The organism is Luteolibacter flavescens (assembly GCF_025950085.1).
In the GTDB taxonomy this organism is placed as follows: Bacteria; Verrucomicrobiota; Verrucomicrobiia; order Verrucomicrobiales; family Akkermansiaceae; genus Haloferula; species Haloferula flavescens.
Genome location: NZ_JAPDDS010000014.1, coordinates 1 through 57,671, shown reverse-complemented (window position 1 = coordinate 57,671; position 57,671 = coordinate 1). Strand labels below are relative to the sequence as shown.

General features: G+C 60.2%; 33 protein-coding genes and 1 tRNA gene (1 of these 34 running past the window's edge). 15 read left to right on the top strand and 19 right to left on the bottom strand.

Going from position 1 to position 57,671, the window contains the following annotated elements; genetic code table 11:
• Window positions 1-1,198: the 5' portion of a hypothetical protein gene (locus tag OKA04_RS20070; RefSeq protein WP_264502997.1), read on the bottom strand. It extends 83 nt beyond the left edge of the window; only the first 1,198 of its 1,281 coding nucleotides appear in the window; it begins with the start codon at window positions 1,196-1,198; its stop codon lies off the left edge, out of view.
• Window positions 1,195-1,788 carry a Holliday junction branch migration protein RuvA gene (gene ruvA, locus OKA04_RS20065; protein ID WP_264502996.1) on the bottom strand — a complete coding sequence of 198 codons (594 nt, stop codon included), beginning with the start codon at window positions 1,786-1,788 and terminating at the stop codon, window positions 1,195-1,197. Before ruvA ends, OKA04_RS20070 begins: the two co-directional genes overlap by 4 nt.
• A gap of 138 nt (window positions 1,789-1,926) precedes the next feature.
• Here ruvA and secG point away from each other — a divergent pair, with 138 nt between their 5' ends.
• A complete protein-coding gene (secG, locus tag OKA04_RS20060) occupies window positions 1,927-2,499 on the top strand; it encodes a preprotein translocase subunit SecG (protein ID WP_264502995.1) in 573 nt (190 codons plus the stop codon).
• A 112-nt stretch (window positions 2,500-2,611) separates the two neighbouring features.
• Window positions 2,612-3,868, top strand: a complete 1,257-nt coding sequence (locus tag OKA04_RS20055) for a rhomboid family intramembrane serine protease (RefSeq protein ID WP_264502994.1) — start codon at window positions 2,612-2,614, stop codon at window positions 3,866-3,868.
• A 5-nt stretch (window positions 3,869-3,873) separates the two neighbouring features.
• Here the strand turns inward: OKA04_RS20055 and OKA04_RS20050 are convergent, their stop codons facing one another.
• The 10 genes from OKA04_RS20050 to OKA04_RS20005 all read right to left on the bottom strand — a co-directional run bounded on the left by OKA04_RS20050 (window position 3,874) and on the right by OKA04_RS20005 (window position 11,235).
• Window positions 3,874-4,182, bottom strand: a complete 309-nt coding sequence (locus OKA04_RS20050) for a type II toxin-antitoxin system RelE/ParE family toxin (protein ID WP_264502993.1) — start codon at window positions 4,180-4,182, stop codon at window positions 3,874-3,876.
• Window positions 4,175-4,396, bottom strand: a complete 222-nt coding sequence (locus OKA04_RS20045; protein ID WP_264502992.1) for an addiction module protein — start codon at window positions 4,394-4,396, stop codon at window positions 4,175-4,177. The genes OKA04_RS20050 and OKA04_RS20045 overlap by 8 nt, the downstream gene beginning before the upstream one ends.
• Window positions 4,397-4,441: 45 nt before the next feature.
• Complete coding sequence (locus OKA04_RS20040) at window positions 4,442-5,359, bottom strand: hypothetical protein (RefSeq protein ID WP_264502991.1); 918 nt, start codon at window positions 5,357-5,359, stop codon at window positions 4,442-4,444.
• 54 nt (window positions 5,360-5,413) lie between these two features.
• Window positions 5,414-6,385: a KpsF/GutQ family sugar-phosphate isomerase gene (locus OKA04_RS20035; RefSeq protein ID WP_264502990.1), complete on the bottom strand. Its 972-nt coding sequence runs from the start codon at window positions 6,383-6,385 to the stop codon at window positions 5,414-5,416.
• 115 nt (window positions 6,386-6,500) lie between these two features.
• Entirely contained in the window at window positions 6,501-7,463 is a 963-nt protein-coding gene (locus OKA04_RS20030) for a TerC/Alx family metal homeostasis membrane protein (protein WP_264502989.1), read from the bottom strand.
• A 124-nt stretch (window positions 7,464-7,587) separates the two neighbouring features.
• Window positions 7,588-8,022: a hypothetical protein gene (locus OKA04_RS20025; protein WP_264502988.1), complete on the bottom strand. Its 435-nt coding sequence runs from the start codon at window positions 8,020-8,022 to the stop codon at window positions 7,588-7,590.
• Between the two features lie 327 nt (window positions 8,023-8,349).
• On the bottom strand, window positions 8,350-8,811 hold the full coding sequence (locus OKA04_RS20020) for a hypothetical protein (protein WP_264502987.1): 462 nt from the start codon (window positions 8,809-8,811) through the stop codon (window positions 8,350-8,352).
• A gap of 341 nt (window positions 8,812-9,152) precedes the next feature.
• Complete coding sequence (locus tag OKA04_RS20015; RefSeq protein ID WP_264502986.1) at window positions 9,153-10,160, bottom strand: hypothetical protein; 1,008 nt, start codon at window positions 10,158-10,160, stop codon at window positions 9,153-9,155.
• A complete protein-coding gene (locus OKA04_RS20010; protein WP_264502985.1) occupies window positions 10,157-10,771 on the bottom strand; it encodes a hypothetical protein in 615 nt (204 codons plus the stop codon). Before OKA04_RS20010 ends, OKA04_RS20015 begins: the two co-directional genes overlap by 4 nt.
• A 254-nt stretch (window positions 10,772-11,025) precedes the next feature.
• Window positions 11,026-11,235, bottom strand: a complete 210-nt coding sequence (locus OKA04_RS20005; protein ID WP_264502984.1) for an antitoxin VbhA family protein — start codon at window positions 11,233-11,235, stop codon at window positions 11,026-11,028.
• Between the two features lie 227 nt (window positions 11,236-11,462).
• Here OKA04_RS20005 and OKA04_RS20000 point away from each other — a divergent pair, with 227 nt between their 5' ends.
• A complete protein-coding gene (locus tag OKA04_RS20000; RefSeq protein WP_264502983.1) occupies window positions 11,463-15,539 on the top strand; it encodes a PVC-type heme-binding CxxCH protein in 4,077 nt (1,358 codons plus the stop codon).
• Between the two features lie 71 nt (window positions 15,540-15,610).
• On the opposite strand, the gene OKA04_RS19995 is transcribed toward OKA04_RS20000, so the two are convergent.
• The 5 genes from OKA04_RS19995 to OKA04_RS19975 all read right to left on the bottom strand — a co-directional run bounded on the left by OKA04_RS19995 (window position 15,611) and on the right by OKA04_RS19975 (window position 23,532).
• Window positions 15,611-16,249 carry an NAD(P)H-binding protein gene (locus tag OKA04_RS19995; RefSeq protein WP_264502982.1) on the bottom strand — a complete coding sequence of 213 codons (639 nt, stop codon included), beginning with the start codon at window positions 16,247-16,249 and terminating at the stop codon, window positions 15,611-15,613.
• On the bottom strand, window positions 16,249-18,486 hold the full coding sequence (locus OKA04_RS19990; protein ID WP_264502981.1) for a DUF2314 domain-containing protein: 2,238 nt from the start codon (window positions 18,484-18,486) through the stop codon (window positions 16,249-16,251). The genes OKA04_RS19995 and OKA04_RS19990 overlap by 1 nt, the downstream gene beginning before the upstream one ends.
• Window positions 18,487-18,557: 71 nt before the next feature.
• Window positions 18,558-19,886 (bottom strand): hypothetical protein, encoded by a 1,329-nt coding sequence (locus OKA04_RS19985; RefSeq protein ID WP_264502980.1) that lies wholly within the window; start codon window positions 19,884-19,886, stop codon window positions 18,558-18,560.
• Between the two features lie 85 nt (window positions 19,887-19,971).
• Complete coding sequence (locus OKA04_RS19980) at window positions 19,972-21,432, bottom strand: hypothetical protein (protein ID WP_264502979.1); 1,461 nt, start codon at window positions 21,430-21,432, stop codon at window positions 19,972-19,974.
• A gap of 363 nt (window positions 21,433-21,795) precedes the next feature.
• Window positions 21,796-23,532, bottom strand: coding sequence for a cation:proton antiporter (locus tag OKA04_RS19975; RefSeq protein ID WP_264502978.1), 1,737 nt, complete (start codon window positions 23,530-23,532; stop codon window positions 21,796-21,798).
• 149 nt (window positions 23,533-23,681) lie between these two features.
• Between OKA04_RS19975 and OKA04_RS19970 the strand changes: the two genes are divergently transcribed.
• The 4 genes from OKA04_RS19970 (at window position 23,682) to OKA04_RS24600 (ending at window position 35,124) form a co-directional block, all read left to right on the top strand.
• Window positions 23,682-23,767: transfer RNA gene (locus tag OKA04_RS19970), tRNA-Leu, on the top strand.
• A 1,054-nt stretch (window positions 23,768-24,821) separates the two neighbouring features.
• Window positions 24,822-28,310 (top strand): PA14 domain-containing protein, encoded by a 3,489-nt coding sequence (locus tag OKA04_RS19965; protein ID WP_264502977.1) that lies wholly within the window; start codon window positions 24,822-24,824, stop codon window positions 28,308-28,310.
• A gap of 14 nt (window positions 28,311-28,324) precedes the next feature.
• On the top strand, window positions 28,325-29,293 hold the full coding sequence (locus OKA04_RS19960; RefSeq protein WP_264502976.1) for a HEAT repeat domain-containing protein: 969 nt from the start codon (window positions 28,325-28,327) through the stop codon (window positions 29,291-29,293).
• A gap of 29 nt (window positions 29,294-29,322) precedes the next feature.
• Window positions 29,323-35,124 carry an RHS repeat domain-containing protein gene (locus OKA04_RS24600; protein WP_319800626.1) on the top strand — a complete coding sequence of 1,934 codons (5,802 nt, stop codon included), beginning with the start codon at window positions 29,323-29,325 and terminating at the stop codon, window positions 35,122-35,124.
• Between the two features lie 722 nt (window positions 35,125-35,846).
• On the opposite strand, the gene OKA04_RS19945 is transcribed toward OKA04_RS24600, so the two are convergent.
• Window positions 35,847-36,362, bottom strand: a complete 516-nt coding sequence (locus OKA04_RS19945; RefSeq protein ID WP_264502975.1) for a hypothetical protein — start codon at window positions 36,360-36,362, stop codon at window positions 35,847-35,849.
• Window positions 36,363-36,377: 15 nt separating this feature from the next.
• Window positions 36,378-36,596, bottom strand: a complete 219-nt coding sequence (locus OKA04_RS19940; protein WP_264502974.1) for a hypothetical protein — start codon at window positions 36,594-36,596, stop codon at window positions 36,378-36,380.
• Between the two features lie 701 nt (window positions 36,597-37,297).
• Between OKA04_RS19940 and OKA04_RS19935 the strand changes: the two genes are divergently transcribed.
• The 8 genes from OKA04_RS19935 (at window position 37,298) to OKA04_RS19900 (ending at window position 57,616) form a co-directional block, all read left to right on the top strand.
• Entirely contained in the window at window positions 37,298-38,371 is a 1,074-nt protein-coding gene (locus OKA04_RS19935) for a lipase family protein (RefSeq protein WP_264502973.1), read from the top strand.
• 105 nt (window positions 38,372-38,476) lie between these two features.
• Complete coding sequence (locus OKA04_RS19930; protein ID WP_264502972.1) at window positions 38,477-40,675, top strand: DNA/RNA non-specific endonuclease; 2,199 nt, start codon at window positions 38,477-38,479, stop codon at window positions 40,673-40,675.
• 114 nt (window positions 40,676-40,789) lie between these two features.
• Window positions 40,790-42,427 (top strand): trypsin-like peptidase domain-containing protein, encoded by a 1,638-nt coding sequence (locus OKA04_RS19925; RefSeq protein WP_264502971.1) that lies wholly within the window; start codon window positions 40,790-40,792, stop codon window positions 42,425-42,427.
• Window positions 42,428-42,437: 10 nt separating this feature from the next.
• Window positions 42,438-47,900 carry a trypsin-like peptidase domain-containing protein gene (locus OKA04_RS19920; RefSeq protein WP_264502970.1) on the top strand — a complete coding sequence of 1,821 codons (5,463 nt, stop codon included), beginning with the start codon at window positions 42,438-42,440 and terminating at the stop codon, window positions 47,898-47,900.
• 268 nt (window positions 47,901-48,168) lie between these two features.
• Entirely contained in the window at window positions 48,169-50,004 is a 1,836-nt protein-coding gene (locus OKA04_RS19915; RefSeq protein ID WP_264502969.1) for a DNA/RNA non-specific endonuclease, read from the top strand.
• A 274-nt stretch (window positions 50,005-50,278) separates the two neighbouring features.
• Window positions 50,279-53,458 carry an N-acetylmuramoyl-L-alanine amidase gene (locus tag OKA04_RS19910; RefSeq protein WP_264502968.1) on the top strand — a complete coding sequence of 1,060 codons (3,180 nt, stop codon included), beginning with the start codon at window positions 50,279-50,281 and terminating at the stop codon, window positions 53,456-53,458.
• A 433-nt stretch (window positions 53,459-53,891) separates the two neighbouring features.
• On the top strand, window positions 53,892-56,570 hold the full coding sequence (locus tag OKA04_RS19905; RefSeq protein ID WP_264502967.1) for a type I restriction-modification system subunit M: 2,679 nt from the start codon (window positions 53,892-53,894) through the stop codon (window positions 56,568-56,570).
• Complete coding sequence (locus OKA04_RS19900) at window positions 56,567-57,616, top strand: restriction endonuclease subunit S (protein ID WP_264502966.1); 1,050 nt, start codon at window positions 56,567-56,569, stop codon at window positions 57,614-57,616. Before OKA04_RS19905 ends, OKA04_RS19900 begins: the two co-directional genes overlap by 4 nt.
• The last annotated feature ends 55 nt before the right edge of the window (window positions 57,617-57,671 follow it).

The window sequence follows — 57,671 nt, the reverse complement described above, 5'->3', positions numbered from 1 at the left end:
GCGCGCCTGCGAGGGTGGTCACTCCGTTCGCGTCGGTGAAGTAGTACGGGCAGAGCCGCACGCGGCCCTTCATCTGATAGACGCTGCCGTCCTCGCGATAGACCGGGTGCTCGATCAGGCGGCCTTCGCTGAAGGACTGCATGATCCACGGCTGCTGGCCATGGTCGTCCATGGCGGTGCGGAGCCGCTCGCCCCACTCGGCCTGCGAGAGATCGTGGCCCACGTGTACGCCGCGCGAGCCCCAGGCGGTCTCGTGGAATCCGCTGATCTTGAGAACGAGCCGCCGCAGCTTCTGGCTGAAGGCGATCACTTCCTCCCAGGAATTCACCCCCAGCACCGGCAGCGCGGCCTGCGGCGGCAGTGGTGCGGGATCGACCACCCAGCCGTGCGGCACGATGTCTCGGACGCGGGTGAGGTGGCTGCCGCGGAGGGCCTTTTCCCAGACGGTTTTCAGCGCGGGGGTCCACAGCAGGGCGAGCCACAGCTTGTCCTCAAGGTGGGGCTTGCAGGGCGGGGTGAGCTGGATTTCGCCCGCGGCGGACATTTCCGCGAGGCGACGGGCTGCCGGGACGGACTCCCAGTCGAACCACTCGAAAAAGCGGTAGAGCGCGCGGCCGTCCGGCTGGTATTCCTCGGCGGACTCCACGGTGCGACCGCCGCCGGACTCGCGGACCAGCCACTCCAGCTCGCGGCGGTAGTCGGCGGCTTCCTCGGCGATGAGGATCGCGCCGTCCTCCGGCAGCACGGAAGAGAATCCGGCGAGCATGCCGTCGCGGCCGCCCAGCACGTCGAAGCCCGCGTCGGCATACGTCCGCGACAGCCATGCCGTGATCCCGATGCCGCCCGGCACGGAGTCCAGCTCGGTGAGGGAAAAGCCATCCTCCATCAGGATGAGGTCCGGCCGGATCACCTGCGGCATCGCTTCGCGGAAACCCGGCTCGCGCTGCAGGTCCGCCATCCATGCCGGCTTCCCCGTGTCGAGCAGCTCGGCGATCCACCCGGGCATCTTCCCCGCGGCGCTGCGCCGGTAGAGGTCGTCGCAGGCGCGCTGGAATTGCGCCAGCGGGTGCCCCAGCGATTGGAGGAAGCGGCCCTCCGCCTTGGTGAGCTTCAGCGGCTCCGGCGAGTACTGCCAGTTGCCTTCGAAAAGCCCGCCCTCCGGGAGCGCGGCACGGATTTGGTCGAGGGTCAGGCTCATTGCATCGCCCGCAGCGCACCGCGGATCAGTTCTTCGGCAGGGGCATCGGGAGTGACATCCAGCACCTTGCGGACGGCCTTGCGGGCCTCCACCTGCTTGTAGCCCAGCGCTACCAGTGCCAGCTCCGCGTCCGCGGCGGCCGGGGCCATCTGGCCGCTGGCGACTTCCTGCCAGGTATCGGCCACGCCCACCTTGTCCTTCAGCTCCAGCACGATGCGCTCGGCGGTCTTCTTCCCTAGGCCCTTGATTTTGGAAAGTTCGGTGATCTCGCCATTGGCCACGCACGCCTTGAAGCGCCCGGCGGGCATGCCGCTCAGGATGGCCATGGCGATCGCCGGGCCGATGCCGCTGACGCGGTCGATGAGCAGCAGGAAAAGGTCCCGCTCCTCCTCCGTGGCGAAGCCATACAGCGTGTGCGCCGTCTCCCGGATGTGCAGGTGCGTCCGCAGGTCCACCGCCACGCCCTCGTGGGGGTGCAGCTTGTCGAATGTCGAAATGGGGACGTGGACCTCGTAGCCCACGCCATTCACATCCACCACCAGACGGTTGGGATAGGCCTCCAGCACCTTGCCGCGCAGGCGAGCGATCATCGTGGGTGGAGCTTGGAGCGGCTTTGCAAACTGCCAAGGGCGAAGTTCCGTCATGCCGTCCGGAGGCGGAAAGGGCGGCGTTTTCTCCTGAAAAACCCGGCTTTACACGGGGGAGGTCGCCCCTATAGTGCGCGCCCCATGACCGTTCTCGCCACCTGGCTCGACATCAGCATCAACCTGCTGCTGTTCGTCTTTGTCATCGTCTGCCTGCTGATGAGCATGATCATCCTGATGCAGCGCCCGAAGAATGAAGGCCTCGGTGCGGCCTTCGGCTCGGGCACGACCGACCAGCTCTTCGGTGCCCGCACCACGAACGTGCTGCAGAAGGGCACGGTGTATCTTTCCACGCTGTTCTTCGTCCTCACGCTCACGCTCGCCGTGCTGATGAACAAGCGCACCGCCAGCCAGCACACCCTGCAGGCCGAGGTTCCCGCGGCACAGGTCGAAGAGAAGCCGCTCTCGATTTCCGAGGAAGCGGCGAATGCCGGAGAAGTCCAGCCCGAGCCGGTGACTCCGCCCGCACCGGTCCCCGCCGAGACCACCCCGGCAGCTCCTGAGGAAACCCCGGCACCGACGCCCGAGCCGACCCCGGAGACCACCCCGGCCGAAGAGCCGAAGCCCGAGGCCGAGCCGACACCGCCTTCCGACGCGACTCCCCCGGCTGAAGTGACCGAGCCGACCGAGGACGCTCCGAAGGTCGAGGAGCCCTGATCGACATCACGATTTTCACGGAAAGGCGCGAGGCAGTTTTGCCCCGCGCCTTTTTCTTTGGCCGGGATTTCCCCTTGGCCACCGGCACGGCCCGCGCTTGATTGAGCCGACGATGACCCCTGACTCCGAGCTTCCCGTATGGGCGCGCGAGAATGCCTTTCCGGAAGCCGCCCCTGGCTGGGGCTGGGTGGACCGGAAGGGCCGCGAGGTGCCGGTCGGGAGCTTCGAGGAGCTGTCCCGCGCCATCGTCGAGGACGGTGGTGCTCGGGTCGATCTGGTGTGGACCCCCGCGGCCCGCGGCTGGGTGCTGCCGGAGGAAATCCCGGAGCTCCACCCTGCACTGCGCGAGGCCCGCATCCGCTGGGCCCGCTGGGAGATGGGGGAGGGGAAGCAGCAGATGACGATCTTTGGCGCGATCCTCGTCGTGATGGTGGCTTGGAATTTCTTTTCCACCGGCAAGCTCACTGCCAACGCCTCGCTGGGGCTGGGCGTGCTGCTGTTTTTCCTGCTGGGAGCGCTGCCGTGGTATCAGGGCTACAAGCGTCTCAAGCGCGCCAAGCGCTGGGCGGCAGGGGAGATGGCCGTGGATGCGCCGGTGCTGAGATTTGAGACCTGGCTATCCATTCAGAACACGCCCGTCACCCGGCTGATGTTCCGGTTGATGGTCGTGGCGGCGATCGTCCAACTTTTCTCCGAGATTGTTTATTACAACGGGAAGCATGGCTTGGAGGGAATGAAGGGCCTCCTCGGGCTGTGGCACTATGTCCTCGGATTCGGAACGCTCGACACCTTCGGTATTTCGATAGCGAAGGCAGGCCTCACCAAGGTCGACGGTGCCGCGGGCGACTGGTGGCGGCTGCTCACCGCGCCCTTCCTGCACGGCCACTGGTTGCACTGGCTGATGAATGCGTCCGCCCTCGCCTACCTGGGCAAGCGCGTGGAGTGCTTCGCCCGCTGGCCGCACATGGCGATGGTGCTGCTGCTTTCCGCGTGGGTGGGTGGTGAGGCATCGGCCCGCTTCATGGACAAGACGTCGGTCGGCATCTCCGGCGGGCTCATGGGGCTGCTCGGATTCCTGCTCGTCTTCGAGTCGATGCACCGCAGCCTCGTCCCGGAGAGCGCACGCAAGCGCCTGGTCGCGGGCATCGTGATGACCGGCATCATCGGCTATGTCTTCCGGCACTTCATCGACAATGCCGCGCACGCGGGCGGCCTCATCGCCGGCATGATTTACGCCGCGGTGGTGTTTCCGAAATCCTCATCCCCGCATCGTCCCCGCACCACCTCCGCCGATCTGGTGCTCGGCGGCGCCGCTGTCGGCCTGCTGATCGGCTCGGCGGTGCTGGCGTGCGTGAAGATGGTGGGGTAGCAGGATCACTTCCGCTTCTTGAGCCGCGCGCGCCACTTCTTCGGGTCCCGGGAAAAGTGATAAACCGCGTAAATCGTGATGTGGTCCGGCGTCGCTTCGTAGAAGATTTCGAATGGGAAGCGTTTCAAAGCGGCCTTCCTGAATCCATCGGCTACCGGAGGATAGGCGGCCGGATTTCGCTGGATCCGTGAGGCGCAGGCTTCGACGCTGAGAAGGAATTGTTCGCCGAGTCCGGGCTCGTGACCTTCGTACCAGTCGTAGGATTCGGCGATGTCCTGAGCGGAATCCGGTGTGTAGATGATCCGGTCACTCATGGCGGCTTCTCGCCAGCTTCTTCACCGAGTCCCACGAGAGACCCGATTCGGGATTCGCCTGAAAACGGGTGCGCCGGTCCGCGAGTTCCTTCTTTTTCTCGGCGCTCACATCCTCGGTGGTCTTCTCGTCTGCGAGGCTGTCCCAGAGGTCTTCGACGAGTTCGATTCGCTCGGCCCGGCTCAATTCCAGGAGTTTGGCAAATTCTGTTCTCACGACTTCCTCATAGCGGCGGATCGGCGTGTCCGCAACCCTTCGCCATTAAAGCCCGTAGCGGATCTCCCGCACCACGCGCAGCACGCCTTCCATGCTGCGGGCAGCGTTTGCCATCCATTCCTCGCCGAACTCCCCGAAGCCGAGCGGCTTGGCGGCGGCGCAGAGCAGGCCCGCGAGCACGAGCTGGTTCGCCAGATAGATGATCACCAGCGAGAGAAAGGTGCCGTTTTCCCGCAGGTCGGGCTGGTCGCGCGGGATCATCCAGAGTGTCCACAGCAGGTGGAAGGCCCAGAAGAAGCCGACCCAGCCGAAGAGGATCTTGTCCGACACCGGCGGCAGCGGGAAGGCGATGCCGAGCAGCAGGTAGACCAGCACGCCGAGCGCCGCCCACAGCGGGATGAAGTAGGGCGAGAGCGCGATGAAGATGTTCGACTTGTTCGTCGTCACGTAGCCGCCGTCGAGGCTCACGCCCCAGTCGCTGACCCGGCCGCGGAAGGCCCAGATGGAGAGGATGTGCGTCAGCTCATGGCCGAGCACGTAGAGGTAGAGGAAGAAGGACCGCAGCAGCCCGCAGAAGAACCACCCCGTCATCAGCAGCACGCCGGTGGCGAAGTACCAGAAGGAGGGCATCTTCCAGAAGGCATGATCCAGCGTCGCGTCGCTGAATTGCTGGAAGAAAGTCCACGTGGTGATCCAGCAGAGCGGCAGCAGGACCAGGCCGAGGATCCAGCGGGAGACCCGCGTCAGCATGCCCGTAGGCGGATCCTCATAGCCCAGCACGGCGCTCCCGGCGATGGCCGCGCGCACATGCTTCAGGTCGCGCTGGTTCAGGCGGCGGTTGATCCGGTCATGCGCGCGGGCGTTCGCTTTCGAGAGTACCTCGGAGAATGTCTGGCGTCGGCGGCGACGGGCGTTCCCTGTCGTCGAGCCCAGCCGGATCTGTTTCTTGGGGGTCCTCGCCATGCGCGACGAGGTGATTACTTCGGGATGCTTAAGGAATCAAGATCGAATAGGTGTTCAAACGATCTTGAGCCGGGCGAGGTCCTGGGTGTCCACGAGGCCCACCGCGCGGCCTTCGCCATCCAGTACCACCACGTCGTCCACACGGTGCGAGCCGATGGTCTGGACCGCCTCCACCGCGAGCGAATCCGCCGATACGCTGATCGGCCTGCGAGTCATGAAATCCGCCACCGGACGATCGCCCACATGAGGATCGCTCTGGTAGCTGCGGGCGAAGTCGCCGTGGGTGAAAATGCCCGCCAGCTTGCCATCCGCCGCAGTCACCACGCACGCACCGGAGCGGGCTTGGGACATCGCCACCAGCGCGTCGCGCACCGTGGCTCCCTCCACGATCTGCGCGAGCTGGTCGCCCGCGCGCATGATGTCGGCCACCTTTGTCAGCAGCGCGCGGCCCAGCGCCCCGCCGGGGTGGAAGCGCGCGAATTGCTTCTCCGTGAAGCCGCGCGCCTCCAGCAGCACCATTGCCAGCGCGTCGCCCATCACCAGCATCGCGGTGGAGGAGGAGGTGGGTGCGAGATTCAGCGGGCAGGCTTCCCGGTCCACGGAGGTATCCAGCGTCACGTCGCTGTGCTCGGCGAGGGTCGAGGAAGGCTTGCCGGTCAGGGCGATCACCTGCACGTCGAAGCGCTTCACGTGCGGCAGCAGGTCGAGCAGTTCGGAGGTCTCGCCGGAGTAGGAGAGCATCAGCACGGCGTCACCATCGGAGAGGATACCGAGGTCGCCATGGAGCGCGTTCTGGGAATTCAGCACCACGGCGGTAGCGCCGGTGGAGTTCAGCGTGGCTGCGATCTTGTGGCCGATGTTCCCGGATTTCCCGATGCCCGCGACGATGATCTTGCCGCGGCGGTCGAGGGTGTCCTTCAGGATTTCCACCGCCCGCGAGAAGCCGCCATCGAGCCGGGCCGCCATGCCCTGCAGCGCCCCGGTCTCGATCTCGATGACCTGCCATGCCTTCGCGAGAAAATCCATGCGCGGAGGATGAATGGCCCGGACGGGGAATGGAAATGCGGAATTCCGGCGGTCCGCAGCGTGGATGACGCATCGGTCGCGGCGGATGGATGTCCGCGGCGACGAAGCGAAAGGCTCACGGCTTCTTTCCTGGCTCCTCCTTGATCGGGTAGACGAGGGACCAGATGATGCCGGTGGCCAGGATCACGCCGACGATGCTGAGGCTCACGGCATTCGGCAGGTGGTAGAGGAAGGCGCTGCCGATCAGCTTGCCCGAGACGAAAACGAGCAGCAGCATGACGGCTTTCTCCAGCGCCCAGAATTTGTTCTGCGCGGCGATGAGCAGGAAGTAGAGGCTCCGCAAGCCGGCAGCGGCCCAGAGGCTGGAGGTGATCATCAGGAAGGGATCCTTCACCACCGCGACGATGACCGGCATCGAGTCGAAGGCGAAGATGACGTCGCAGACCTCGATGCAGATGAGGCAGAGGAAAAGCGGCGTGGCTCCGTTGGAGAAGAACCGCTTCGATTCGATGGATGGATTCACCCTGGTGAATCTCTTCACGAGGGCCACCGACCAGTGCTTGGTGTAGTCCACTTCCTCGTCGTCGTCGTCGCTCTGCCACATCTTGTAGACCGTCCAGAGGACGATGAGAGCGAAGGCGATGAGCACGTAGGGGCTGAGATTCACCACCATCGCTCCGATCCCGAGGAAAAGGACGCGGAAGACGATGGCTCCCAGAATTCCCCAGTAGAGGATACGGTGCTGGAGCGGCTGGTTTTGCTCCTGGGTGAGGCCGAATGACTTGAAGATGAGGAAGAAGGCGAAGAGATTGTCCACCGCGAGGGCCTTCTCCAGGACATAGCCAGTGACGTAGAGGCTGGCGGCCTCGCCTCCCCGCTCGAAGTAGATGAAGGCACCGAATGCCATCGCGCAGAGGACCCAGATCACCGACCACATGGCGGCATCCCGCATCGTGATGGCGTGGCTGGCGCGGTGGGCCCTCAGATCGATCCAGATGGCCAGCAGGAAGGGGATGATGAAGGCCAGGATTTCAACACCTTTGATGCCGGCGAAACTGTCGAGAGCGTGTTGAAGCATGGAATCTTACGCGGAAAATGTAGTTGTCGCGATGGATGGCTTTTGACTTGGGCGACGAATGGAGTGAAGGCCCCTCCATCGCAAGCCCGAAAAATCCCCCTCCCCCGCGCTTGGCAACTCAGCCTCAAGAAGGATGCCCCGTGGACCTGCTTTTCCGCAGTGTCACGAGAAGCGGTGCGGAAATCAGCGCTGCGGTGACGAAGCAGAATGTGATGTCCGCCGGAAAGGTGGGATGCCGGTCGGTGCTCAGGTCATTGGATATCGCGGCGACGACCAGCACCGTCCCGATCACTGCGTGGAATGGCCCGAGGAGGTAGATCAGGCCTGCGAAGCGAGCTGGCGTCAGGCATGCCAGGGCCGAGGCGATGCCGATGCAGCCGAAGGTCGCGGACGCCATCTTCAGCCAGTAGTCGAGCAGGGGCTGATAGTGGATGCGGTCCGCCCCCATCAGGTAGAGCTGATCCGCCGCCGTGCTCCACGGGGCAAAGGTGAACAGGAACGAGATGCCCCAGCCGATGCTGCTGACCAGCAGCCCCAGCCGGAGGATTCGCAATGGCATGGGCGACTCCGGGATCAGGCTTCCTCTCTGCTGGGTCATCGTCCCGTTACAAAACCAACCAAGGAGAAATCTGTCCGGCTGCATTCGTGTTCATCCGGTTTTCTCAAGATCGCTCTCAGGAGGGAAAATAGACGACTGTCTCGTCGCTGTTGGTCGTGAGGAATACGTGAAGGCATCCTCACGCCATGCGGCGAGACTGTAAGTAACCCGCATTGCCCGAAGGCTGCCAAGGTGGCGGGCAAGGGGATATTTCTAGTCGAGAAACTATCGGCGTTTTGCTTCAAAAAACGGGTTGGCACGGTCAGTGCCATTAGTTGGCGCGTGGATTCATTTTTCCTTTTTCTGAGGGACGGGCTTTTGTGATGCACTGCCTTTGGCGCTAAGCCCATCTATTATTTCCCCCATTGCACGATATTCGTCTCCGTCGGAATAATCAGCCTCCCGAACCGCCCAAAGATACTCTCCTTTTTTGATAGACTCAACAATGAAATCAACGCCGTTACTTCCAATGCTAACGGATGTCTTTCTGAAAGAGATTGGTTCTTTTAGTAAAGAATCGATCTTCTTTACTGTGTCGTCAAAATCAACGGGCTTAAATCCATGCTCATTCGCCGGGTCGGATGGATATCGTTTCAGCGCCATCTTCATCGATCCGTCTTTAAAGATTTTTATAGTTCTGAGGATGTCGGCGGATTCGCCCAAACTCCAAACTCTAATAACCCTGAAGCTCGCCGGATCCAGCTCCGTAGCTATATCACAATCGGCCCCTTGTTTTTCTAGAAGACGCATGTATCGATTCGGATCCTGTCCGGTCGAATTCAGTCTTGCGACTTTCAGTAATCTGCCTATCCTTGGAGAACTATAATCATTACTCTCGGTCGAATTTTGCGCATGTGAAACTGAGAATAAATTCACCCCGAATATAATGCTGGCAATCAAATTGTTAATATTCATTTTGATCAGTTTTGAATGATTTAAGCAGAATTAGAGGTGAATTCGGCACTCCGTGAAATTCGGATTGTCGTCGCGTCGGTACACTATGCTGGAGCCGCGGTCGTGTCCATAGGCGGATAGCACCGGGTCGGTACTTGCCTGTTAATTCCGTGCCTTCCGTTAACCTGGATCGATCATCAGTCCCCTTTCACCTCCAGCGACAGGTCGTCGAGGTAGAAGACCGAGCCCTTGTCGCCGCGGGAGTCGAGGGAGAGGGTCATTTCGCGTCCCTTCAGGTCCAGGGTGGGGCGCTCGGTGATGGTCACGTCGCTGGGTTCCCGCTCGAGGTCTTGACCAAGGTCGAATTCGACGCGGAATTGCTGCCAGCCGTCTTTTTGCGGGAGTTCGTGGCGCTGGGTGGCGGCTTCGTACTGAATCATCGCGGGCCAGCCGCTGGCGACCACACGCAGGGCGGGGCGCAGGACGTGAGTCCCGGTGCCATCGGTGTAGGCCCAGCCGGTGAGCACGTAGCGCGCGCCGGGCCGGGCGGTGATGGGCTTGCCATGCTCATCCTGCAGGCGCTGGGTGAGGTGGCCTCCTCTTTTCAGCCGCGCGACATTCCGCCCGGACTTCGCGAAGACGCGCCCTCCGCTCACGCGGCCGATCTCGCAGAGGTCGGCATCCAGCGTGGAGAAGTAGTCCTGCCACTCGATGAGCGCGGTGGTGTTTCCCGTGGTATTCAGCGAGAGGTCGGTGATTTCGAATCCGGGATTCCGCAGCACCGGCGCGGCGACCGGGTGGAGGAAACGCGGCACGAGGAAGGCGGCGGCTGCGGCGAGGACCGCGAAGCTGCCGAAGATCGCAGCGGCTTTCCTCCGCTTTCCCGGGCGCGAGTTTTCCAGCCTGGCGCGCGGGCCCACGCGAAGCTCCTGGCTGCGCTGGATCTCCATCGCCGGGCGGCCATCGCGGCGGGCGAGGACGACGCGCCGGGTCTCCAGCCACTCCAGTTCGCTGGGTTCCAGCGCGTCCTTCATCTCCGCGTCGAAGAGCAGGAGCTTCGCGCAGCGGTCGCGGGCGGCGGGATCATCGCGCAGCAGATCTTCCAGACGACGGTGCCCTTTCTCGTCCAGCCGCTGGTCGAGGAATCTGGCGAAGAGCTCGGACAGCTCGTCGGCTTCGGGGGGATGGGCGGGCAGGTCGCTCATTCCGTCGGGGTCATCTGGCGGGTCACGCAGTCCCGCAGGAGTCCGCGCAGCCGTTCGAGGCGCTTGTAGAGGGTTTCCAGCGATTTCCCGGCGCGCTGTGCCTCCTTGGAAAGAGCGGCGGCGCTTTCCTCGCCGTAGCGCAGACGAATCAGCGACTGCTGGTCGGGAGTCAGGCGGCTGATGCAGTGGCGGAGTGCTTCCACCCGCTCGGTCGCCTCGGTGGGCGCGGGGCGCTCCTGGGCGGCCACCGAGTCGGCCAGCGACTGGGCGACATCCGGAGCGAGGAGCTGGAGGCGGCTGCCGTGGAATTTTCGGCGGGCGGCCATGCCGATGTGCCGGGCGCAGGCCAGCGCGTGGTGGAGGAATGCCTGCTCATCCTGATCGAGCGGACCTTTCCGCCAAGCGACGAGGGCGACTTCCTGCACGCAATCGTCCCGCAGGCTGCCGTCCGGCACGAAGCTGGCGAGATACGCCCGGACCGCGTGCTGGGACTGCTGCCAGAGCTCGGAGAATCGCCGCACCCGCTCGGCATCCTGCCCGGCCAACGCGTTTTCCCCGCCGACCGCCAGCAGGCGGTCGGGGGTATTGGCTAGACTCAGCGAATGCGACATGACGACGGGGCCTCCGGCTCACTCTACCCATGCCTCGCAAGGGGTGCGGACGCGATGCAAAAGTAGGTGGGACCGTTACGGATGGAAAGGGAGCCTCATTCCCCAGAAACCAGATTCTTCCTCAGCAAGTTCTCCAAAGGGCCGTCGTCTCCTTCGAAGGATGCGATGGAGGCGTCCACCATCTGCCTCTGGGTCATCCGGTCCCACCGGATCTTAAAACGCCGGTCTCCGGATCCACATAGGGATCGCCGGAGTCATTCCTGTACCCCATACCTTGCCTTCACGCGTTGCCGGTACTGTTCCGGCGTCATGGTACCGGCAGCGACTGCCTCCAGATCGATCATCGCTTCCGCGTCGGGGGTGATTCCCTCCAGAGCGGCGTTCCCCAGCGCATCCCTCAAGCTCTTGGACGGCAGAGGGGTTGCGCCGGTTGAGATCGGTGCTTGGCGGGAACTCGCCTTCATGCGGCGAGGGTATCGGTGCGGAGGGTCTTTTGCAAGGAGCTTCCCGGGACGGCCGCGACGGAGTCATTCTCCGATTTTCCCGGAGAAAAATGTCAGGTCACGGGGGTGGGGGGACATTGTTTCGCACCGCCTGCCCCGAATGTGGGGGCTTCCCGTTTTTACGCCGGGTGGTTAAAAGCATCGTCACCCTTTTCTTCGACCAAACCCGCACCTTCCGCCCGAATCCGATGAAAACACCCATGCCGGGCTTCGCCCGTCTCCTCGCCGCCGGCCTCCTGATGGTGGCCCAGGCGCATGCCGCGAACAAAATCGTCTTCCTCGCCGGGGGCAAAAGCCACGGTCCGGGCGAGCATGAATTCCGCGCCGGCTGCATGCTACTCGCCGAGGCGCTGAACGAGAGCGGCCTCGACGTGCAGGCCGAGGTTCATAGCGGTTGGCCGTCCGACGAGAAGGTCCTCGACGGTGCCAAGGCGCTGATCATCTACGCCGATGGCACCAGCGTGGTCGGCAAGGGCTGGGACAAGGTGGACCAGATGGCAAAGAGCGGCGTGGGCCTGATGTTCATGCACTACGCCGTGCATCCGTCGAAGGAGGAGGGCGACAAGTATTACCGGCCATGGATCGGCGGGGCCTTCGAGGATGATTTCTCGGTGAACCCGCATTGGGTGGCCGACCTGAAGGTGCTGCCAAATCACCCGGTCTCCCGTGGTGTCGGTTCGCTGGTGGAGGCCTACGACGAGTTTTACTACAACATGCGCTTCGCCGCGCAGACGGCAAACATCGCGGAACTCGTCACCGCCGTGCCGGACCGCGAGCGCATGAAGCGCTACATCAATCTCTGGAACCAGCACGGCGTGGACGGCCTCGGCAAGAAGCAGACGCTGATGTGGGGAATCGAGCGCCCGGACGGCGGCCGCGGCGTGGGCTTCACCGGCGGTCACTACCACCGGAACTGGTCGGTCGATGGCTTCCGCAAGATCGTTCTCAATGCCATCGTCTGGACCGCGGGCGTGGAGATCCCGAAGGACGGCGTGACTTCGAAGCCACTGACCGAGGACGAGCTGAATGCGAATCTGGACGAGAAGGGCAATGCACCGCGGCTCACGCTCGTGAAGCCCGGCGAGGTCAAGCAGATCCCGGCCGCGCAGGTGGATGTGAAGCGTGAGGCGGCATTCCCACAGGTCGGCCCCCAGAAGTTCGAGAATGGCGGACGGCAGCCTGCCGCGCGCAAGGGCCCACCAGCAAAGCCGGTGGCCGAGACCGCGGCGATGAACGCCCGGACGCCACGCCTGGAGGAAATCAAGGCACGGATCGAGGACGCGAAGGAGCTCTATCTGGTCGTCTCCGACAATGGCGACATGGCCTACGACTGGGCAAACTGGATCGAGCCGAAGATCTACTTCAAGGATGGCTCGTCGAAGGATCTCACGGATCTTCCGTGGACCTCGGTGACCACCGGCTGGGGGGAGGCGAAGGTCGGCAAGAATGTCGGCGGAAACGCACTGACCATCGACAAGAAGACCTACGAGAAGGGCATCGGGACGCACGCATCCTCGACGATCGTTTACAAGCTGCCGGAGAACGTGCGCGGCTTCACCGCGAAGGTAGGCATCGATGACGGCGGCATGTTCCAGAATGGCGAGGCCAAGCCTGCGAACGTGAAATTCGCAGTCTATACCGAGAAGCCGCCGGAGGCTGGTGACAGCGCCGAGACGCTGGTGCCCGAGGATCTCTTCTCGACGCCGGACGACAATCTCGAGGTGACCGTGTGGGCGACCACGCCGATGCTTCGGAACCCGACCAACATCGACTTCGACGCCGAGGGTCGCATGTATGTCGCCGAGGGCGTGAACTACCGCCACGCGAGCAATGCGAGGCCGGAAGGCGACCGCGTGGTGATCCTTTCCGACACGGATGGCAATGGCATGGCCGATACCACCGAGGTCTTCACGCAGGACAAGAACCTGGAGTCGCCGCTGGGCATCGCGGTGCTGGAGAACAAGGTCATCGTCTCGCAACCGCCGGACCTGATCGTCTATACCGACGTGAATGGAGACCGGAAATTCGACCCCGCGGTGGACAAGCGCGAGGTGCTGCTCACCGGCTTCAATGCGCGCCAGCACGACCACTCGCTGCACAGCGTGACGGTGGGTCCGGACGGCTTGTGGAATTTCAACAACGGCAACTGCGGCGCGATCTTCACGGACAAGTCCGGGAAGACCTTCCGCATCGGCAGCGGCTACTACAAGGACGGCGGCGGCACCTGGTACCAGGACGTCCGCTCGATCGCCGGTCAGCCGAGCGACGATGGCAACGTGTGGGTCGGCGGCTTCTCCGTCCGCATGAATCCGGACGGCACGAATGCCCGCATCGTGGGCCACAACTACCGGAACTCCTACGAGCAGGCGCTCACGTCATTCGGCGATATGTTCCAGAGCGACAATGACGACCCGCCGGCCTGCCGCGTGACCGAGGTGATCGAGGGTGGCAATGCCGGCTTCTCCTCCGCCGATGGCAAGCGCTCGTGGGGTGCCGACCGCCGCCCCGGCCAGGATGTGCCGACCGCCGAGTGGCGCCAGGAAGACCCGGGCACCATGCCCGCGGGCGATATCTACGGCGGCGGCTCGCCGACCGGCGTGGCCTTCTATGAGAATGGCGCGCTGGGCGACAAGTGGCAGGGCCTGCTGCTGGCCTGCGAGGCGGGCAAGAATGTGATCTACGGCTACCTGCCGGTGCCGGATGGCGCGGGCTTCAAGCTCCAGCGCATCGACTTCCTGACGTCGAACAAGGAGAAGCAATTCTCGGGTTCCGACTTCATCGGCGGGCCGAGCGGCGAGCTGAAGACGCTCTTCCGCCCGGCCGATGTCGCGGTGGGTCCGGATGGTGCGCTGTATGTCGCGGACTGGTTCGACCCGCGCGTCGGCGGTCATGGCACGATGGACAAGTCCGGCTCCGGCACCATCTACCGCATCGCACCGAAGGGCTTCAAACCCGTGCTGCCGAAGATCGACCTGAATACCACCGAAGGCCAGATCGCCGCGCTGAAGAGCCCGGCGGTGAATGTCCGCAACAGCGGCTTCGTCCGCCTGAAGGAGCAGGGTGAAAAGGCCGTGCCCGCGGTGGCCGATCTGCTGAAGGACAAGAACCCCTACATCGCGGCCCGCGCCGTGTGGCTGCTCGCGCAGATGGGGCCGTCCGGCGAGCAGGTCGTCACCGGGCTGCTTTCCTCGGAGGATGCCCGCATGCGTCTCGTCGCCTGCCGCGCGGTTCGTGCTGCCGGTGCCGACGTAGTGAAGCTGGCGGAGAAGATGGCAGCGGATCCTTCCCCGATGGTGCGCCGCGAGATCGCCCTCTCGCTGCGCGACGTGCCGGTGGGGAAGTCGCTGCCCTTCCTCGTCACGATCGGCGAGAAATTCGACGGCAAGGACCGCGCCTATCTTGAGGCCTTCGGTCTCGGCTGCACGGGCAAGGAGGCCGCCATCTACGATGCCCTTCGTAGCAAGGTGACCGCCTCGCCGGAGATGTGGACGGATACCTTCGCTTGGCTCGCCTGGCGCCTGCATGCACCGCAGGCCGTGGCCGACCAGAAGGCGCGCGCGCTTTCCGGAAAGGTCAGCGCGGAGCAGGTGAAGCTCACGCTCACCGCGCTCGGATTCACGAACAGCGCCGCCGCCGCCGCCGCGATGATCGAGCTGGCGAATACCGCGAGCTTCTCCCAGAAGGAGCTGGCCGGCTGGTGGGTGAACAACCGCAAGGGCAACCTGTGGAAGGCCTACGACGTGGACGGCATCCTCAAGGCGATGGGGCAGGATCCGGCGAATGTGAAGCTCACCGCCGTGGAGATGCCTGCCGAGCCCGCGGGTGTGCCAAAGCTGCCGCCGACCGCCGAGATCCTGAAGCTCCAGGGCGATGCTGCGCGTGGCAAAACAGCCGTGGCCGCCTGCTACATGTGCCACCGCCTTGGTGACACGGGAGTCGATTACGGTCCGGATCTCACCAGCTTCGGCAAGCAGCAGCCCGCGGAAGTCATCATCGAGGCGATCGTGAATCCCTCGGCGGATGTCTCGCACGGCTATGACGGCACCGAGATCAAAACGACCGACGGACTCACCATCGTGGGCATCGCCCTCAGCGACGGTGACCCGGTCATCATGAAGAGCCTCGGCGGACAGACCCAGACCATCGCGAAGTCCCGCATCGCGAGCATGAAGAAGATGGACAAGTCCCTCATGTACACGCCCGCCATGCTCGGCCTGTCCGCGCAGTCCGTGGCGGACATCACCGCGTATCTGAAGAGCCTGTGATCAACGCATGATCCGTGGGAAAGCCCGGTCCTTCACGAGGGCCGGGCTTTTCTTTTTCCCGTGGTCAGCGGTCAGACGCTGAAGATTTCATCCAGCTCGATCACGTGCATTCCGGGGCCGCGGGCCACGGGCGACTTCGCCAGCTTTTCCGCGAGCGTTGAAGTGGGCATCGGGCTGAATCTCCGGAACAGTCCGAGAGCATTCGCGAGCTTCAGCACGGCAGCGCTGATCCGCTCGCCCGCGCGATCCGTGTCCTTTCGCAGCAGCAGGCCCGGACGGAAGATGATGCATTGGTCGAAGCCGAGGCGGGTGATGTGACCGTCGAGGCTGCCCTTCATCCGGGAGTAGAAGACCTTGCTCGCGGTCGATGCCCCGTAGGCGGAGAGCACCGCCGCACGCGGGATGCCGTTCTTCTTCGCGATGTCGGCGAAGCGCGCGGGGATATCGTGGTCGATATGCCACTGCCTCTCCTGAGAGCCCGCTGCCTTCAAGGTGGTGCCGAGGCACGAGAACCAGACGTCTCCCCGGATGTGGTCCGACACCTCATCGAGCTTGTCGAAATCCGTCACGACTTCCGAATACTTCGCGTGCTGGCGTCCGCCCGGGCGACGGACAAAGGCAACCACCTCCGAGTAGCCCGGATCGCCCAGCAGGACATCGACGAGGTCTTTGCCTGTGGCACCGGTGGCTCCGATGACGAGTGCTTTCATCATTCCTCGCCGCGCTCCTTGAGTTGTTCCTGCATCAGTTCGCCGGTCTTGTTTCCCTCCATGCTGCCATCGGGATTCCGCAGGATATAGTCGAATGCCTCGGCAAGTTTTACGGAGACATTCGCCCCTGCCTTCAGGTTCTTGATGTGGAAGGGCGTGTTCTGCAGCGAGCCGCTGAGCACGTCGTCGTCGCTCCACTTCAGCACTTCCACCCACATCCACTCGGAGCCCTCGTCATCACGGGCGAAGGGGCCCTTCACCATCAGGTTCGATCCCACGGGCAGGCCTTTCCGGAAGTCCGCCTTCATCGCGGTGAGCTTGCGGCGTGCTTCTTCCGAGGCCCTCTCGATCGCATCGTCGTGCTCGATCCCGAAGATCTCATCCTTCGATCCCCAGAAGCGGTGGACAATCTCCGCGCGCCGCTCGTCATCGTCGGCTCCCTTGCCGTGGCGGAAGTCGAGAGCAACCTGCGCATTGTCCGTGTCGCCTTCATCCGGGGTGCCGCGCATGATCGCGAGATCGGCCTTGCCGGAGCCACCTTCGATCAGGGTCTCGCGGTAATCCTTCGCGAGGGCAGCGGGCAATGCGTCGAGCGAAAGCGTGAATTTCGAGGGATCTTCCAGCACGGAGTCCTTCGCGATCGTCTGGCAGAAGACATTGATGATGCCGCCAACGGAGCGATTCTCGGACTTCACCGAGCGCTCCACCGCCACGTCGGGCAACGCGAATTTCTCCATGCCGAGGGTGACCGAGCGCACGTGGCCGGAGTCGCCATTCTCATAGCTGTGAATGGTGATCTGGTGGCGGATGTCGGGGATCTCGCCGCTTCCCCACGTGTCGATGCGCCGTGCCTTCCAGGCGTCGCGATGGAAGCACTCGCGGGTCGCGCTGTCCCATACGTGCGCGCCGGTCGCCACGGCGTAGGCATGGGCCACCTTGTTAAAAGCCTTCGCCCGCTGCCACAGGCCATCGGCAGGTGTCACCAGCATCACGATGGAAGCGCGGGATGTCTTCTGGATCGCCTTCACCTCCGCTTCATCCAGGCCGTGTCCCTTGTATTGGAAGTAGTCCTCATCCGGCACCGGGTAGTCTTTCAGCGGTGCCTGCTCCTCCATCATCACGATGAAGGGCGGCTCGGTCGCGTCGTCGAAGCTGTCGAAAACCGGAGTGCCTTTCATCTCCTTCTCCACCGCCTTGCGCAGTGCCTCCATCGGCGGGACGAGCGGGTCAGGCGCGTAGTAGAAGACGATGCCGATGCCGGTGCCCTTCGCGCGCAGGTCGCCCTTCGGCTGGAAGTTGTCCGCCTTGGCCTGCGCGGTGGCGGCGGAGATTTCCCCGGCGGTGATCGTGATCGAGCACTCGTCGCCTTTGTCCGCGAGGATCTTCGTGGCCAGCAGCCCGTTGGTGGGCCCGAGGATGGTGAAGTGATCCTCTCCCTCCACGGTGATGAAGCCCAGCTTGCCATTCTTGTTCCGGTTACGCCGCTCCAGCGCCTTGAGCGAGTCGGCGTTGCCGTCCGCGCCCTCCATCACCAGCGTGGTGCAGGTGATCGCGTCCAGATAGTGCAGGGGCGCACGCAGGCGCCGCTCCTTCGCATTCTTCAGATCGTAGGGAAGGATTTCCTGCCCGTAGCCCGCGGGATCCTCCACGGGGCCGAATGCGAAGACGGCCCGCAGGCGCTTTTCCGGTGCCGCCTCCGCGACCAGCAGTGCGAGCGTGCCGCCGGTGCTGTGACCGCCGAGGTAGATCCGCTGCGGGTCCACCCACGGGAGCTTGGCCGCGTGGTTGATCGCGGCGAGCACGTCGTCCACCTCGCCATAGAAGCCTTCCTTGCTCCCGGGGTTGTCATTCCCGCCTCGCAACGAGGGATACATCATCGCCAGCCCTGCCTTGCGGAAGGCGGCGGCGGATTGGTCGTTCTCCGGCGGCATGTCTTCCCAGGCGATCTGCGAGATGCTGTTGCCAAAGCCACCGGTGAGCCAGATCACCAGCGGGTGCTTCTTTCCGTCCTTCGGCGCGGGGCTGATGTAGGCCACCAGCTTTCCGGCGGGGGAGGTGTAGGAGATTTTCTCGAAGACTCCCTTCGGCGGGTCGGGCGCGGCTTGATCTTCCGACTCCTTCTTGAGCAGCTTCGTCACGTGCCCCTCGCGGGCCTTGGTGAGGGCGGCAGGCTCCGCCGAAGCGGGGACCAGCATCATGGCGAGCGCGACCGATAGGGAGGAGATAAGTCGGATCATGTGGCAATGTTGCCTCTGCCGGATCGAAGATGGCAAGCGCCCGCCTCCATCAGTGCCGACACCCGGGCACATCACGCCGGGAGCGGAGGGCAGTCGATCCGACTCCGGGATCGCCGGAACAAGTGCCTCACCAGACGCAGCAGCAAGATACCGAGGACCAGCTCCACGCCGAGGATCAGCCACACCGCCCCGGTGAGCGGTGCCCGCCGCATGGGCTCGCCGCCGCCGCTGAGCGAAAGTTGGTGGAGGATCACGGTCTCCGCGAAATGCGGGGCGTGCTCGAGATCGGACACCATCAGCGGCAGCAGCAGCGATCCATCCGGCAGCGGGATGCTGCCCGCGAGCATCTCCGCGCCGAGCATGCCCGCCTTCTCGTGATCTCCATGAATCCGCGTGCTCCCGATGCCGAGCCCGGTCGCGCCGGTGCCAAAGCCCCAGATCACCGGCCCGGAGTCGGCATCGATGTAGCTGTCGGGGTGATTGCCGTCGTTTGGAAATTCCCGCCAGCCCGCGGCGAGGCGATTCACCTGCCAGAAGTCGGTCACCAGTTTCCCGTAGAGTGCATCGGCAGCCGCCGGGTCGAGATCGCGGGCGTAGGAAAAGAAGAAGCCATTCGTGCAGCCGCGCGAGGGACCCCATGCTTCGCCCGTCTCCGCGATGGCCATGTAGGGCGGGAGCTGGCCCGGGAAATTCTCCATCATCCGGTGGAAGGCCTTTCTTGCCCATTCCGCACGCGACGGGTCCGCGCGGCGGATCATCGCGATCCCGGCGACCACATCGGCGGGGAAACACTGCGAGGGGTAGTCATCCACGAGGCCGTAGGGAGAGGCATCGATGTCCGCGGCCAGGTCGGCGGTGAGTTGTTTCAGGATGGGCAGGTGCTCCGTTTTTCCCGTCAGGTGGTGATGCGCCGCGAGCGAGCCGATCACGAGCATGCGGTAGAAGCAATTCGGGTCGTCGAGGTAGTCGTCGCCCCAATAGGTCCGCACCCAGTGGGCATGGCCCGGATCGAGGATGATGCGGGTGCAGGCCTCGATGGCATCCTTCCCCGTCTCCTTCGGCGGACGTCTTGAAAGCGTCGGGTCAGCCTCCCACTGCGCCTGCAGGTTTTCCGTCGCGAGCAGGTAGAAGAAGGCACCATAGACCGGCGACTCGGTCGCGGTGATCTGATTCACCTTCAGCGTCTCCGCCACCCCGGAGGCGATGCGCTCGTCCACGTATCCCGGCAGCCGGCGGGAGAGGGAGGCGTGCAGATTGAAGGCGAAAGTCGAAGGGGCGGCCGAGCGGAGTCCGGTGTCCGTGACGAGATACCAGGCGGTCTTTGCAAAGGGGAAGACGACGAATGCCAGGGTGGGTGTCAGGATCAGCGCGGCGAGGGTGCGCAGGACTAGTTTCTTCATGCTCCGGATGAAAAAACCGCCGCCCCAAGGACTTGCCATGAGGCGGGTGTGAAAAAGCGGTGAAGCCTGACAGCAGTGCCGGTGGCTACAGCGCCGCCCGCGTCCTCGCCACCAGCGGGGAGTCCGGTGCCGTCGTGCCCTTCAGCCAATGCACGCTCGCGGCGAGGAAGCGATGGCGGAAGGCGGGCGAGAGCGAGTGCCAGTCTTCCATCACAGCGGTGCTGAATTTGTAGTCGTGCGAGTCCGTTCCCTTCAGATAGATCAGCCGCCGCGCTGCATCGGTGAAGACCTTCGGGTCGCCTCCGGCATCGAGGTAGGCGAGGGTGCGGCGCGCGGCCAGCGGGCGATCTTCCATCAGCCCGGCGAAGATCTCCTCCACGGCTTCCGGTGCGGGGCGACCCTCCGGCACGGGCTCGAAGGTATCGATACGGATGCCGTCCTTCGCCCGGGCATCATCGCGGAAGAGCGGGAGGAAGGATGCATTCTGGAGCATCAGGAAGCGCCGGGTCTCGTCATTCGCCGCGTGCCGGTAGGCGTAGTGAAGTGCATTCGTGGTGGTGGACGCGTGCAGCGAGATGATGCCGGGCCGTCGCATCAGCAGCTCCGCCGCCGCCTGGAACATCGCATCCCACACCGGCTGCGGGCTGCTTCCGGCATTGATGAGTTCCACGGCTTTCGCCGATGCCTCGTCCCATGTGCCGGTGCGCAGGGTGGCGAGCATGTCGGCGGTCGCTTCCGGCCGGTTTTCGCCGCCGTTCCAAGTGACCCGCAGGTCCTTGACCCGCTCCTGGTTCTTCCGTCCCGGCTGGTCGGCGAGCTCGTCTGCCTCTGCGGGATTGCCGCCGTCGTGGGCGAGCAGGGCGTAGGAAAGCGAGCGCAGCACGGGCTCGGCGTGCTGCCAGCCGATCACATTGAGCAGCCGCCAGGAGTTCGCGACGTAGATGGCCTTGTGCCCGATGTCCCGGTAGTCGCGCGCGCCGTAGCGGCAGAAGAGATCGAAGGCCGCCTGCGTGTCGCCGTTTCTTGCCAGCGCTGCCGCGGCCGTGTCGGCACAGCCGACGTCCCACGAATCCATGCCCGTGGAAAATGCCGCCGCCGCCCGGTCCGCGGCCGGCACGGCTGGCTCGAAGACACTCTCCATCGTCCAATCGCCTGCCTCCTTGTCCCGCGCTTGCGATGACTTGAATTGGTCGAGCGCCCAGAAGACCGGCAGCCAGCGGTCGCCATCCGGCGCGCTCAGGCTGGCAAGGTGGGCGGAATTGATGACCAGCACCGCGTGAAACTTGAATCCCACGGGCCGGGGCTGGATATTCCGGATGCCCGCGAGCAGCAGCGCCGTGACGATGTCCCGGTGCGTGGTGCCGCTCCGGATCTTCGCGCCGACTTCCTCCAGCAGCCGGTCACGCGAGGTATCCTCGAGCAGGCGGACGAGGGGCTCGATTTCCGGCAGGAAGCGCACGGCTGTCGGGTCGAGCTTCGCGTCATTCGCGGAGACGGGGGGCAGGCCCGCGAGAAATCCGAGCCCGCCGAGTGCGCTCGTCGCCATGAAGCCCCGCCGTGTGAAATCGCCGGTCATAGTCCTTGGGAAACCATCGGGGAACTTGGACTCGGACAATCCGGACCGCAAGTCGCCCCCGTTTCATTCTTCCGAGGGCCGGAAAGAGCCTCTCATCCCAAAAACTCACGGCCGGCACGGGGGTAAACCCAAGAAACCCCGTGCCGGCCGCGTTCTGGATCGGTTCGCTACAAACTGGAAGGTGAAACCCAAGAAACCAACCGTTCGCCACGAACCTATGTGGGTTGTGATAAAGCTGCGGGCGTGCCAAGTCCCGGCGAACATTCTGGAATTTTCGTCACATAGGGGCCGATTTTTCCCCAAGTATGAGCGCTGCAAATGGGAAGGCCGCCCTCACTTTCGGTCCACGATTGTCAGCACGTCCTCATGCGACAGGTCCGCCCGCTGGTAGGCACCCATGGCATTTTCGATCATGGCGATGGAGCTCTCCCGCTCGTCGTGGATCACCTGCACGTCGTGGGCGCGGAGCTGCTCGACCTCGGTCTGGAATTTCGCCCGGGCGAAAACGAGGATGCCGGGATTCTTTTCGCGGATCAGCGGCAGCGCGGCGAGGGTGATCGGCACGGCGGGGAAGGTGAAGGCGACGAAGCGCGCGCGCTCGATCCCGGCCAGGTCGAGCGCTTCCGGGTGGGCGGCGTCGGCGAAAAGGACCGGCTGCCCGGCGGATTTCAGTTCGCGGACGGTGTCGGAATTCAGCTCCATCACCAGCGTGGGGATATCGCAGCGGCGCATCGCCTCATTGAGGCTCTGGCCGACCGGGCCGTAGCCGCAGATGATGGCGTGGTCGTTGATTTTCCGGACGGCGGCGGTCGGGGCCGTGTCCGGTGAGGGGCGGACGGGGGATTTCATGCCCTTGCTCTCCAGCAGCCGGCCAAAGGGCGCAGCCCCGCGCATCAGCGTCGGCACCAGCCCCATCGTCACGGCGGTGCAGGCGAGCAGGAGCTGCTCGATGGCGGGGTCGAAGTCCCGGAAAGTATCCGCCTTCTTCAACAGCACCAGCGAGAATTCCCCCGTGCTCGCCAGACTCGCGGTGGCGAGGATGGCAGGGCGCAGCGGGACCTTCAGGATCTTCGTCACTCCGAAGATGATGCCGCCTTTCACCGCGATGATCAGCGCCGTTCCCAGCAGCACGAAGACCCAATGTGCCGCGAGCGCATTCAGGTCGATCATCAGGCCCACGGAGACGAAGAAGATCGTGAGGAATAGATCCTTGAAGGGCAGGATGTCCGCCATGATGCGGTGCGAGTAGATCGACTCGCTGAGCACCAGCCCGGCGGCGAAGGCCCCGAGCGCCAGGCTGAGCTGGAGCGCCTCCCCGGCCAGCGCCACCGCAGCACAGGTGCCGATGATGGTGAGCGTGAAGAGCTCCCGGCTGCGTGTGCGGGCCACGGCGTGCAGCAGCGGCGTATTGCCATAGCGACCGAGCAGGATGGCAGCCCCGAGGAAGAGCACGCCTTTCCCCATCGCCCAGGCGATCTGCCCGACCGTCGAGCCGCTGTCCCTGCCGTAGATCGCAGGCAGCAGCAGGATGAAGAGGATGACCGCCAGATCCTGGAAAAGCGCGACACCGAGCGAGAAGCGCGCCCCGGGATTGCTCGGCTGCCCGAGTTCCTGGAAGGACTTCATGGCGACGGCCGTGGAACTCAGCGAGACCGCCACCGAGAGGACGATCGTTTCCGGCCACGGCAGGCCCGTCCAGCGGGAGATGACCACCGCGACGATCGTCGTCAGCGCCACTTGCAGCCCGCCGCCGAAGATCGCCTGCCGCCAGAGATGGCGGAACTCTTCCAGCGAGAACTCCAGCCCGAGCGTGAACATCAGCAGGATCACGCCCAGTTCGCCGAGATTCGCGATCGTGGGGTCCTCCGGCCCGATGCCGACCAGCACCAGCACGCCGCTGTTCGCGATCAAAATGCCGCAGAGGAAATAGCCCACCAGCAGGCTCTGGCGGAGCTTCACCAGCGCCAGCGATACAAAGACCGCCAGTACCAGGACCATCGCCAGCATGCCGAAGAAAGGAGTGATGCCGGTACCGCCGGAGGCGAGGGGAAGTAGGTCGATCAGGGGCATGCGTGTCGGATGCCAGCATCCTTCATGCGCGATGCGGAGGAAAGCCCCGCGTCTGCCTTATCATCGCGAAGCACATCATTCCGGCTCGACGCCTCCCCGCCTCTGCCCATAGTCGCCCGCGTCTCCCCCCGTCAACGCGCGGGACCATTGCCACCGTGGCGGAATCGGTAGACGCCGCGGACTTAAAATCCGTTGCAGGGTAACCTGCGTGCCGGTTCGAGTCCGGCCGGTGGCATGCTATTTATTTTCCAAGAGGTTGAGGCGATATCCCTGTGGGTTTTTGGGGGGAACAGAGAAGAACCGTGTGGAGTCAGTGAGCATGTATCTCTGGCAGGAAATGGGCAATGCCGAGCGAGTGAAATCGGCAGCTTGCTGTCGGTGAAGATCACTTCGGCCGACATACTGGATTGCGATAAGGCACGTCTTCTGTTCGAGCCGTTGACGAGGCGTTACGACTGCTGAGGAAAATCTGGGCCGATGGGGGTTACGCTAGAGCTTTGGAAGGCGATATGCCTCGGCAAGACCGGCACCGGCGGAGTGATATCTTGAGATCGCCATGTCGCAATGGACAAGGCGAAGGGAAGGGACTGAAGGTCCTGTCTAAGAGATGGATCGTGGCCTGAACAGCCCTTTTACTTTACGTGTCCGTGGAGAATCCGGAAGGCCCCGCAACGGCCTTGCCCATGTCGGTGCAAACAATACCTGTCTTCAGTCGGCTAGGCTGGTCGGGCAAGAGGCTGCAAGTCATATCAAGCTGGGCTTTAGGATCTTTCATCGTTGAGCGAGGTCAGGCATCATTGCCAAAACTCGCTCGTTTTGGAATGAGCGCTTGGGAGTGGGATATGGGGTTGAAATCAGACATTGCGAAAATGTGTCAATATTGTTGCGAGAAAGCATCGACAGATAATGCGAATAGCCTGTAGGGACCAGCCTCAAGAATGAGACCTCCCTCAGCATTCCTCCGTCCCTGCAAGTTCTCAGCCGTCACCGGGGCGATGCTGATGATGGCGTCAGTTCAAGCAGAGGAACCGTCCGCCCCGCCCGAGAATGAGACCCGCCTCGAGCCCTCGACGTGGCTCCTGCCATATCCGACGGAGTTCGACCGGGGGGAGGTCTCTCCTTCCGGGCTGCTCTACGAACGTTGGGAGGGCATTGGTGGCCAGACGGTAAGGGAGATGTTGGAGTCTGCCGAGATGAGGAAGGCTCCGGCAGTGAAGGGCGTCTCTCCCGCCACGATGCTGCCTGCGGGCGATGGCAAGGACTTCGGGGTCAGGATGCGGGGACAGCTCGTGGCTCCCCGCTCCGGCACCGTCCGCTTCGTTCTGGTCTCTGATGACAATTCCGAACTCTGGTTGTCCCCGTCAGCCAGTCCGTTCTCCAAGAAGAAGATCGCTTGGATCACAGGACCGGGTTGGTTCGGATCCTCACCCCGTGGTCACACCGGCAGGATCAACAGCCAGTGGAGCGCCCCGATCCGCGTGGAGAAGGGCCAATCGTATTATGTGGAGGCATATCACAAGGAGGGTGCCGGGGACGATCACTTCGAATTGCTGTGGCAATTCGATGAAGACGAGAAGCCGGCTGAGGTTCCCGTGGACGTGCTGACACCGTGGATGGGGTCGGACGAGGATGCGGATGACGACGGTCTGCCGGATGAATGGCAGCGCGCAACCGGCCTGGCGGGCCGACCCGATGCCGCATGGTGGCAGGATGCCGACGGTGACGGGGTCAGCAATTTCGACGAATTCATCGGCCATACCGATCCGATGGATGACCAGCCGCTCAATGGCTTCCTCCTCATGGAGATCTGGTATGGGTCATGGGGGCGGGAAGTTCAGGAACTCCGGCGGGATCCTCGTTTCTCCCAAACTCCGCATGAGGCCCTGTTCATCCAGGGAGCGGCGGTGCCCTCGCTGGAGGCCAGCCATTTCGGCAGCAGGCTGAGCGGCTATCTGGTGCCCACCGAGTCTGGCAAGTATGAACTCGCCGTGGCCGGCGACGATACCGTCGAGCTCTGGTTCTCCGAGGATGCGTCGAAGTTCAACAAGAAGCGTGTCGCGTTCAATGACTACTGGCGGGGCGATGCAGCGGAGAAGGAATGGTCGAAGATCCCGTCCCAGCGTACGCCCGTGCTCGAGCTGGAGGCGGGCCGGGAGTATTATTTCGAAGTCATCCACAAGGACGCGGTCCAGCCCGGCTGGTCGGCCCTCGGTTGGCGCATGGAAGGGGAGAAGGACTTCAAGGCGGTGCTGCCCCAGTTCCTGCGGTCACCCGCGAAGGATGCCGATGATGCCGATGGCAACGGGCTGCCGGACTCGTGGGTCCGCGAGATGGAGGCTCAGGCTGGTGCCGGCGCTCCATTCTTGACGGAGAGCGGAGATCCGGATGGCGACGGATTGTCCAATCTTCTCGAGTACCAGATCGGGACCGATCCCTATTCCAGGACCTCGGTTCCCGGTGCTCTGTCGCGTGAGTGGTGGTTCCGGACGCCCGGGGTTTCACTCCAGCGCAGCCGGGAAGCGGGAGACCTTCTCAGGCCGCCGTCGATGTTTACCCTCACCGACGGTGCGAGGTCGGAGATGAATACGACGGATCACTTCACCTCCCGCATCCGTGGTTCCGTGAAGGCACCCGTGGCAGGTGAATATCGCTTCTGGATCGCTGGCGACGACCACTGCGAACTGTGGCTGTCGGATTCGGAGCAGAAGTTTCTGAAGCGGAAGATTGCTTGGATCCTGCCGTCAACTTGGGCTAGCCCTGATGCTGACGCTTGGACTGAACCGGAAGCGTGGGATGAACGTGCAGCGCAGAAATCCGGTTCTAACTTTCTCGATGAAGGCGAAGAGCGCTTCCTCGAGATCCTTCACAAGGATGCAGGCGACAAGGATCACGTGGCCATCGCATGGCAGTATCGCGATAGCGGTGGGGAGTGGAGCGAGCGGGAAGTGATCCCCACCGAGATGCTTCGTTCTTTCCCGGGCGATGACGACGATCTTGATGACGATTACTTGCCGGACTCTTGGGAGAAGGACTACGGACTTGATCCACAAGACAATGGGTCGAAGGATCCGGTGAAGCAGGGAGAGAACGGTGACTTCGATAATGACGGCCTCACGAACAGAGAAGAGTTCCTGCTGGGAACCAACCCGTGTCTGGCAGATAGCGACGGGGACGGTGTGGATGACCGGGCAGAAGTTCAGGTGTATGGAAGCGATCCTACGGTCAAAGACGCATCTCCTCCGAAAGTAGTGACAAGCCTCGCTCCTGGAGGGGCTGTGTCAGGCACAATGACATGGCTCCCCTATGTAAGGGATGGGGCGGTCTATTCACTTGCGCGTCGTGGTCAGTCGAACTGGGAATTCGAGGTTTCGGAGCCAGGAATCTATCAAGTGGATCTGGCGGGAAATTCAATTTCTGCGGAGCCTCATGCTTCGCCAATAGCGGTCACAATCAAAGTCGACGGAGTTGTGGTTGGTGAAGGCGATCTCACGTCTACGCTCACCAAACTCTCTTTCCTAACTCCGTGGCTCTCTGCCGGACGGCATCAGATCACCATCGTGAACCGAAATGTCCGGTCTGGGGTTTCAATGGTGATTCAATCGATCGAAATACTTGCCCAGACAGGCGAAGATGCGAACGCCAATGGATTGCCCGATTGGCTGGAGAGATACTATCGAGATCTAAATCGCGTAAGTGTCTCCGAAGCTGGATTTGAAACGTCTCCAGCGAACCTTGAAGGTGTGTCACGGTTTTTTGAAGATTTATCAATCACTTCAGGAGATCGCGTGGTTAAAGCCACACGAGGTGTCGGCAAAGGATGGTTTGCCGATGTTGAATTGGATGCCTTGGGTTCTCCCACCACCGCAAAGCTCTCCTATGAAGGCGGCGCGATCACCGAGGAAATCGATCTCGTATGGAAAGCGATCAACCTGCTTGACGGTGTGGATCACAGGTACATTCGCAGGGGCGACTCGGTGCGTCTGATGGCCTGCGATCCTTCGGGAGGTGCAGATGGATGGCAATTCTCTCTAAGTCTTGATGGAAAATCGCTGCACTCGGGTTCCTCCACATTGCCCTTCATGCACCGGTTCTCGAAAGAAGGATCTTACGAGTTGGCTACTTCAGCAAAGGGGCCAGCAGGAGAGGTCCTGACATCATCTGTCAGATTTGTTGTGGTAGATGCCGACCTTGGGGCGGACTTCCATGTTCCATATGATCGTAGCCGCGCTTGGACACCTTCGATATTGCCCGAGGCTGCAGTCATACAGAGTGACGATAATCTGTTGCTTTCCGAATTGCCGTCGGACGGCAAGCGATCCTTTGACGCCTCTTTCGGCATAGCGCGTGAAACGTCAAGCCGGGTGATTGCCCGCCTGCCGGAGGGAGGAGCCATTCTCGATGCTACCAATATCCATGGCTTCTTGTTCGCTTCGGCGACATGGACGGGTGATCACCAACTGATCGAGACTCTTCCAGATGGCACCCGTGTGGTCCGTGTCGGCTACGTCCTGGATGGAGAGATTCCGCCCGACCTCTCGATATGGATCGAGATGTATGTTCCTGACGCTGTCTTTGCCAATGGTGGATCATGGTTGCAGCTGACGGCGGATGACTTCGATGAGAACGGAGCTGCCAGCTTTGAAATCTACAAGGCACCCGGAAATGACACCCCGTATGTATGCCACTGGATCAGGCCCTTCGGTGACGGCCCTGATGAAAGGGATGAGAGCACTTCTGAATCCACTGACGCTGAAACTCCAACCGGTGAAGCTGAGTGAGTTCACCGCAACCAATGATGCTGGAGCGTGCGAAACGCTTCTGGCGTGAGCGTCGGCTCATGCTTCTAGCTGCGGGCTGCGTGCTTGCAGCAGGTTCGCTGTGGCTTCTGCGTGAAAACGTCTTCCGGGGAGGCGCTACGCCTCCGTCGATGGTTCGCTCGCTGCCTCTCACTGATCTCCATCCTCGCGAGAGTTCCGAGTCGAATCGCGGCGAGATCTTGCGCCCCGACCTCACCTCCGCCTTGGGTCTTTCGGGAGAGCTAACCACCAACGTCAGAACGCGCGAGCTTATGACCATCCGCGGTCAACTCTCTCCGGACGAGCTCGAGGAGTTGCTGCGCGCGCTTTTAGTAACCCCCGGCAAAGGTGATTCGATCGCAGCCATGTCTACTTGGTTTCACGAAGTAGCGAATGTCCTGCATCGACAGCCGGTGGACTTGCAGGTTTTCTCCGAAGTACTGGCGACCGTTGCTCGCGATGTGAACCGTGACGCCACCACACGGGACTACGCCCTCCAACATTTGCGCAGGGCATGGGAGAGCGCAGGCGAGAACAATAGCTTACGGCGTGCGATCGAAGCGACCTTCGAGGAGTTGCTGGCTGCTCGTGGCGCGCTCTATCCAACCGCCTTGCTCAGCTTGCACCTGCTTGATCCTGACCAGCGGAGCGGAATGGACCTTTCAACCATGAACTTCGAAGTGAGGTCGATTCTCACCGACGATGTGGATACCGGCGATGCCTCGGTCCGGTCCAGAATGGTGGCATGCCGAATCTCCGGAGAACGGGGAATGGACGATATGCGTGTTCCTCTGCTCAAGCTCGCAAAAAATGAAAGCGCCCATGCCTTGGAGCGCATGTCAGCCATCGCGGCCCTCGGCCGTATTGGTGATCCGTCCGATCTTGATGTCTTGCGCACCCTGACCTCTCACGACCCCCGTATCGCCGGAGCACTGCGTCACCTCCCCCGACCCCCGAAAAATTGATTTCACCCTTTCCTACTTTCACCGCGACGATGAAACACGACATCAGATTTTCTCCCTTAAGATTTTGCGTTGCCTTGGGGGTGCTGCTCCTTTCAGGGATCGGCCTTTCATGGGCTACTGGAACGGCTCCTGACAATCCGCCGGTTGTCTGCGGATGTTGTACGTGTTATAATGATGATGCTAAATTGACGGCAGGAGGAGTCGTCCTTGAGAGCAACACGGACCTTCCGTCAGAATGCAAAAAGGTCTCTCCTGATTCGGAAGGAAAGATTCAGGTTCAGCTTCAGCTGCCCACAAAGACAACCTCGAACTGCTCTGATTGCGGGACGTCCTATCTGATTGTGACGCTGAGGGAAGAAAACGGCGTAAAGGAACAGACCATGACCATTGATGAAGATGCGCCGGCACCGCAATGGAGCTTGGATACAGCAGAATGGGATGGCCCTATCGTTGTGACCTTGTTTTGTGCCAGGGAGGGGTCATCCGAGAAGTCCGCATGTTTCCATTTCAAATTTTGTTTCAAGGGTTGTGATTCATCTTGCTCAACATGTCCTGATGGTTCGATTGCGTCGGGTGCAGGTGAAGTGCATGGCGAAAATGGCTCGGTGCGTTTCACCGTACCCGTTGGAAAGTCAAATTTCGGCAGCATCTCAGCAGCTCTCAATGTCCATTTGGATTCCACCGACAATCCTGGTCCGTCGGCCTTGGAGTTGAACGGATGGGATGGAATCACCAAGACACTCGATGGAAGCGGAGCGATACTCTCAGTGACCACCCAGAGCAGCCATGTCTCGGTGGCGGCCGCTCCAACGGCAGCTGATCCGAATGCTTACACTATTTCAGTATCGTCTAACCCAACTGCTCCTGACCCTTCGACCTCGGTTTTCAGGACGGTGACGGTTGAGAAACTGGCAGGCGACATCTTTCAGGTGACATCGGTGATGGTCGGGGGGAGCACCCGGATCATGCAATGGACCAAGACCGGAAGCACCTGGACCTTCATCTCGGGCTTGTCCTCGCCTACTGGAAATGCCTTGAGAAAGGTGGAAAAGGTTATTCTGGAAGCCACCAACTCTGCTCATAGCTATCGCGAGAAGATTTACGAATTGGATTCTGACGATACCATTCCTCCGCTTTCGTACCTTCTTGTTTCGGATGAGATCCGGGAATATCACCGCATCGGCGGTGCATGGCAAATCGTCAAGACTCGCAAGGATCCGGACGGAGTCAATCTCGTGAGTACCTGGACTTACTACCTGGATGGGGAGCTTACCGGTGCCGCATCGTATGTTGGCGTGGGCCGTCTCAAGGATCATGACCGCTACGACGGGTATTTCGAGAGGCACAGCTATGCCGAGTATGGACTGAAGGGGCGTTATCACTGGGTGCAGATGCCCTATGGGTCTGGTACCATGACCAGGACGAGTACATGGGATCCAGACACCGGCATCGAGGTGGTTACAGATTCGACACCTGGGTTCCTTCTTCGCAAGACCGAGACGGCTTGGAGTCGTCCCGCAGCGACCATCTCCAAGTCGGTGAAGGTCTACACTAATGCGACCAATTTTCTCACGACGGTTTACCAGTTTCATCAGTCGGGAGCCGGTGGTGCCGGTACGGGGAACAAGCCCAAGTCGATCACCCGGCCCGACGGCACAGGTGTTCTTTATTATTACTCATTGGATGGAAATGGATACCGGGTCATCACCGAGAATGCCGTGAGCCTTGGCGCTATTGTCGAGGGCACGAGCCGGCAAACTACAATCAATCCTGATGGAAACACCGAGAAAGTATGGACAACCGCCATCAGCACCGGTGCGACCAACCCCGCGGAACAAGCGGCACAGCTCGAGAGACATGGTGCGGTTATTGAAGATTGGAAGGCTACAGACGTGGATCACCTTGGTCGCCCTGAAGAGATTACATGGTTCTCGTCCCAGCCAAATCCCTGGGTGACGACGCGAGCATACGACTGTTGTGGACTCTCTTCGGAGACCGATCGCTACGGGATCGAGACCAAATACAAGTACGACGAACTCCATCGCGTGATCCGGACAAATCGTCTGGGCATCACCGATGCCGTCAAGTATCAGGGCTTGACCGTGTCCCGATATCGTTACCCCGAGGTGGTATCGGGGGGCTTGTTCGGCTCCGGCCTTGCCAATGAGATCTCAAGGTCGACTTCCAATCTAGCAGGGACTGTGACCGGCTCGTGGGGGGCATCGCCTCAAACCGGATTCCTGGTGCAGCAGTCGACCACCACCACCACTTATCGGAATCCCGTTGGGACAGTGGTCAGCCTGGGTGCAGGGATCGGCTCGAAAGTCGAGAACCAGGTGATCCAAGTGACTGGAGATGGCCCGAACCCGCCGAAGCAGACCTCGCTCAATTATTTCGACGGCAAGCTCTATCGCTCTTGGGGGGATCTGCAGCCTTCGGTGCAGATGTCATACCTGATCGGCTCCACCGGGCCATATACCTACGAGTCGCTGATCGAGGGGATATCCGCATCAGGTACAGGCGGGACTTTGAGGGAGCCGACATACACCTACTACGACCATGCTGGCCGGACATCCCGTGAATTCAAGCCAGCGAGGTGGAACACCTCCTACTTCTACAATTCCATCGGACAACTTGAACGCACGGTCGATGCCGATGGTTTTCACAGTCGATTCGGATACAATTTGAAAGGAGAGCGCACGATCTCGGCACGGAAGATGAACAATCTCACCGGGGAGATCACCTGGGGGAAGGATCAGATCACGTCCACGGAGACTTTCGCCGTGAAGAGAAGCAGCTCGCCGAATGTCCATGTTCTTCGCACCGTGACGAAAGTCTGGAAGGATGGGGACACCAGCGCTTCCGGCGGGTCCGTCGTTTCGACAGTCGATCGGAGTGCGGACGGCCTGAGGACATGGTCCTCGAGCATCGGCGTCACGGGTGAGGAAACCTCGACGGTCACCTTGGCCGGTGGAGGTGACTGGACCGTGGAGTCGGTGGCGGTGGATCTGAGCAAAACAGTCGAGACCCACATCGGCGGATTGTGGGACAAGACCGAGATCAGAAACTCCAGCAATGGCATCGTTGCCTCCACCTCTGCCCGCAAGGTGAATGGAGACCGCGGCTACGACAGCTTCAATCGTCCTACCCACAGCAAGGACTCCCGCACGGGTGTGACGGTTACCGGCTACCTCTCGAATATTTCAGATGCAGTGGTTCTGACCACCCCGCCTGCAGGTGCCAGTCAGGCCACGTCCTTTACCTATGATCACCGGGGACGTCGGACGGCTGTCGGTGCCCCGATGAGCCAGACCACCACCTATTCCTATTTCCCGTCTGGCAATGTCAAGGAAGTGTCCGGTGCCCAGACTTACCAGCAGGCCTACACCTACGACTACGCGGGCAGGATGTTGACCCTGAATACCGGTGCGAGCTCGGTCACCAGGTGGAACTACTCCTCCCTGAACGGCCAGTTGATGGGGAAACGCTATGATTTCTCAAACAATAGCGTGGATGACGAGTACGGGCCATCCTACACCTATACGCCCGGTGGCCGGCTCAAAACGAGGGAGTGGGTCCGCGAGTCCGGCCCCTCTTCCGGGGTGAAGCTCACCACGACCTATGGATACACCTACGGGCTGCTGACGTCGATCGACTACAATGACGACACCCCCGACGTAACCTACAACTACGATGCGTTTCCGGGTGATAACAACCACGTGCCGGGAATGCTGGAGACAGTCACGAGGGACGGCGTCACCTGGACCTACAAGTACAATGCGACGACCCTGAGACTCGAGTCCGAGACCCATCCGGTGGCAGGCACCTCCCTGGAGCGCGTCCTCACCCGGTCCTACGATACCCTGGGGCGTCCTTTCGGGATTGAGGTCGGCACAGCCGCTGATCCGGATATCGACCATGAGGTGAGCTATGGCTACGACAGTGCCGGGCGCCTTGGCGGGGTCACCGGTGCTGGCAAGTCCTTCAGCTATGGCTATACCTCCGGCAGCTTCGGGCTGCTCGCCACCGTCACCAGCCCGCACCACACCGTCACGAATTCGTGGTTCTCCGATCGTGATGTCCTGGCCGACAAATTGAATAAGGTTGGAGCCACGACGGTTTCGCGGTATAATTATACGGTGAACAACTTGGGTCAGCGGACGCACATGAATCCCGAGGGAACAGCATTTGGAAGCTGGAATCCCAGTTGGGAGTGGTCCTACGATGAGAAGGGCCAGCTCGTGTCCGCGATCCATAACGAAGATCCCGCTTCGAAGAATCGCGCCTACACCTACGACAGCAGGGGGAATCGCCTTACCGCCACCGACGGCAGTGGACCCGGCGAATTCATGACGACCTATTCTCCCAACAACCTCAACCAATACTATGAGGTGGACCGCCAGGCTCCATTGGTGATGCCTGTCTATGATGACGACGGGAACCTGACGGAAGATGCAGGGATCAACTCCCTCGGTTACGAGCTGAAGTTCTCTTGGGATGGCGAGAATCGGCTCAAGGAAGTTCGGAACGGTGACGACGTCCTGCTGGCCACCTACAAATATGACCATCTGAGTCGGCGCATCCGTAGGACCACGACCGCAGCGGCGAATGGCGGAGCTTGGGACATCGGCTACCTTTACGACGGCTGGAATGTGGTGATGCAGTATATCATCGGCAGTGGCCCTGCCATCACGCCGCGACTTGCCTTCACCTGGGGCCAGGATCTCAGCGGGTCATTCCAAGGGGCTGGCGGGGTCGGCGGGCTTCTCTGCTACCATGCTGCCCCCAGCACGGATGGCTCGGGGAACCGGGTGTGGGGATATAGCTCCTATCCGACCTACGATGGCAATGGGAACGTCACCGAATACCTTTCTGAGGATCTGGAGGACGGGTATGAAAACGCGCCCCACTACGAGTATGACCCCTTTGGCCGTCAGGTCGCAGGATCCGATAATACTCCTCTCTACGGCTTCTCCACCAAGCCAATGGATGCGGAGACGGGGCTGTACTATTACGGCTACCGATACTACGACCCGGTGACCGGGAGGTGGCCATCAAGGGATCCGATTGAGGAAAGAGGAGGGGTGAATTTGTATGGGTTCGTCGGCAATGACGGAATTCGATATCTAGATACTGATGGGCGGATATGGGTAGACGGAAACGGGGTGCAAATACCGGATCAAGATCTTGCGAAGGTTGTCACCTATATTTTTGTTGATGCCAAGGATTTCTCAGAGCAAGCATTGATTCAATATCAGAATGCGGTAGCGCATGATGGAGTTGCAGGAGTTGCAATGAGCAAGACTGATACTACAGATAATTTCAAGGATGATTGGGCGAAAATGGATGGTGAAATTGGCCGGGTAATGATTATGGTTCACGGGAAAAATCAATCCATTAGACTTTCAAGCGCGGCCCAGCAAATGACTAGCACGGGGGATGGGCGCACTAATATTTCAAAAAGTATTGCGCCGAATGTGCAAGATTTGCCTCAACCTAAGGGCAATATTCGCAAGGCTGTTCTGTATCTGTATTCGTGTCACTCAGACGACTGTGAAAAAAAGGCGCACGGTACAGGAGACCATAGGCAGGGGGATTTGGCTGGAACAGGGGAAACCGTAGCTCAGGCCTTTTTTAACAAATTCCCATTTGAGCGTGTCTATGGGACTGCTGGCTCTGTAAATTACCATTCTTGGCGGACTGGCACAGCAAAATCCAGCCCTCAATATTTGACTCCGTATCCTGAGGATGGAGTGTGGAGAGTTTATTGTCGTCCCATTTCGTTTATGTTGGCCCCAGGACAAACGCTTCAAGAAAAGAACGATGATTAGGCGTATAAACTACGGTTTGGCAATTGCTTTGTGTCTTGTCTCTTTAGGGGTAGGGACGTTGGCATGCTGTTATTTAAGGAAATCGTTTTTGGGGTTTGAGTTAGTAGCCAGATGCTCCAATGCAAGCGACGGCTTCTTGCCAGATGCATATGAGTTTTTTCATTCGGCAGAATCATACAGGAGTTTTTTTAACAGAACGACCAGAGCGAGAAGTATAAGGATGGATATGCCGGATGTAGAAGCTCTGGACTTCAATGCATACAGTTATTGTATTGTCTATGGTAAGCCGGTAAGTGGCATGTATTATAGCTGTAAATCAACTGATTTTGATGACAAATCCCCGAGTTACGCAAGTTGTCGAAAATATGGCTGTCGATTAGTCGTGGTGAATTACGATGTTTCCGCGGACGAAGGCGTATTTTTGTATAGAATGCCTCGAGATCCGCTGCTGCGCGGTTATGATGGACTCTAGTGTAAAATTCCTTTCCCTGTTACGCACCACGCATTCATTGTCAGTCCTTGAAAATTGAAATTTGTTATGTTTTCTGGATGTCCGCATTCCCTCCGTTTTTCATCTTTGTCATGTGTACACAGCTCCCCTTCAAGCGACCTTCCCCGCAGCCCGGAGCGGCGCGCGCTGTTGCGCGCATCCGCGCCCGGGCGGCGTGGAAGGAACCGGTTTCAAGCGCGGCGTGTTGACGCCCGCGTTTGCTGGACGCGCCCTATCGCCGGGTGCGTGTCTCCTGCTGGAGCAACTGGTTGGCAGCGGCTTTCCAGCCCGAGTTGGCGATCGTGAGCTGGCAGTCCCCCCACGACACCTTGCCGGACTCGTGGAACCCCCGCATCACCGGGGATTCGTTGGAGGCGGCGAGGTCCTTGGTGATGTAAGCCCCCGCGTTCAGCTGGGGGTCGAACACGCTGCCCCGTGCCATCCCGCCGCGCAGCTCTTCCCAGAGGTCCATGAGGAAGAAGCAGGTGGTCGGGTTGGCCATGCGGGTCGGCAGGCCTGCGAGAAAGTAATGGAAGTGGAAGCGTCCGGTGCGCTCGCCCTCCTCGGCGCGCAGTACCCAGAGCAGCCGCTGGAAATCCCCGATCTTGAGCCACCGCGCGGTCTGGCGCAAGTAGGCGTACCACATGTGGTGCCGCTTGCGGTCGGAGATCCGGGCGCTCTTGAAGGTGAGCGTGCCGAAGAATTGCCAGCGGATGCGGTTGAGCACGTGGATTTCGGGGATTTCCATGACGGCTTGGACGGGTCAGGATTTGACGGTTGCGGGCGCTTCGAGAATGCGGCCGCGGAAGCGCAGCCGTCCGCCGAAGTCGGGCTTGGCCTCCTCGACGGCGAGCTCGAGCTTCCTGCCCTGAAGGGTGCCGCGGGTTCGGCCGAGGAGTCGGTCAAGGGAGACAAGGGTGACGAGTTCAACGTTTTCCGCACTCGCGTCCCCCGAGAGAAGGCGCTCGAGATGCTGCTTCATCAAAGACGCTAAGGGTGCTCGGATCCGTTGGCATCGGAAATGGATAAAAGAGGTGGTGCCTTTATTGCCTTTAAAAATTGAGAAATGCCCGAAATCAGAGAATTCCGAGAATCGGAGGAATTGAACAATAGACGGTTGTGAATGCAGTATCTGACTTAAAATCCGTTGCAGGGTAACCTGCGTGCCGGTTCGAGTCCGGCCGGTGGCACTTATTATCAATGAATTAAGTATTGGGTATTGATGGTGCCGAAAGCATAGGATGCCAATAGTGTGCCACTTCTGAAAAGCGCTCGCTTGGTCTAACATGTTTCAGGCGCTCAGCCGAGTGATGGCGGTCGTGACTGGGCAGGCGTTTAGCGTCCTAGGCAAAGATTCGGATTGGCTGGCATAAGTGCGTTGAGGCAACCCACTTTAGTCGACGCAGCTCTGGAACTTTGGGCGGATTGGCTCTTCTGGGGGAGATCACGAGGCTGACCCCAATGCCGCACTCGGCCTTTCCCAAGTGCTCTGAAAAATCCATATGACGGAGATTCAGCACCTCCGTTTGGAGCCGCCCTCAATTTCATTGACTGGGAATCCTTGCGCTACCTAACGTTAATTAGCTTGAACTCCATGGATATGCCTCCCGTCGGGTATCATCGAGAATCCCCCAGATTCGCAGTTAGGCATCGTCGAGTCAATGCATCCTCCCCCTATCGAATATGTCCCAAGAATGCACCGTCCCTCTCCACATCAGAATTTCGCTTGGTACACCAGTGCCAAAAGCAACCGCTGCTGCTGCTCTAGCGGTCGGTAAAACGCGAGCGCTCGCTACGGGTCGAACGACGAGAGATGCCGCGGAATCGACTGAGAGTGCTCGGGACTCGTATCTCGACAAGTTCAGCATTTCCTCGTTGACCAGCAGGGATTTTGATTGGCACGCCGCGCTCTCCCTGGCACTCGCCGCAAGGCTAGCGTATGCGAACGAGGAGGAGGTGAGGCGCGTTACCCGCGGATGGGGTCTCGGATCTTGTAGCTTCTTCGATTTCGATGACACCCAGTGCTTCCTCGCTTCCTCGCAGCATGCCGTGGTGGTTTCATTTCGTGGCACGGAGAATCTCGGTGACTGGATGTCGAACCTCAATGTGATCGGAACCACTCAGTCCTATGGCCGGGTCCATCGTGGCTTTCTTGGGGCATTCAAAGTTGTCGAGCAGCAGTTGCTCGGCGAACTGGCGAATCATCCCGGCAAGAAAGTCCTGCTGACCGGCCATAGCTTGGGTGGAGCCTTGGCGCTTATCGCGGCGGCGGAATGGAGTGATTCAATTCGTCCATCCTGGATCCATACCTTTGGGCAGCCGGCTGTGGGCAAGAAGAGCTTCAAGGACTTCCTCACCGCGCGCTACGACGAGAAGTACTACCGGTTTGTCAACGACCAGGATGTCGTGCCGATGATTCCACCCTTGTATCGGCATGCTGGAGAATTGATCCACTACTCCGAAGACGGGAGCTTGGAAAATGCCCTTGGCAGCGAGGAGCTGGAGTCCTTGGGGATTGATTTCGGCACCGTCAATGCGGATACGCCGATGATGACCGAGGCGGAGTTCGACCAGTTGCGCGCGCGCCTCCTATTGGCACGCTCTCAACAAGGCGGCGCAAACTTGGACAAAGAAAGCGTGGAGCAAGCCGTGCTGGAGTCGGCTGGAGAAGAAGGCGTGGAGGGCTTCCTGCCGAGCGTCTCTGATCACAGCATGGATCTCTACGTGGCGAAGACCGCCCGTCACGCCGGCTTCTAGTCCCTGTGGCCCATGCTCATGGGCAGTCATTCCGTGGAGTCGTGTGCCCTCGCCCCACTGTTCCTCCGTTTCCCATCTGCCACTCTCCACCAATAGTATGCTCGAATGAAAACTCCTCCCTCCCAAGCCCGGCTCGAAGCCAGGCGTAAGAAACTTCAAAAGCTCATTAACTCCGCCGGCGACCTCGAATCGCTCGTCCAAGGTGGCGGCGAGGAGAGCCTCGAAAGCATGGACATCGATGGTCTGCGCGGAGCCAAGATCGAGGCGCTGGACAAAGTCGTCCAGGGAGACTTCGACGCCATGCGCGAAGGCGATTTCGAGCTCACCGAAGCCGTGGTGGAAGAGAACGGTCGCCAGGTATCCTTCGTTATTAACGGCAGCTTTGAAGATCTGCCGGATCCTTGGCTCCATCTCAATGTAGGTCTCTTCCGTACGAACATCGAATCCGCGATTCCTGCGATTGGCCGGGTAGAGCGCTTCTCCGCCAGCGGCCTGTCCACGAAGCATGTCGGCACCGGCTTCATCGTGGGTAATGGTTTGATGATGACGAACCGCCATGTCGCTGCGGCGTTTGTGAAGGGAGTCGGGACCGGATCACAGCTGGCATTCATTCCCGGCATTTCTCCGGCGTTGGACTTTGGTCGGGAGCGCGATTTCATCCCTACCGATCTCATGGGGACTTTGAAAATCACCGGCATCCGGATGATCCATCCCTTCTGGGACATGGCTTTGTTGGAGGTCACGGACGTGCCCTCGGGCATCAAGCCCCTGAAGCTTTCCGTTGAGTCACCGGAGGAACTGATCAGCCGCAATATCGCCGTGATCGGCTATCCCGGTCGCGGCAACGATCGTTCGGCGAAAGCGGTCGAGTTGGAAGAGAAGAACTTCGGAGACATCTTCGGTGTGAAGCGGATCGCCCCGGGGGAGATCGATGGCCGGGAGAGCACCCTCAGCTACAAGCACCAGGTGCCCTCCATGATTCATGACTGCAGCACGCTGGCGGGTAATTCAGGCTCGGCACTAGTGGCGGTGGACTCTGGGCTGGTGCTTGGTCTGCACTTCAAGGGGATCACCCTCGAGGCAAACTTTTCGGTTCCGATGCATGAGCTCGCCCGCGATCGTCGGGTGACGGAACTTTTGGAGTTCGAGGGCATCGTACCCGCTACCAACGCGTGGGATGATTTCTGGAACAACCCGGTAGCAGAGGAAGCCATCCTAGTGAAACCGAGGACTCCGGGTGTGCGCAAGGCAGCAGCGGCCGTGCCTTCGCGCGGGATGGGCTTTGGTGTCACGGGTTCAGCAAACGATTTCACCCTGACCATTCCGCTCAATGTGTCCGTGTCCCTCGGCCAAGTCACTCAAGGTACGGCAGAATTGTCCGATGCGACAGCGGGAGCAGAGGCCCTGGAGTCATTCCAGATTCCGGTGATGTACGATGGAATGGACGAACGCACCGGCTACGATCCCGCTTTCCTCGAGTTTGAGGATGGATCGGAGGTTCCACTTCCGAAGCTCACCGCCAAGGGCGAAAAGGTGGTGGCCAGGGTTCAGGAAGGAGAGGACTTCGAGCTGAAGTACCATCACTTCTCGATCGTCATGCACAAGAAGCGACGCCTGGCACTTTTCACCGCGGCAAACCTCGATTGGCGAAGGGCCAGCCCTATGGTCAACGGGAGCAAGCCTACGCGCGGGGAACTCAGCGGGATACCGGAAGGGGTGAGTGAACAATGGGTCACCGACGACCGCATCCCGGAGGACCAGCAGCTTCCCGACATTTTCTTCACGCGTGACAACAAGGCGTTCGACAAGGGGCATCTCGTCCGCCGCGATGACATGGCCTGGGGATCTTCTTTCGAGGACATTCAGATGGCAAACGGCGACACCTACTACACCACCAATTGTTCGCCGCAGGTGAAGGGGTTCAATCAGGCGCCGTTTGGCGATTACAACTGGGGCGACCTCGAGAACATGATTCAGAAAGCGACGAAGGCGGAGAAGGCGATCCTTTTCTCCGGCCCTGTGCTTGCCAAAGACGACCGATTTTTCCTGGGGGTCACCGAGAGCGGGCCGTTGAAGATCCAGGTTCCACGCCGCTTCTGGAAGATCATTGTCGCCATGACTCCGGATGGCGTTAAGGCCTACGGCTTTCTCCCGGAGCAGGATCTTTCGGGCGTTCCCACCACCGAGGAAATGATCCTGCCTGAGGAGTGGGAAGATCACCTAGTCAGCATCAAGGAGATCGAGTCGGCTCTTGGCGGACTCGTGTCTCTGGACTGGTGTAAGAAGCATGACGTCAAGAGGTAAGAGTTTGCACCATGTTCTACTTCCGGACACGTCTTGGTTGCCATCGCTCTAGCGGTTTCGGCACCGCTGTTTTGAGCGGCATCGATTCATCCGCCTTTTACTGCGACCGAACCCATGAGTGATGCGCGCGATTGGGTTTGGTACATCGAGTGCAGGCCGTTCGCGACAAAGAACGGCTCTCAAGACCCAGACTTTGCGCCTTCCGACTCCACTTCTATGGGGTCGGCCGTGGCAGTTGAGCTGGAATCGATCAGGGATGATGGAACCAAAGAGGTCAGGAAATACTTGCTGACGTGCGGCCATGTGGTTCGGCAGAAGGCAGATGCGGGAGACAAGGATGGTTGGGGGATGAGGTTTGGAGAGATCCTATGCTTTCCTCCCCATGAAGGATACGTCTTCACGACGGAAGGTGGCCGGAAATCCGGCGAACATCAGAAGGCGATGTTTGCGGACATTCATCCAAGTTCTCCCCACGGAGCTGGTACGGTGCCTGAATCTCAGCGGCGGGAAACCAATGACTGGGCACTCCTGGAAGTCCGGGACGGAGGGTTTCAAGACTACCCTGCGGTAAAGCTTTGGTCTGTCGTCGAACCGAATCTCTTCATGCAGGTGATCGGCTATCCGGGAGGCGCAGGTCACTTGGACTCGCCCGCTTGGCCGGACCATGTAGTAGCTCCCCATTCCGCTGAAAGCTTCAGGCAAACACGGACACCGAACAAGGGGATGCTCAAGCTCGAAGGACCAGATGAAACCCGACCGGGGATGAGCGGTGGTGGAGTGTTCGGTCAAGTCACCGGCTGTTTGCTTGGACTGCACCGGGGATCACGCGATGGTATCCTGGTCCGTCATTCGATTTCCATCGAACTTATCCGGGAGCGCTTGTCCCAGGCCAATCCAGTAAGGCTTTGGCCCTGGAATGGTGGAGGACCGGTTGGTGGTGTGCTGCCTCCGTCGCCTCTACCGTCAAATCCGTGCATGTCGTTATCGCCAGGCAGGGGATCGGTGATCCCATTTATCAACCGGACCACTTTCCGAGGAATACTGCAAAAGATCAGTGATCCTGCGAGTGAGTTCAGGGCCGTTTCGCTCACCGGGCCCAACGCGAGCGGGAAGAGCTGGTCCGTTCATCTGGTCCGGCACGTGGCTGCGGAAAAAGGAATGCCGATGGCATTGCTCAATCTATCTGCAGGGCAGACTATTGCGATGGCCTGCAGGAGACTTGCCCGTGACTTGAGGCTCGATGTGAGCGGGATGGAGAAGCTCGTGCTCGAGGATCAGGCAACCGAAGAGACAATCGGCCAGAAATTCGCTTATTGGTTGATAGACGCTACCTCACCTCCCGCTCCGCCAGCAATTCCCCCGCCCCGATCAATTCTGATGGTCGACGGAATTCATACGGGCGATGGAGCTTATTCGGTGCTTTATGAGCAACTTATTGCACCACTAATCGAGGAGTTGAAGGCGGTCTCCGGATCGTGTGGCCTGATTTTGATCTTGGCCGGAAGCACTTTCCCTGCGGATCTGCCGACAAAGCCATTTGTATTAGAGGAGCACTTACAGCCACTCACCCACGAGCATGTCGCTGAATTTCTAACGGATTACGCTGCTGGTGTGAACCGCTCCTTGTCCCTTCAGGAGCACTCAATGCTCATGCTGATGATCACCGGTGGTGCAACCGGATCGTTCAACGCAGAACGGATGGCAGCGGTGACGCAGCAAACAACCTTGATACTGGAGAACGGTGTTCTCTGAGGCCACTGCCATGATGACGTCTTCTCCCAACCTTTCCGATCCGGCCAGTGCCGAAAGGATCACACGCTTGGTCGCCCTGCGCGAGAGACTAACGGCTTCGGTAGGATCGGAAGGTCTAGCCTCATTGGCGACCGGTTCAGCTCCACCTAATCAGCATGAGGCGTGGGAGGATGACTCCGTTTGGAAAGGTGACGGTGAAGCGCTCCGCAAGATCCAGAACGACGAATTTGAACAGCTATCCAGTCAGGAGGAATGGCTCTTGCTTGCCATCGCCGAGCGGGAACTCCGGCCGCTTGCCATCGTCTCCCGAGGGCGCTTCAATGATCTGCCGCCTCCGTGGACGCATTTCAATGATGGGGAAGTCCGCCGGAACGTTGAATCGGCACTCCCGTCCGTCGGGCGTATAATAGTATCAACGGAATCCGTAGGGGCACCGATGACGGTCGGAAGTGGCTTCTTGGTCGGTGAAAAGATGGTGATGACCGGACGGCAAGTTGCCGAGGTCTTTGCAAGAAGGCCAAGCAAGGGAGGGCCCGCGGAATTCATTTCCGACCGCTCGGCATGGGTGGATTTCAGTGATGACATATCGATCCAAAGCCAATTGCTTCGGATTACCGGGATCAGGATGATTCATCCTGTATTTGATTTGGCATTGCTGGAGGTTGATTCGTTGCCGCCAGAGATCAAGCCGCTGAGAATTTCTACCGCGACACCGGAGTCGCTCTCAGGGCGTGAGATCACGATCATCGGATATCCCGGCAAGTCGGCTGCACAAGGACCATTGTATCTTGATCTGGAGATGCAGACCTTTGGTGGCGTTTTTGGTGTGAAGCGAATCGGGCCTGGAACGATTCTGGGGCTGGGTGAAGTCAACAGCTTCGGCGGTGGAGGTCGCAAGGTGGCCGTGCTCAAATGCGATGTTTCGACAGTCGGTGCGTTTGGCGGTTCTGTGATCTTGGACGTCGACAGCGGCGAGGTCATCGGCATGCGGATCCAACGGCAAACCTTGGAGAACAGCTGGGCACTTCCTATGGGTTTACTTGCTTGCGACCCAAGCATTGTTGAACAGGGTATCAATTTTTCCGGCGTGCCCAATTCATCTGGAGGGTGGGATAGATACTGGGAGGCTGTCGACTTCATGCAGTCCGAGAAAGGCTCTTCGAGAGGCTCCTCCTCGACTGCGCTGGAGGCTTTGCCAGCGTCAGTCGTCGGCTCATCCGGGCCGGTTCCCTATGCCGAGGGTGAGATCGCGGCTCGCCTTGATCGCTTACGCTCTGCTTCAGCGAATGTGGCTGAAGAGTTAAGCCTCAGTACCCGGCTCCATCATGCCGCCGCAGTACTCGCAGCTTTCTATCCGGAGAAATTGCGTGCATTTGGCGAGAAGAAGCCGTTACGGAAGGAAGAGGCCGCTCACTTCCTTCAGGCAGACAGCTTGCCGAATCCCTATGCTGAAGAAGACGAGGATCTGAGGTGGAGCTTGGCACCCGGTCCGCGCAAGCAGGCACTGCGTGAATTGCAGACCGCGGCGAAGATGCAGGAAGCACTCGCCCACAATCCGGGGCAGGCGACAGACATCCCCATCCAAGAGGTGCTTGAGCACGCCATCCGGATGAAAACCTTCGACCTTTCAAGCATGGACGTCGCGGAGCTCAATCTGCTCGCAACGGTGTCCGAATGGTTGGAAGGCACCGAGCCGGGGAGACCTCTTCCGCCACCATCCGCGATTTTGCCCGAGATCGAGAGCCGCCGCGATCGCGCGCTGCTAGGGCGTCTTGTCAGCGATACCTTTGTAGGCAGGCAGGATGAGATAGACTGGATACAAGTGCACCTAATGACGACAATTCCCGAGGTGTGCTTCATCGCCGGCTACGGCGGGATGGGAAAGTCCGCTCTGATCTCCCGGGCTCTGCTGCAGTGGGAGCGACTCCCGACAGTGGATCTTTTCGCCCAGCCGCCGTCGATTCATCAGCCCGACCATCTCTGGGTCCGGGTGGACATGCACCACTCAATGGTGAATCCCGAGAATCCTTCAAGCGTGCTCCGTCAGGCCGCCCAGCAGCTGATGAGGTCTCATCCGAACTATTCGAGCTGGCTGATGGAGTTTGTGAATTTGGCTGGAAGCCAGGAGATCCGTCAGGATCGGGTTTCCCTCGAGTCGTCTTCCCCGCACGATTTCGAGTCGGATCTTTGGGAGCAGTTCGCGAATATCTGTTCGCAGATCCTAGCGTCGTCCACACAGCGCCTGCTGTTGTGGATCGATACGTTTGAAGAAGCCCAGTATCTTGGAGACTCCGTGGCCAACCGTTTGATTTCGATGGCTAGCCAGCTGACCCACATCCAGCCGAAGATCCGCGTTTTGATTTCGGGCCGGGCTTTGCCGCCGACACTGGAGGTGGCGAGCAAGCAGAAAGGATCGCAGCTACCGGAACCGGGCACTTCGCTCTTTATTCTCGCTCAGGACGATCCGCCTTTGAATGCGCTCGTTTTGAAGGAACTCCCGCAATCCAATGCCACTGATCTCCTGGAACGACTTGTTAGCCAGGAAGAGAGAGTCTCCAACGCACCTTCCAAGCTCGAGGCCAAGTTGATTCCCCAGGCGGCAAACATTCTCGGGGGAAATCCTCTCACGCTGAGACTCGCCGCTCCCGTTCTCGTCGCCGAAGGTGCCAAAAATGCCGCAAAGCTTTCGACAATTGCGGAAGAAGCGCGCCAAAAGTATCTGGTGAGCCGCATCGTGGCGCATCTTCATGATCGCAAGCTGGAGAAGATCATGTTGCCCAGCTTGGAACTGCGTGTGATCAGCCCTGCGGTAATACGCGAGGTTCTGGCCGGTCCGTGCGGCTTGGAGGAATTGAGCGAGGAGGTCGCAACCAAACTTTTCTCGCGCCTGCGCCGAGAGATCACCCTGGTGGAACCAGGCAGCGACGTGGGTGATGGGTTCCGCTACCGGCATGATATTCGCATGATAATGTTGCGCGAGCGCAACAACCATCTATCCGCCAAGGCACGCAGGGTCCACAAGGAGGCCGTGGTCTGGTGGACGAAGCAAGAAGGCTTCATCGCACGGGCCGAAGAGATCTATCATCGACTACGCCTGAGCGAGGATGTGGAGAAGCTGCAGGGCCGCTGGATTCCGGAGGCTGGGCAGCTCCTGCGCTCAGTGCTTGAAGAATTGCCTGAGGGTTCCCGGCAGAAGCTCTGGCTCGCACAGAAGCTGAACGTTGTTCTGAACTCAGAAGAGTCCGCCGAGGTGAGCCAAGCCGACTGGGAACAGCAAACGGCGATCGAGTCCCAACGTCTCCTGATCGAGAACAATCCGCAAGGGGCGCTCAACGTCCTTTCACGGCGTGAGGAGCGTCTTCCGGGAAGTCCGCTTTTTGCCCTGGAGAGTCGTGCTCATCTTTTCGCCGGCGACGACAATCGGGCGCTGGAAATCGCTTGGGAAGGAATTTCTGCCTGCCGCGATAAGTCCAAGGCTATGGCGGTGGACCTCGCGCTTCTTGTTGGCTTCATTCATGAGCGGCGCGGGGAATTTGAGGAGGCCCGTACAGCGGTGGCAGAGGCAGTGATCATCAGTCGTCAAACGGATGACAAGCTCATGCATCTGCGCGCTCAACTCCGTGTGCGCCGTCTACAGCGGCTAAACACGATGAGGGGTGGCAGGAAGCAATCGGCCTACCTTGCCCCACCCAAGACCCTGCTCAAGGCAGCCCACGCCGTGCCGGATTCCCTGCTCAGTGGCAGTCCTTCCTTGTTGCGCGAGTTGGCGGCCGAACTGGGAGTTGCTGAGCCTTCGTTTCTTCGATTGGCATCAGGAATTTTGCTGGATGAGGTGCTTTCATCCGTGCCGCCTGCCGAGGTGCTGGAGATGATGCAGTCGATGCAAATGATCGACCGAAAGGAGTGGGAGCTGCTCTCCGCTGTGGGGCGCCAGGCGGAGCTGGTAAGGATGGCCCGCAGTAGATTCGAGGAACGTTTGCATCAGAGGCGCTCTTCAGCGCTCAAGCCCTTTTATATCGCCCTGCAGGATCTCTTCCGCAGATCGGTTGATGCTGCCCTGCGCAAAGAGTACACGCCTTCCCGTTCGGTGAGCAATTCGGTCCCGACGCGATCCACAAAGTCACGGCAAGTGCTTAGGATAGACAGCGTTTTTCTCAAGCAACTGACCTCGCTCATTTCCCATGCTCCGGCCGAGTGGCTGGACACAATTGCGCGGCATGTACTCCACGATGACATTTCCAGGCTGGGCTACGGTCTGGACCAGAAGGCGACCGCCCAAGAGATCATAAGACGTGCGAATGAGTTCCAACGCCTCCCCGAACTCATCGATGGCGTCGGCGTCCTGATGGGCGCGGACTCGAAGGTTTTCAAGATGCTCCGCAAGTCATTCGACAAGTGGTACTACGACAAGCTTTCCCCTGCTCCCGCCACTCGCCCGAAAAAGACACGCCCACCTGGGGTCGCCCGAAAAACACCACCACCAATCTCTTCCTCAATGAAAAAAGCAGCCAAGAAAAAGTCAGGACCTATCACGATGGATGAACTCCAGCAGGAAGTGCTGGAAGGTAATATCTCGACCATGGAGCTGGGCACCTACTTCATCGAGTTGCCTCCCGATGGGGAGAGTCTCGAGCCGAAGTTCATCCTCAATCCCGAGAAGGTCATCGTTCCTCCCGAGGAAGAGACTTTGGAATCCGCGCTCTTGATGAATTCCGCCAACAAGCTCTTTGCTTGGCTGCGCAAGGTGGAATATGAGAAGAAGATCAAGAAAGGCGGTCCCAATCTGATTCGTGCGATCGCAGAGGGCGACTCCTGGTTCCAGTATCCGAAGATCCTGTGGGATGTCATCGACAAGCTCAGTGAGCGTCCGGATCTCGCCATTCGTTGTTTCAGCGCCGCGGGTGACGTGCTCAGCAACATGGTGGCGAATCCTCAATTCGTGGAAGCGATCCGCTCGGAGAAGCCAAAGTATTTCCTGCTTAGCGGCGGCGGCAATGACTTGGTCGATGGTCAGGGCCTTCGACTCCTGCTGAAAAAGTACGACCCAAAGCTGAAACCGGCGCAATACCTTAACGACAATTACACCGCTTTTCGAGCTCGCATCACGCGGCTCTACAAGGACATCCTCACGCTGATCTTCCGCGAGAGCCCAACGATTCACGTGATTTGCCACGGCTACGCCTACGCTATTCCGGACAGCAAGCGCGGTCCTTGGCTCGGCAAGCCGATGGAAGAGCTCGGCATCCGGGACCGCACCCTCCAGTTCTCCATCATGAAGGTCATCGTCGATGACATCCAGTCCGCCATCAAGTCCGGCATCGCCCAGGCCACCGATGGCACCTCCTTCAAGGTGTCCTTCGTCGACAACCGGAAGACCATCCCGACCGAAGGCAAGTGCTGGCACGATGAGTTCCACCCCACCGACGAGTACTTCGCGAAGGTGGCGGACAAGATCAGCAAGCTGATCAAGTAATTCCTAGGCGACCTCTCGCCTTGGGCGAGCAGCCCGCCCCCATCAGGCATCGGGAAGAGAGGTTCCCGATGCCGGTTCCCGACAACGGTGCCATCTTCAATTCCGCTTGGGATCACATCCCGCCATCGCCGATGAACGGCGGTTGTCACTGCGGAGTCCCGGCGGCACCGGCAATACCGATTCATCGTGCATCCATTTGGAGTCCATGGAGGTCCATGAACGCCCCCGCAAGATTCTCCCCCCCTAATCTCATATCCCCAACTGTAAGATGAACAGCAAATCCCCACTCAAGAACCTCCTCGCCGATCAAGAAGTGATGGAGGAGATCCGCAGCGCCCACGGTAACATGGCAACCCGGACCGAGGCTGCCACCGATGGCTCCGAATCGACCCTCGACGTTCTGCTGGGCGGAGACGAATCCGCGCTTAGCGAGGGCGCCTATACCCAGACCGAGGCGATCATCCTGCTGACCGGCCGTCCTCCGCTGATCATCCAGGATGGTGTTTGGCAAACTCCCGAGCTTGCCTCTATCCGCAAGCGGCTCGACAAGTCGGCCGACGCACTCAAAAAGCTGATCCCAAAGGTTGGGCGGGTAGAAGTCGTGGACCGCAGCAACTACGTCGGCACCGGCTGGATGATCGATGAAGGCGTGATGATCACCAATCGCCACGTGGCCGAGGTATTCGCCGAGCGCAGTGGCAATGTCTTCTCCTTCCGCCGGGATCCGGACCAGCAGGTTCTCCAGGCCCGGGTGGACTTCAAGCGGGAGTATCAGCGCAGCGACACCGCCTTCGCCCAAATTTCGGAAATCATCTATCTTGAGGAGAAGGGAGGCGTCCGTCCGGACATGGCGATGGTGCGCCTCGCCCCGAACGGCGGGTCATTGCCGGAACCCGTTGAGCTCGATGATGCGAATCCAGAGTTCGATACCGACATTGCCGTCATCGGCTACCCGGCGGAGGACCCGCGCAACGATGCCTTCGCCATGCAGGACATCTTCCGGGGCGTCTACAAGGTGAAGCGGCTCAGTCCTGGCAAGGTCCGCGGCGTGGACTTCGATGGAAAACGACTGATGCACGATTGCACCACGCTCGGGGGAAACTCCGGCTCGGTGGTCTTCAATCTCAATACTGGAAAAGCCTGTGGCCTCCATTTCTCGGGAGACTACCGCGTCAACAACTACGCCGTCTCCGTCGGTTGGCTGAAGGCACGGCTCGCGGAGATCGGGTCGAACCGGCTCATCAGCATCCCTTCCGTGGCACCGGCTCCGGACAAACGCCAGCCTACGGAAGAGGTCGAGACCTTGGGGTACGACCCGGTCTTCCTGGGGGCAGACTTCGAGATTCCCCTGCCGGAGATCACCGCCGCGGTCGACATCGCTCCCGTCACGGGATCGGAGGAAGGAGAGCTCAAGTACACTCACTTCTCGATCGTCATGAATTCCCGCCGGCGCATGCCCTACTTCACGGCCTGCAATATCGATGGTGGCAAGATGTTCAACTTCACCCGTGGCAACGACCAGTGGTTCTTCGACGCGCGGATCGACGAAGCCTTCCAGATCGGCGAGGATCTCTACGGGCGCAACCCGCTGGACCGCGGTCACCTCGTGCGACGGTTGGACCCTGCGTGGGGAGATAGCCGCGAAGAAGCCAAGCGTGGCGAGGAGGACACCTTCTACTTCACGAACTGTACGCCCCAACACAGCCGCCTCAACCAGCGGACCTGGTTGAGCCTGGAGGACTACGTCCTTGGCAATGCGACAACGCATGACTTGAAGGTCACCGTATTCACCGGGCCGGTAATGGCCGGTACGGACCGGGAATACCGTGGGGCCCTGATTCCGGAGGAGTACTGGAAGGTCGTTGTGATCGTGAGCTCGCACACGGGCCAGCTCAGTGCCACCGGCTACTTGCTCAGCCAAGCCGACTACCTGGGAGATCTTGAGTTCGTGTTCGGCGAATTCCGCACCTACCAGCTTCCGCTGGCTCAAGTGGCTGAAAAGACCGGCCTCAGCTTCGGCGACCTGACCCGCTACGACCCCTTGAATCAAGCTGAGGGACAGCCGATCCGCCTCATCTCCGGCAACGCCGATATTGCACTGTAGGGCCGTTTCATATATGGGCTCCAGTAGCGCTTGATGTTCGATCTCCCCTACCTCCAGAGCGCCGCCCGGTCTTTCGGACTGGGTGCGGTTCTCTGGAGTCGCCTTCCGCACCCTGAGGGCATGTTCATGCCGGGCGGGGTAGGAAAGGGGAGTGGCGGTATGACTTCGGAGATGCTGGCTCCGGAGTCATCGACATCGTAGAGTGCGCCGGCACACTTGGCGGTGTTGACCCGGATCAAGAAGCGACCCCTGAGTTCATTAAACCTCCCCCTGTATGATCGTTGAGTATCCCGCGAGCGCGGTTTGGTATATCGAGGCCAGGCCTTGGAACGAAAATGGCATGGCCCCGGCGGACCCGGAGAAAATGGGCAGCGGTGTAGTCGTGGAGCTTGAGCAGTTGGACGGAGAGTCAAATTCGTATGCCCCCCGACGAATCAAAAAATATATCCTTACCTGTGCCCATGTGGTGCGCCGTGATAGTGATGACTCGCTGCTTCGGGAGATCGTCTGCTTTCCACCGGGCAAAGGCTATTTGCGGACGGAAAAGGATTCGCGTCGATCAGGCTCATTGAGCGAGAGTTTCGCTCGATTGGCACGGGTATCCAGCTTGTCACCTTGCGGCGGAACTTTGGGTGCTCGTCCGGAGAGTTTGCAAGCGGCGTCGCAGGACGATTGGGTCCTTTTGGAGATCGATGACGAGGCACCGAGCATTGAAGAACGCTTCCAGAAGCAGGATTCGGCTTTGGGCTGGGCGCAGGTAAAGATGGACGAATCCTTGAAAGTGATCGGATATCCCGGCGGCGCCGGTACGATTGCCGGCAAAGAGGCCGCAAGGAGGAAGGACGAGCACGGGAAAGCGCACTATTGGATCTCAGGCTATCCGATCGAGCCTGCGGCGCCCGAGGACTTTGAGGCAAAGGGGAACTCTCCTCCCGGCCTGATTGACTACATTGGCGACGATGAAGTAAGGCCTGGAATGAGCGGAGGCGGCGTGTTCTGGAACAACAAGCTTGTCGGCATTCACCGCAGCTCGACCGACGTCGCCATGCGCCGCGGAGCGATCGAAGCGGACGAGATCGAGAAATGGCTTCTCAGTCACAAGAAGCTCCGTCCGATACGATACGCTGAGAGCACCGAAGTCATTCCGCTCCCCCCTCTGAGTATCACCACAGCAATCAATGGCGGGGTTGGTGGAGCCGCTGTTTCCGGTTCTTCGCGCATCCAAACCTTGGTACCCACCGTTGATACCGGATTGGCGCGTTGGCAAAAGAAGATCGGACATTGGGTTTCGGTCATCTCGCAACATCCCGCCAAACACCGGAAAGAGTACCTTGCCACCGCAAGCGGCGGCAGCGTGTGCGCAATCATGGTCTCCCTTGGGATGCTCGAATGCGGTACCTTTGGAAGTGTCGCCCAGGGGAGCAGTGGCTTCCGGTCGCGGTTCCAGAGGAGCTGGAGCGACAACAACCGGCATGTCTTTAACGAGGGATTGAATGCCCGGGTGACGACTCGCAACGCTCCGGAGATGGTTCGACACTATCAAACGGTCACCCTCTCAGGGACGGAGATCCCGGTCCGCCGGCGCATCGTCGTGGAGCAAGGCGGAACCCTCGTAATCGAGCCGGGCGCACATCTCTCCTTCGATCCGGGGACTGGGTTGGAGGTGCACGGGGTGCTGAAAGCGAAGGGTGGGGCTGAACCCGGGAAAAACATCGTCTTTACCGCTGCCGCGCCAGCCGAGGGGTGGCGTGGCATTCTCTTCCGCGGGCCGGGGGTCAAGGGAAGCAAGCTCGACTACTCCGAGGTCTCCTGCGGACGGGGGACCCCACTTGCATTCAATGTTGACTCGTTCGCCGTGGTAGCGGGAAGCGACGGTCGCTTCTTTTCTGCTCCGAATCCTCCCGATCCGAAGGGGCTGCCTGCCGGTGGCGGGTTGGTATTTTCCGAAGCCCAGGGCGTTCAGTTGGAGAATTGCTTGTTCACCCGGAACCTCTCTCAGGCCGGAGGGGCTGCCTATATCCACAAATCCAATGAACTGCATTTCGTAAGCTGCCGCTTCGAGGGGAACCTAGCCTACTCTGAATATAGTAGTGCCCAGGTGCCCGTAAGCCAACGGCCGATTCGGACGGCTTCGCCCGGTGGCGCGGTTTTCCTGCAGGATTCGCACTCGATCAACTTCCGTGGCTGCCAATTCACCGGAAACCAGAGCCTAGCCCGCTTCAGTTGCGGAGGCGCGATCTATGCCGGCTTTTGGGCTTCCTGTTCGATCGTTGACTGCCATTTCAAGAACAATGTCGCCTCAAACGCAGGCGGAGCCATCTATGCCCTGTCTTCCACGCCCCGTTTTCAAGGCACCATCCGGCCGATGAATCCAGAGTCCGGCTACAGGACGACGGTCGATATTGCGGGCGGTACTTTTACCAACAACCGCGCGCTAGCCCACTTGGCGAATCCGAAATCAACTTGGGCTTCGCATGGCTCGGAGATCGCCGTCGATCTGGGGACTGATGTGAAGATCCAAGAATCGGAATTCCTGAACAACACCAGCGAAGGCCGCATGGTTCAAGCTGATGACAATCAGCCTGCAGACGAGTTCAGGAGCCCTCGAACTTCCCTCTCGGCGACCAACTTGACCATGCGTTCCCCTTGGACCAGCGCGGCCGAGATCAAGCCATTTGGTAGCTACATCAACCAACAGGAGCTCGCGATCATCTCGCCCACCGTAAGCCACGTCGTGGTGGCTGCCGCTCCGCCGGCGACGATCAGTCCCGGGCTTGCCGGGGTCACGGACCGGCTGATGATGCCGGAGAGCCGGATCTTCGGGGGGAAAACGGAGACCTATTCCGCGCTTCGTCCCTCGGAAGTTAAGATCGACACGGTGGTGATCCATCATGTCAGTGCCATCAACTGGGATGAGCCCGGAGCGGGAATCAACGAGGAGATCAAAGCCGAAATGGCGTCTCAGGCCGCAACCCTGCATGGTGACGCGAAGGCCTTCTCTCCGGAACTCTGCCGGGCCATCTTTCTGGGCTCGGGTGTCTCCTGTCACTATATGATTGATCGGGAAGGCCAAGTCTTCCGGTTGGTCCCGGAAAGCTTGGCCGCGTGGCACGCCGGAGTTTCCAAAATGCCCGCACCGGACGATCGCACCAAGGTGAACGACTTCTCCATTGGCATCGAGCTGATCGGCATGCATCCATCGAACTACCCTAGGCTTGCCGATCCGGAGAAGGGAAAGGGATACACTCCGGAGCAATACGAATCCCTGCGCTCGCTGCTCTTGAACATTTGCGGGAGACACCCAATCACCCACGTCGTAGGTCATGACGAAATCGCTGGAGATTCTGCAATATCCCGAGGCATCCAGAGGGATATTCCTAAGACGGATCCGGGCCCGGATTTCGATTGGAGCCGCGTGCGCCAAAGCGGAAGTTACCACCCGATCCTGAGATAGTAGCTGGCATTACAGTAAGAATCCCACAACCCAAGCGGACTAACCGGTTTTTTATGAGCTGCTAGGACCCTGCCACTTAGCTCTACCACTGTTTCCTTGGTGTGAATTCGTTGGCTTGTTGGGAAGCGTCCCGCTTCTCGACGCTCAAGGGATGGAGGTTTGTTCTCGCGGCGTCATCCCTCATAAACTGGACCATCGGAACCTATTGGAATTACTACGTCGCCAAGCTTCAGGCTATTCCGTAGCTGGAAACACGAGGCGGCATGCGTGACGCACTCGAATTAATTGTAATCCCAGCGGTCGTGGACCGCTTACACCTCCGAACCAGATGCAGAGTTTACTTGCGGACCTAGATGGTTGCCAAATGCACGTCTAATTTGTCTGATTTGGGCGCTGCCGCCGCCTCTGGGTGGGCGGGGCTTCCCGTGCTTCCATGACCCGCGAAAAGATCACCCTCTCGCAGCTCGAATCCTTCCTCTTCAAGTCCGCGGACATCCTCCGGGGGAAGATGGATGCCTCGGAATTCAAGGAATTCATCTTCGGCATGCTGTTCCTCAAGCGCTTGTCGGACGAGTTCGACCTGAAGCGCGAGGCGATCAAACGCGACTATGCGCACCTTGCCAGTCAGTCGGCGCTGCTGCGGGAGCTGTTGGAGGACAAGGCGACCTACGGCGAGACCTTCTTCGTGCCGGCGCGGGCCCGGTGGAACGAGTCGTGGACGGACGACAACGGCGACGAGGTGCCGGCGCTGAAGGACCTGAAGCAGGACATCGGTGGCATGCTCAACAAGGCGATCGCTGCGGTGGAGGATGAGAACGACGCGCTTGCCGGGGTGCTGAAGAACAACATCGATTTCAACGCGGTGAAGGGGAAGACCAAGATCCCCGATCATAAGTGGAAGGACCTGCTCGACCACTTCAGCCAGCCGGGCTTCCGGCTGGTGAATGACAACTTCGAGTTCCCGGACCTGCTCGGTGCGGCGTACGAGTACCTGATCAAGTACTTCGCCGACAGTGCGGGCAAGAAGGGCGGGGAGTTCTACACGCCGGCCGAGGTCGTTCGGCTGCTGGTGCAGATCGTGAAGCCGGAGGCGGGGAACACGATTTACGACCCGACTGTCGGTTCGGGCGGCTTCCTGATCCAGAGCCACCAGTATGTCGAGGAGCAGGGCGAGAATGCGAACGACCTCGCCCTCTACGGCCAGGAGGCCAACGGTACCGTGTGGTCGATCTGCGTGATGAACATGATCCTCCACAACATCACCCGCTTCACCATCGAGAACGGGGACACGCTAGAGGAACCGCTGATCCTGGAGAATGCCAGCCCGAAGAAGTTCAACCGCGTGCTGGCGAATCCGCCGTTCTCGCAGAACTACAGCCGGGTCACCCTGAAGTTTCCCGCCCACTTCCGCGAGTGGTGCCCGGAGACCGGGAAGAAGGCCGACCTCATGTTCGTCCAGCACATGCTGGCCAGCCTCAAGGCCGATGGACACATGGCCACCGTGATGCCGCACGGAGTCCTATTCCGCGGCGGAAAGGAAAAGCTGATCCGCGAGCTGCTGGTCGAGGACGACGTGATCGAGGCCATCATCAGCCTGCCGCCGGGGCTCTTCTACGGCACCGGTATCCCGGCCTGTGTGCTGGTCCTGAACAAGAACAAGCCGGACGCGCTGCAGGAGCAGATCCTCTTCATCAATGCCGACCGCGAGTTCGCCGAGGGCAAGAACCAGAACAAGCTCCGGCCCGAGGACATCGAGAAGATCGACCACGTCTTCACCCACAAGCTCACCCTGCCGAAATACAGCCGGCTGGTGCCCAAGTCGGAGATTGTCGGAAAGCACGATTTCAACCTGAACATCCGCCGCTACGTGGACAACACGCCGGACCCGGAGCCGGAGGACGTCCAGGCCCACCTGATCGGCGGCGTGCCGGAAAGCGAGGTTGAGGCCTGCCACGGCCACTTCGGCAAGTTCGGCATTTCTCCGCACCTGCTCTTCGCGGGGCTTGATGATCGGCCGGGCTACCTCGGCTTCCTGCCGGCCATCGTCGGCCGTCCGGCGATCAAGGCAACGCTGGAGGCAGATCCCGCGTTGCGCTTCACCTTTACCCGTCATCGCGAGACGCTGGAGGCGTGGTGGGAGGTTGCCCGCGATGACTTCGCTCTGCTGCGCAGCGGCAAAAAGATGCCGGAGGTACGCCACGAGTTGCTCGCCGGCCTGAAGGCCAGCCTCATCCCGCTCGGGGTGCTCGATGAATTCCAGAGCGCCGGCGTGTTCGTGAATTGGTGGCAGCAGATCCGCTACGACCTGAAAACCATCGTTTCCACCGGCTGGCACCACACCCTCATCCCGGACGCCTACCTCATTGCCGCCTTCTTTCAGGCCGAGGCGGATGCCATCGATGCGTTGGAGGGAAAGATCGGCGAACTCCAGGGTGAGCTGGCTGAGGCCGTCGAGACGGCCCAGGAAACCGCCGCCTATGAGGCGGAGGAAGACGAGACCGTCACCGCTGCCGTGATCAAGAAGGCACTCAAGGAGCTCATCGACGATCTCAAGGGCAGCACCGGTGAGTCGGCGAAGAAGGAGCTGAAGGCTTTGCAAGCTCAGGAGCGGGCGATCACCGCACTCGAAAAGCGGATCAAGGACGGCAAGGCCGAGCTCAAGCTTCTGGCCGATGAACTTGATCTCAAGCTCCAGCTCAAGCGAGTGGGGGACGCCGACTTCAAGGCGGAGAGTTTGGCTCTTCTCCAACAGGTGGCGGACCAGATGGCCGATCTCGACCCGACGAAGAAAGAGGACAAGAAGAAGCTCGCCGCCCTGCAGCGAGACGCGGCTTCCCTTGATGCACGGTTGGCCAAGACCGACGCGGTGTTCGCGGGTATCGGTGGCAAGCTCACGGACGAGGAAGCGAAGACACTCATCTTGAAAAAGCTCCACGACCTCGCGACCGGCCAGCTCGACCGCTACCTCAATGCCGGCAAGCGGGAGCTGATCCGGGCGGTCGAGAATCTGTGGGACAAATACGCCGTTTCCAGTCGAGTCTTGGAAGCGGAGCGAACCGAGACACTCGTGACGTTGAATGGGTTTCTCACCGGACTGGGGTATTTGAAATGAGTGCGCCTTGGCCCATTCGGAAACTTCGACAAATTGCTGATGTTCGAGCCAGTAATGTCGACAAGAAGACCTACCCCAGTGAGGTGCCCGTCAAGCTCTGCAACTACATGGATGTCTATTCCAATGAGTATGTAACCGGGCGGATTGACTTCATGGTCGCGACCGCGACACCCGAAGAGATTGAGCGCTTCGGTCTTGTCGCTGGCGATGTGGTTATCACTAAGGATTCCGAAACTCCGGACGACATTGGGATTCCTGCCGTGATCTCTGAAAAGGTCGACGGCTTGGTATGCGGCTACCACCTCGCCCTCATTCGACCAAAGGCCGACGAACTTGATTCGGTCTATTTGGCCAAGCAGCGTTCGACGTCAAAAGTGGCTCGATATTTTTCGCTGCAGGCGAGCGGATCCACACGATATGGCCTGCCCGTGTCGGCGATTGAGTCGGTCGAGATCCCAACGCCCCTCAAACCCGAACAAACCAAGATCGCCGAGATCCTCTCGACGGTGGACCGGGCCATTGAGCAGACGGAGGCGCTGATCGCCAAGCAGCAGCGCCTCAAGACCGGGCTGATGCAGGATCTCCTCACCCACGGCATCGATGAGCACGGCAACCTCCGCTCCGAGAAAACCCATAAGTTCAAGGACTCGCCGTTGGGCAGGATCCCGATGGAGTGGGAGGTGAGTTTTCTAGATAGCCTCTCAGAAAGGGGCAGTGGGCACACACCTAGCAAAAGGAATCCGTCCTACTGGAATGGAGGTGTCAAGTGGGTCTCCCTTGCGGATTCCAGTAGCCTCGATCGGCTCTTCATTCATGAAACCGAGAAGGAGATTAGTGAGCTTGGCTTGGAGAACTCGTCTGCCGTTTTGCACCCCAAGGGGACTGTGATTTTATCCCGGGATGCTGGGGTCGGTAAGAGCGCGATTTTGGGAGACTCAATGGCAGTGAGTCAGCATTTCATGGCTTGGAGGTGCAAGGCGAAGTGCTTGGAAAACACATACCTCTACTACTGGCTGCAAAGGGATAAGAAGCCGTCTGAAAAATAACTCATGCTGTAATTCTCGCCAGCATGCGCCTCGACATCGACAGGTGGATGAGGGC

Coding starts and splice junctions, on each gene's coding strand:
- ruvA (WP_264502996.1), bottom strand. CDS start 1,788: ATGATCGCTCGCCTGCGCGGCAAGGTGCTGGAGGCCTATCCCAACCGT.
- secG (WP_264502995.1), top strand. CDS start 1,927: ATGACCGTTCTCGCCACCTGGCTCGACATCAGCATCAACCTGCTGCTG.
- OKA04_RS20055 (WP_264502994.1), top strand. CDS start 2,612: ATGACCCCTGACTCCGAGCTTCCCGTATGGGCGCGCGAGAATGCCTTT.
- OKA04_RS20050 (WP_264502993.1), bottom strand. CDS start 4,182: ATGAGTGACCGGATCATCTACACACCGGATTCCGCTCAGGACATCGCC.
- OKA04_RS20040 (WP_264502991.1), bottom strand. CDS start 5,359: ATGGCGAGGACCCCCAAGAAACAGATCCGGCTGGGCTCGACGACAGGG.
- OKA04_RS20035 (WP_264502990.1), bottom strand. CDS start 6,385: ATGGATTTTCTCGCGAAGGCATGGCAGGTCATCGAGATCGAGACCGGG.
- OKA04_RS20030 (WP_264502989.1), bottom strand. CDS start 7,463: ATGCTTCAACACGCTCTCGACAGTTTCGCCGGCATCAAAGGTGTTGAA.
- OKA04_RS20025 (WP_264502988.1), bottom strand. CDS start 8,022: ATGCCATTGCGAATCCTCCGGCTGGGGCTGCTGGTCAGCAGCATCGGC.
- OKA04_RS20020 (WP_264502987.1), bottom strand. CDS start 8,811: ATGCGTCTTCTAGAAAAACAAGGGGCCGATTGTGATATAGCTACGGAG.
- OKA04_RS20015 (WP_264502986.1), bottom strand. CDS start 10,160: ATGAGCGACCTGCCCGCCCATCCCCCCGAAGCCGACGAGCTGTCCGAG.
- OKA04_RS20010 (WP_264502985.1), bottom strand. CDS start 10,771: ATGTCGCATTCGCTGAGTCTAGCCAATACCCCCGACCGCCTGCTGGCG.
- OKA04_RS20005 (WP_264502984.1), bottom strand. CDS start 11,235: ATGAAGGCGAGTTCCCGCCAAGCACCGATCTCAACCGGCGCAACCCCT.
- OKA04_RS20000 (WP_264502983.1), top strand. CDS start 11,463: ATGAAAACACCCATGCCGGGCTTCGCCCGTCTCCTCGCCGCCGGCCTC.
- OKA04_RS19995 (WP_264502982.1), bottom strand. CDS start 16,249: ATGAAAGCACTCGTCATCGGAGCCACCGGTGCCACAGGCAAAGACCTC.
- OKA04_RS19990 (WP_264502981.1), bottom strand. CDS start 18,486: ATGATCCGACTTATCTCCTCCCTATCGGTCGCGCTCGCCATGATGCTG.
- OKA04_RS19985 (WP_264502980.1), bottom strand. CDS start 19,886: ATGAAGAAACTAGTCCTGCGCACCCTCGCCGCGCTGATCCTGACACCC.
- OKA04_RS19980 (WP_264502979.1), bottom strand. CDS start 21,432: ATGGCGACGAGCGCACTCGGCGGGCTCGGATTTCTCGCGGGCCTGCCC.
- OKA04_RS19975 (WP_264502978.1), bottom strand. CDS start 23,532: ATGCCCCTGATCGACCTACTTCCCCTCGCCTCCGGCGGTACCGGCATC.
- OKA04_RS19960 (WP_264502976.1), top strand. CDS start 28,325: ATGATGCTGGAGCGTGCGAAACGCTTCTGGCGTGAGCGTCGGCTCATG.
- OKA04_RS24600 (WP_319800626.1), top strand. CDS start 29,323: ATGAAACACGACATCAGATTTTCTCCCTTAAGATTTTGCGTTGCCTTG.
- OKA04_RS19945 (WP_264502975.1), bottom strand. CDS start 36,362: ATGGAAATCCCCGAAATCCACGTGCTCAACCGCATCCGCTGGCAATTC.
- OKA04_RS19940 (WP_264502974.1), bottom strand. CDS start 36,596: ATGAAGCAGCATCTCGAGCGCCTTCTCTCGGGGGACGCGAGTGCGGAA.
- OKA04_RS19935 (WP_264502973.1), top strand. CDS start 37,298: ATGTCCCAAGAATGCACCGTCCCTCTCCACATCAGAATTTCGCTTGGT.
- OKA04_RS19930 (WP_264502972.1), top strand. CDS start 38,477: ATGAAAACTCCTCCCTCCCAAGCCCGGCTCGAAGCCAGGCGTAAGAAA.
- OKA04_RS19925 (WP_264502971.1), top strand. CDS start 40,790: ATGAGTGATGCGCGCGATTGGGTTTGGTACATCGAGTGCAGGCCGTTC.
- OKA04_RS19920 (WP_264502970.1), top strand. CDS start 42,438: ATGATGACGTCTTCTCCCAACCTTTCCGATCCGGCCAGTGCCGAAAGG.
- OKA04_RS19915 (WP_264502969.1), top strand. CDS start 48,169: ATGAACAGCAAATCCCCACTCAAGAACCTCCTCGCCGATCAAGAAGTG.
- OKA04_RS19910 (WP_264502968.1), top strand. CDS start 50,279: ATGATCGTTGAGTATCCCGCGAGCGCGGTTTGGTATATCGAGGCCAGG.
- OKA04_RS19905 (WP_264502967.1), top strand. CDS start 53,892: ATGACCCGCGAAAAGATCACCCTCTCGCAGCTCGAATCCTTCCTCTTC.
- OKA04_RS19900 (WP_264502966.1), top strand. CDS start 56,567: ATGAGTGCGCCTTGGCCCATTCGGAAACTTCGACAAATTGCTGATGTT.